General features: G+C 40.0%; 47 protein-coding genes (2 of these 47 only partly in view). 30 read left to right on the top strand and 17 right to left on the bottom strand.

The features are described from left to right. The 5 genes from ABIB30_RS14595 to ABIB30_RS14615 form a co-directional block, all read left to right on the top strand. Nucleotides 1–7,560, top strand: partial view of a CLIPPER-2 domain-containing protein gene (locus ABIB30_RS14595; protein WP_354303205.1) — the 3' portion only. It extends 5,739 nt beyond the left edge of the window; only the last 7,560 of its 13,299 coding nucleotides appear in the window; its start codon lies beyond the left edge, outside the window; it ends in the stop codon at nucleotides 7,558–7,560. A gap of 103 nt (nucleotides 7,561–7,663) precedes the next feature. Next, nucleotides 7,664–8,641, top strand: coding sequence for a PorP/SprF family type IX secretion system membrane protein (locus ABIB30_RS14600; protein WP_354303207.1), 978 nt, complete (start codon nucleotides 7,664–7,666; stop codon nucleotides 8,639–8,641). A gap of 55 nt (nucleotides 8,642–8,696) precedes the next feature. Then, nucleotides 8,697–10,652, top strand: coding sequence for an OmpA family protein (locus ABIB30_RS14605; RefSeq protein WP_354303209.1), 1,956 nt, complete (start codon nucleotides 8,697–8,699; stop codon nucleotides 10,650–10,652). 234 nt (nucleotides 10,653–10,886) lie between these two features. After that, complete coding sequence (locus tag ABIB30_RS14610) at nucleotides 10,887–11,246, top strand: response regulator (protein WP_084359440.1); 360 nt, start codon at nucleotides 10,887–10,889, stop codon at nucleotides 11,244–11,246. Nucleotides 11,247–11,264: 18 nt separating this feature from the next. Further along, nucleotides 11,265–11,537, top strand: coding sequence for a hypothetical protein (locus ABIB30_RS14615; protein WP_354303212.1), 273 nt, complete (start codon nucleotides 11,265–11,267; stop codon nucleotides 11,535–11,537). A 16-nt stretch (nucleotides 11,538–11,553) separates the two neighbouring features. Here the strand turns inward: ABIB30_RS14615 and ABIB30_RS14620 are convergent, their stop codons facing one another. Further along, the gene (locus ABIB30_RS14620) at nucleotides 11,554–13,326 is read right to left on the bottom strand and encodes a DUF885 domain-containing protein (RefSeq protein WP_354303214.1); all 1,773 of its coding nucleotides are present in this window, start codon (nucleotides 13,324–13,326) and stop codon (nucleotides 11,554–11,556) included. 49 nt (nucleotides 13,327–13,375) lie between these two features. Then, nucleotides 13,376–14,239, bottom strand: coding sequence for a helix-turn-helix domain-containing protein (locus ABIB30_RS14625; RefSeq protein ID WP_354303216.1), 864 nt, complete (start codon nucleotides 14,237–14,239; stop codon nucleotides 13,376–13,378). Between the two features lie 125 nt (nucleotides 14,240–14,364). Between ABIB30_RS14625 and hxlB the strand changes: the two genes are divergently transcribed. The 3 genes from hxlB (at nucleotide 14,365) to ABIB30_RS14640 (ending at nucleotide 16,191) form a co-directional block, all read left to right on the top strand. Continuing rightward, the gene (gene hxlB / locus ABIB30_RS14630) at nucleotides 14,365–14,949 is read left to right on the top strand and encodes a 6-phospho-3-hexuloisomerase (protein WP_354303218.1); all 585 of its coding nucleotides are present in this window, start codon (nucleotides 14,365–14,367) and stop codon (nucleotides 14,947–14,949) included. 62 nt (nucleotides 14,950–15,011) lie between these two features. Then, a complete protein-coding gene (gene hxlA, locus ABIB30_RS14635; protein ID WP_068406325.1) occupies nucleotides 15,012–15,644 on the top strand; it encodes a 3-hexulose-6-phosphate synthase in 633 nt (210 codons plus the stop codon). A 175-nt stretch (nucleotides 15,645–15,819) separates the two neighbouring features. Next, nucleotides 15,820–16,191 (top strand): response regulator transcription factor, encoded by a 372-nt coding sequence (locus ABIB30_RS14640; protein WP_183868505.1) that lies wholly within the window; start codon nucleotides 15,820–15,822, stop codon nucleotides 16,189–16,191. Nucleotides 16,192–16,240: 49 nt separating this feature from the next. Here the strand turns inward: ABIB30_RS14640 and lpxB are convergent, their stop codons facing one another. The 3 genes from lpxB to surE are packed head-to-tail and all read right to left on the bottom strand — an operon-like array spanning nucleotide 16,241 to nucleotide 18,388. Then, nucleotides 16,241–17,350: a lipid-A-disaccharide synthase gene (gene lpxB, locus ABIB30_RS14645; protein ID WP_354303221.1), complete on the bottom strand. Its 1,110-nt coding sequence runs from the start codon at nucleotides 17,348–17,350 to the stop codon at nucleotides 16,241–16,243. Next, nucleotides 17,347–17,616, bottom strand: coding sequence for a stationary phase survival protein SurE (locus ABIB30_RS14650; RefSeq protein WP_354303223.1), 270 nt, complete (start codon nucleotides 17,614–17,616; stop codon nucleotides 17,347–17,349). Before ABIB30_RS14650 ends, lpxB begins: the two co-directional genes overlap by 4 nt. After that, the gene (surE, locus tag ABIB30_RS14655; protein WP_354303225.1) at nucleotides 17,609–18,388 is read right to left on the bottom strand and encodes a 5'/3'-nucleotidase SurE; all 780 of its coding nucleotides are present in this window, start codon (nucleotides 18,386–18,388) and stop codon (nucleotides 17,609–17,611) included. Before surE ends, ABIB30_RS14650 begins: the two co-directional genes overlap by 8 nt. 82 nt (nucleotides 18,389–18,470) lie before the next feature. Between surE and ABIB30_RS14660 the strand changes: the two genes are divergently transcribed. Together ABIB30_RS14660 and ABIB30_RS14665 are read left to right on the top strand one after the other, a co-directional pair. After that, nucleotides 18,471–21,404, top strand: a complete 2,934-nt coding sequence (locus tag ABIB30_RS14660) for a M16 family metallopeptidase (RefSeq protein ID WP_354303227.1) — start codon at nucleotides 18,471–18,473, stop codon at nucleotides 21,402–21,404. Nucleotides 21,405–21,535: 131 nt separating this feature from the next. Then, a complete protein-coding gene (locus ABIB30_RS14665) occupies nucleotides 21,536–21,745 on the top strand; it encodes a SymE family type I addiction module toxin (protein WP_354303229.1) in 210 nt (69 codons plus the stop codon). Between the two features lie 46 nt (nucleotides 21,746–21,791). On the opposite strand, the gene ABIB30_RS14670 is transcribed toward ABIB30_RS14665, so the two are convergent. Together ABIB30_RS14670 and acs are read right to left on the bottom strand one after the other, a co-directional pair. Continuing rightward, on the bottom strand, nucleotides 21,792–21,977 hold the full coding sequence (locus tag ABIB30_RS14670; protein WP_068406300.1) for a CsbD family protein: 186 nt from the start codon (nucleotides 21,975–21,977) through the stop codon (nucleotides 21,792–21,794). Nucleotides 21,978–22,054: 77 nt separating this feature from the next. After that, nucleotides 22,055–23,950 carry an acetate--CoA ligase gene (acs, locus tag ABIB30_RS14675; protein ID WP_354303231.1) on the bottom strand — a complete coding sequence of 632 codons (1,896 nt, stop codon included), beginning with the start codon at nucleotides 23,948–23,950 and terminating at the stop codon, nucleotides 22,055–22,057. Nucleotides 23,951–24,245: 295 nt separating this feature from the next. Between acs and rpmB the strand changes: the two genes are divergently transcribed. From rpmB to ABIB30_RS14710, 7 genes are all read left to right on the top strand, one after another. Continuing rightward, nucleotides 24,246–24,479 carry a 50S ribosomal protein L28 gene (gene rpmB / locus ABIB30_RS14680; protein ID WP_037437638.1) on the top strand — a complete coding sequence of 78 codons (234 nt, stop codon included), beginning with the start codon at nucleotides 24,246–24,248 and terminating at the stop codon, nucleotides 24,477–24,479. 38 nt (nucleotides 24,480–24,517) lie between these two features. Further along, nucleotides 24,518–24,700 carry a 50S ribosomal protein L33 gene (gene rpmG / locus ABIB30_RS14685; RefSeq protein ID WP_008242799.1) on the top strand — a complete coding sequence of 61 codons (183 nt, stop codon included), beginning with the start codon at nucleotides 24,518–24,520 and terminating at the stop codon, nucleotides 24,698–24,700. A 23-nt stretch (nucleotides 24,701–24,723) separates the two neighbouring features. Continuing rightward, a complete protein-coding gene (locus ABIB30_RS14690; protein ID WP_082036098.1) occupies nucleotides 24,724–24,885 on the top strand; it encodes a DUF4295 domain-containing protein in 162 nt (53 codons plus the stop codon). A gap of 73 nt (nucleotides 24,886–24,958) precedes the next feature. Further along, complete coding sequence (gene ftsY, locus ABIB30_RS14695; RefSeq protein WP_183885579.1) at nucleotides 24,959–25,921, top strand: signal recognition particle-docking protein FtsY; 963 nt, start codon at nucleotides 24,959–24,961, stop codon at nucleotides 25,919–25,921. A gap of 32 nt (nucleotides 25,922–25,953) precedes the next feature. Continuing rightward, on the top strand, nucleotides 25,954–27,288 hold the full coding sequence (rimO, locus tag ABIB30_RS14700) for a 30S ribosomal protein S12 methylthiotransferase RimO (protein WP_354303235.1): 1,335 nt from the start codon (nucleotides 25,954–25,956) through the stop codon (nucleotides 27,286–27,288). A gap of 46 nt (nucleotides 27,289–27,334) precedes the next feature. Further along, complete coding sequence (gene bshC / locus ABIB30_RS14705) at nucleotides 27,335–28,921, top strand: bacillithiol biosynthesis cysteine-adding enzyme BshC (RefSeq protein ID WP_354303237.1); 1,587 nt, start codon at nucleotides 27,335–27,337, stop codon at nucleotides 28,919–28,921. Between the two features lie 9 nt (nucleotides 28,922–28,930). After that, entirely contained in the window at nucleotides 28,931–30,013 is a 1,083-nt protein-coding gene (locus tag ABIB30_RS14710; protein WP_354303239.1) for an Ldh family oxidoreductase, read from the top strand. Between the two features lie 73 nt (nucleotides 30,014–30,086). Here ABIB30_RS14710 and lepB read toward each other — a convergent pair whose 3' ends face one another. Genes lepB through ABIB30_RS14735 form a run of 5 tightly spaced genes read right to left on the bottom strand, consistent with a single transcriptional unit; the run spans nucleotide 30,087 to nucleotide 34,422 of the window. Then, nucleotides 30,087–31,280, bottom strand: a complete 1,194-nt coding sequence (lepB, locus tag ABIB30_RS14715; RefSeq protein ID WP_354303241.1) for a signal peptidase I — start codon at nucleotides 31,278–31,280, stop codon at nucleotides 30,087–30,089. A gap of 8 nt (nucleotides 31,281–31,288) precedes the next feature. Further along, the gene (dapB, locus tag ABIB30_RS14720; protein ID WP_354303243.1) at nucleotides 31,289–32,029 is read right to left on the bottom strand and encodes a 4-hydroxy-tetrahydrodipicolinate reductase; all 741 of its coding nucleotides are present in this window, start codon (nucleotides 32,027–32,029) and stop codon (nucleotides 31,289–31,291) included. A gap of 44 nt (nucleotides 32,030–32,073) precedes the next feature. Beyond that, a complete protein-coding gene (locus tag ABIB30_RS14725; protein ID WP_354303245.1) occupies nucleotides 32,074–32,691 on the bottom strand; it encodes a DUF5683 domain-containing protein in 618 nt (205 codons plus the stop codon). Next, nucleotides 32,691–33,608 (bottom strand): ParB/RepB/Spo0J family partition protein, encoded by a 918-nt coding sequence (locus ABIB30_RS14730; RefSeq protein WP_354303247.1) that lies wholly within the window; start codon nucleotides 33,606–33,608, stop codon nucleotides 32,691–32,693. Before ABIB30_RS14730 ends, ABIB30_RS14725 begins: the two co-directional genes overlap by 1 nt. A 10-nt stretch (nucleotides 33,609–33,618) precedes the next feature. Next, a complete protein-coding gene (locus ABIB30_RS14735; RefSeq protein WP_068406272.1) occupies nucleotides 33,619–34,422 on the bottom strand; it encodes a ParA family protein in 804 nt (267 codons plus the stop codon). 179 nt (nucleotides 34,423–34,601) lie between these two features. Between ABIB30_RS14735 and ABIB30_RS14740 the strand changes: the two genes are divergently transcribed. Next, nucleotides 34,602–35,123 carry an NADPH-dependent FMN reductase gene (locus ABIB30_RS14740; protein ID WP_354303249.1) on the top strand — a complete coding sequence of 174 codons (522 nt, stop codon included), beginning with the start codon at nucleotides 34,602–34,604 and terminating at the stop codon, nucleotides 35,121–35,123. Here the strand turns inward: ABIB30_RS14740 and ABIB30_RS14745 are convergent. Then, complete coding sequence (locus ABIB30_RS14745) at nucleotides 35,120–35,575, bottom strand: hypothetical protein (RefSeq protein ID WP_354303251.1); 456 nt, start codon at nucleotides 35,573–35,575, stop codon at nucleotides 35,120–35,122. The two genes, ABIB30_RS14740 and ABIB30_RS14745, sit on opposite strands and share 4 nt — an antisense overlap. A gap of 135 nt (nucleotides 35,576–35,710) precedes the next feature. On the opposite strand from ABIB30_RS14745, the gene ABIB30_RS14750 reads away from it, so the two are divergent. Then, complete coding sequence (locus ABIB30_RS14750) at nucleotides 35,711–37,252, top strand: ABC transporter substrate-binding protein (RefSeq protein ID WP_354303253.1); 1,542 nt, start codon at nucleotides 35,711–35,713, stop codon at nucleotides 37,250–37,252. An 80-nt stretch (nucleotides 37,253–37,332) separates the two neighbouring features. Here ABIB30_RS14750 and ABIB30_RS14755 read toward each other — a convergent pair whose 3' ends face one another. Both ABIB30_RS14755 and leuS read right to left on the bottom strand, forming a co-directional pair. Then, nucleotides 37,333–39,762 carry a TonB-dependent receptor gene (locus ABIB30_RS14755; RefSeq protein WP_354303255.1) on the bottom strand — a complete coding sequence of 810 codons (2,430 nt, stop codon included), beginning with the start codon at nucleotides 39,760–39,762 and terminating at the stop codon, nucleotides 37,333–37,335. A gap of 233 nt (nucleotides 39,763–39,995) precedes the next feature. Next, nucleotides 39,996–42,791, bottom strand: coding sequence for a leucine--tRNA ligase (gene leuS / locus ABIB30_RS14760; protein ID WP_354303257.1), 2,796 nt, complete (start codon nucleotides 42,789–42,791; stop codon nucleotides 39,996–39,998). Nucleotides 42,792–42,977: 186 nt separating this feature from the next. On the opposite strand from leuS, the gene ABIB30_RS14765 reads away from it, so the two are divergent. From ABIB30_RS14765 to ABIB30_RS14805, 9 genes are all read left to right on the top strand, one after another. After that, nucleotides 42,978–43,856: a cell division protein FtsX gene (locus tag ABIB30_RS14765; protein WP_354303259.1), complete on the top strand. Its 879-nt coding sequence runs from the start codon at nucleotides 42,978–42,980 to the stop codon at nucleotides 43,854–43,856. Between the two features lie 6 nt (nucleotides 43,857–43,862). Continuing rightward, nucleotides 43,863–44,087 (top strand): DUF3098 domain-containing protein, encoded by a 225-nt coding sequence (locus ABIB30_RS14770; protein WP_183868485.1) that lies wholly within the window; start codon nucleotides 43,863–43,865, stop codon nucleotides 44,085–44,087. Nucleotides 44,088–44,093: 6 nt separating this feature from the next. Continuing rightward, on the top strand, nucleotides 44,094–44,888 hold the full coding sequence (locus tag ABIB30_RS14775; RefSeq protein ID WP_354303261.1) for an undecaprenyl-diphosphate phosphatase: 795 nt from the start codon (nucleotides 44,094–44,096) through the stop codon (nucleotides 44,886–44,888). 24 nt (nucleotides 44,889–44,912) lie between these two features. Beyond that, complete coding sequence (gene truB, locus ABIB30_RS14780; protein WP_409339010.1) at nucleotides 44,913–45,662, top strand: tRNA pseudouridine(55) synthase TruB; 750 nt, start codon at nucleotides 44,913–44,915, stop codon at nucleotides 45,660–45,662. Between the two features lie 8 nt (nucleotides 45,663–45,670). Further along, the gene (locus ABIB30_RS14785) at nucleotides 45,671–46,534 is read left to right on the top strand and encodes a YitT family protein (RefSeq protein ID WP_354303263.1); all 864 of its coding nucleotides are present in this window, start codon (nucleotides 45,671–45,673) and stop codon (nucleotides 46,532–46,534) included. 11 nt (nucleotides 46,535–46,545) lie between these two features. After that, the gene (locus ABIB30_RS14790) at nucleotides 46,546–47,478 is read left to right on the top strand and encodes a bifunctional riboflavin kinase/FAD synthetase (protein WP_354303265.1); all 933 of its coding nucleotides are present in this window, start codon (nucleotides 46,546–46,548) and stop codon (nucleotides 47,476–47,478) included. 489 nt (nucleotides 47,479–47,967) lie between these two features. After that, nucleotides 47,968–50,196: a cation:proton antiporter domain-containing protein gene (locus tag ABIB30_RS14795; protein WP_354303267.1), complete on the top strand. Its 2,229-nt coding sequence runs from the start codon at nucleotides 47,968–47,970 to the stop codon at nucleotides 50,194–50,196. A gap of 92 nt (nucleotides 50,197–50,288) precedes the next feature. Beyond that, nucleotides 50,289–51,326: a DUF2157 domain-containing protein gene (locus ABIB30_RS14800; protein WP_354303269.1), complete on the top strand. Its 1,038-nt coding sequence runs from the start codon at nucleotides 50,289–50,291 to the stop codon at nucleotides 51,324–51,326. A 1-nt stretch (nucleotide 51,327) separates the two neighbouring features. After that, a complete protein-coding gene (locus ABIB30_RS14805) occupies nucleotides 51,328–52,788 on the top strand; it encodes a S41 family peptidase (RefSeq protein WP_354303271.1) in 1,461 nt (486 codons plus the stop codon). A 226-nt stretch (nucleotides 52,789–53,014) separates the two neighbouring features. Here the strand turns inward: ABIB30_RS14805 and ABIB30_RS14810 are convergent, their stop codons facing one another. Both ABIB30_RS14810 and uvrA read right to left on the bottom strand, forming a co-directional pair. Beyond that, complete coding sequence (locus ABIB30_RS14810) at nucleotides 53,015–53,635, bottom strand: LysE family transporter (RefSeq protein ID WP_354303273.1); 621 nt, start codon at nucleotides 53,633–53,635, stop codon at nucleotides 53,015–53,017. Between the two features lie 83 nt (nucleotides 53,636–53,718). Then, nucleotides 53,719–56,532, bottom strand: a complete 2,814-nt coding sequence (uvrA, locus tag ABIB30_RS14815; protein WP_354303275.1) for an excinuclease ABC subunit UvrA — start codon at nucleotides 56,530–56,532, stop codon at nucleotides 53,719–53,721. A 266-nt stretch (nucleotides 56,533–56,798) separates the two neighbouring features. Here uvrA and ABIB30_RS14820 point away from each other — a divergent pair, with 266 nt between their 5' ends. Continuing rightward, complete coding sequence (locus tag ABIB30_RS14820; RefSeq protein ID WP_041882334.1) at nucleotides 56,799–57,374, top strand: RNA polymerase sigma factor; 576 nt, start codon at nucleotides 56,799–56,801, stop codon at nucleotides 57,372–57,374. A gap of 189 nt (nucleotides 57,375–57,563) precedes the next feature. Then, nucleotides 57,564–57,671, top strand: the 5' portion of a protein-coding gene (locus tag ABIB30_RS14825; protein WP_183868473.1) for a hypothetical protein. It continues 90 nt past the right edge of the window; only the first 108 of its 198 coding nucleotides appear in the window; it begins with the start codon at nucleotides 57,564–57,566; the stop codon falls past the right edge of the window.

Here is a 57,671-nt window from a genome sequence, read left to right on the forward strand (position 1 = left end):
ACAGGAAATGGAAATACGATTGCCCTCAATGGTAATGTCGCCAGCGGAACCGGGAACCAGATTACAATTGTAGTTAGTGGTAAGGTGGCTGCTGGTTTTAGCGGCCCGCTTATCAATACTGCGACGGTAACTCCCGCGGAAGCCGGAACCGGACCTGTATCAGCTACAGCGACCACAAACGTAACCCGTATACCGGTATTAGCCATACAAAAAAATGGCCCGGCCGCTTTAAATGCAGGTCAGGCAATTACTTATACCATTTCAGTTAAAAACATCAGCCAGGCCAATGCCACAGCTTCAGTCATTACTGATGCTATTCCTGCCAGTATACTCAATCCAACCTGGATGACTTCGACTACCGGAACAGCAACCGTCACTGCTGGTGCTACTGGAACGGGATCTGCTTTAAGTGTAACAGGTAATATTGGCGGAAACCCGGCAGATGAAATCCTGATCACTATTTCAGGAACAGTTAATCCTGCAACCACTGCAAATATCAGCAATAGTGTAACGGTTACTCCTGTTGAAACAGGCGCTGTGCCTAAAACAGCAGGGCCAGTAATTACAACGATTACCCAAAAGCCTTCGGTCACCATTACCAAAACTGGACCGGCAACGGCAAATGCGGGTGAGACAGTAACTTATGTGATCAATACAGTAAACAATGGCCCATCTAATGCAACATCTTTAGTGATCACTGACGCGGTTCCAGCAGAATTGACAGCGGTAACCTGGACAGCTACTTCACAGGGAACATCAGCAGTTACTACAGGTGCAACCGGAACCGGCAATGCAATCAGTGTAACCGGAAATCTGAATGCAGGTAATGCCAATACTATTCAAATTACAGTTACTGGTAAATTAAATGCGAACCAGGTCAATACAACTTTAGCGAATACAGCAACGGCAACCCCTGCTGAGCCCGGAATTGCACCTGTACAGTCAAACACAGTAAATACAATCATCGCCAATAAAAATGCATTAACAATTAGTAAAACAGGCCCGTCATCTGTCAATGCAGGTGAAAATGTGGTGTACAATTTAACGATCTCAAATAATGGCCCAAGTAATGCAATGGCGGCTGTCATTACAGATCAGGTTACTGCAAACTTAACTAATGTGACCTGGACGGCTACAGTTACTGGTACGGCGACAGTGACCGCAGCTACTGGTACAGGAAATGCGGTAAGTGTAACAGGCAATATACCAGCAGGTGCAGGTAATCACATCAATGTGATGGTTACTGGTAAACTTAATCCTGCTTTCACCGGCACCTTAATTGCGAACACAGCCACAGTAACACCAGCCGAGCCTGGAAATAACCCGTCAACTTCAAATACAGTGACTACCGGAGTTACCAAAACGACTGATCTGCGCATTCTTAAATCAGGCTCAGCAACAGCTGTTGCCGGTCAGCAGGTTAGCTATACCATTAAAGTGAGCAATACCGGGCCAAGTGATGTTATAGGTGCAAGGGTACAGGATATTATTCCTGCAAACGTGCTGAATCCAGTATGGAGCGTGACTACCTCCGGCACTGCTGCATCGGATTTATTAACCGGGGCAGGTAATGTAGATCTGCTCGCAAATTTAAAAGCAAATGGTCTGGATGCACTTAACATAACAATCAATGGCACACTCGATCCACTATTCAATTCGGGTGCTTCAATTACAAATACGGCGACCATCACTCCGCCTGCCGGGGTTACTGATCCAACACCAGGTACCAGTACAGCCACCACTACAACTTCCGCTTCTGCAAATGTAAGGATTGTAAAATCCGGCCCTGCAAATGTCGGAGCTGGAGAACCTATACAGTATGAGCTCCGTGTTACGAATGCCGGCCCAAGTACAGCGGTAGGAACGGTCATCACTGATAATCTGCCTGCGGGTGTTTTAAATCCAACATGGACGGCAACAGCAACTGGTGGTGCAACGGTATCTGCTGCAAATGGAACCGGAAATGTGAGCGTGACTTCTGATATACCTTCAGGCACCGGAACAGTCATCGTAATGATCTCCGGAACAGTAGATCCAGCATTGACTGACGGATCGTCTATGCCAAATACGGCTACAGCAATCAGTACCATCGCAGATCCGGAAACAACAAATAACACGGCGATTTCTCCAACTACAATTACGAACTCCCCTGATTTCAGGGTATCTAAATCAGGCCCTGCAACGGCAAATGTGGGTGATCCGATCAGCTATAAAATAGTAGTTACAAATTCCGGAGCAGGTAATATCATCGGGGCTCAGATAACAGATAATGTGCCGGCGAGTGTAAGAGTTACCGACTGGACGGCTAAGGCTCTTTACGGTTCGGCAATAGCCGGAGTGCCAAATGCGGTCGTTACTGGTACAACCAATGCGATTAGTATTCCATCGGCCGATATAGAGGCAGGAACATCCAATGCGATTGAAATCATTGTGAATGGGTTTGTAGAGACGAATGCACTTCCGGTATTTACCAATACGGTGACAGTTATTGCTGGTAATACCCGCGCAAGTTCTGTAACTACCTCAGTCAACAGTTCTACAGATGTGCATATCGAAAAACAAGGTCCCCAATCTATAGCAGCGGGAGATAATATCTCTTACACGATCAAAGTATTTAACAATGGTACTGTTGATGCTACGGGACTGATGATTAATGATGTAGTACCTGCAAGTGTAATAGTGAGCGACTGGACTGCGACTGTTGTAGGAACTGCAACTATACAAACAGGATTATCTGGTAATACAAATACAATTCAGACTACAGGTACTATCCCTGCAGGTGATAATAGCAATTATATACTGATCACTGTGAATGGTAAAGTACCTTCAAATACGCTTCCATCGTCAATTAATAACGTAGCAAATATAACGCTTCCTGCTGGTTTACTTGATTACAATATGGCCAACAATACCTCAACGGCTACTACAGTAATCACGAATAATCCAACTTTACAGGTGTCAAAAAGTGGCCCTCAGACTGCGGTTGCCGGCGAACAGATCCATTATATAATCCAGGTAGCCAATAATGGACCAAGTGATGCCTCCGGAGTGACCATCACTGACCCGATTCCTCCACAGTTACTTAATTATACATGGACAGCTACAAGTTCAGGAACTGCCGTAATCACCTCTACTCTTGCTACAGGAACGATGACCCCGCCTGCGGTTACTGCAAACATCCCGCAGGGCGCTGGTAATCTCATTACTATTGATATCACCGGAACTGTAGACCCGGCATTTACAGGTACCTTTACGAATAATGCGCAGGCACAAATTGGTGCAAATCCACCGGTAGTATCACCGACAGTTAGTACTGTAGTCAGCAAAGTTACCGCATTGAATATCCGCAAGTCGGGACCAGTGTCAACAAGCGCGGGTCTTCCGATAGTATATACTATTGAAGTAACCAATACAGGCCCTAGTAATGCTTTGGCGGCAGCAATCACGGATGCGATCCCAGCTGTTTTACAAAATGTGCAATGGACTGCTACTGCCAGCGGCGGCGCTTCGATTACTTCGGGTGCTACCGGAACTGGCCCGGTCTTAGCTGTAGAAGCGGCTATTCCAGGCTCAGGAAATGCAAAAGTCTTCATTACAATAACTGGCGATATTCCATCTGGAGCAGCAGCCGATCTGGTCAATTCTGCAACAGTTACAGAACCAGGTAATCCAGCAGTGGTTTCTAATGTAGTTACTACAACACTAACTAAAACTCCGGGACTGGTTCTGGTAAAATCAGGTCCCGCAACGGCGGCTAGTGGAGAAAAAATAACTTATACGTTGAACCTGACAAACGTAGGGCCATCTGATGCAACGAGTACTGCTGTAACAGATGTGGTTGATCCAGCGATTAAGAATGTGCAATGGACAACCATTGCGAGTGGTGGTGCATTGATCAACTCAGGTGCGACTGGCACAAGTAATCAGGTCGTTGCAAATGTCAATGTTCCGGTTGGTGGTACCATTAGCGTGACCATTACCGGTGATATCGATCCAACTTATAACAACAGCCTGACCAATACGGCTACGGCTACACCAGCTGAACCAGGCATCACTCCGGTAACTTCTACGGTTACAACTGTGGTTAAACCAGTAGTAAATCTGTCAATTACTAAAAGCGGGCCGGCTACTTTATTGGCGGGTGAAGAAATCAATTATGAAATCCGGGTAACCAATAGCGGCCCGAGTACAGCATTGAATGCTGCGATTTCGGATGTCGTTCAAGCTGATGTGGTTGTTCAGCAGTGGTCTGTTACCCAAACAGGAAACACAGTGATTACTGGTCCAGGTTCAGGGACGACAAATACAATTGCAACCAATGCCAATTTAACAACTGGTGCAGGGGATGCTTTAATTATTGCGATCAAAGGAACAGTAGCACCTTCATTTAGTGGTACGCTAACTAATACCGCTACAGTAACGGCGGTTGAAGATCCATTGAATCCGAAAACATCGGTTCAAGTTGTGACAACAGTAAGCAGAAAACCTGTGATCAAAATTGTTAAAACCGGCCCTGCTACTTTAACCGCAGGTGCAACGATTAATTATCTGATCACTGTCAATAATGAAGGTACAGGGGATGCACTTAACCTGGATATTGCTGACAATATTCCAGCTGTGCTGACCGGCATTAACTGGCAGGCGACTGCTGCAGGAACCGCAAATGTGATTACTCCGGTAACTGGTGGTACTACTGCTAATATTGCATTAAAAGTCAATGTACCTGCTGGAGCTGGAAACACCATTAACATCACAGTGAGTGGTAAAGTTCCTGCAGATAATAGCGTGTCACCTTTGATCAATACAGCTACAGCTACACCTGCCGAAGTTGGTCTGCTCCCTCAGACTTCTACGGTAAGCACTGTGGTGAGCAGAATTCCTATAATTGAAATCACCAAATCCGGCCCTGCTCAGGCAACTGCGGGAACTGAAGTTGAATACATTATTACAGCTGTGAACACGGGTATCAGTGATGCGCTGGGTACACTAATTACCGATGCGGTACCAGCAGCACTGACGAATGTAAATTGGGTTGCAACACCTGGCGGGGCAGCCACTGTAACTGCGGGTGCTACCGGTACGAACACTAATAATATAAGCGTAACGGCTAATATTCCAGCTGGTAATACCAATATAGTTACGATTCGTGTCACAGGGTTCTTGCCGGCAACTGCTACAGCGAACCTTCAGAATACAGCAACTGTAACGCCTGCTGAGCCAGGTACAACGCCACAAACTACACCTCCGGTAACAACAACGGTTGATGTGGTAACTGATCTGGCGGTAACCAATACGGTTAACCAGGCTTTACAAAAAGTTGGTCAGTCAGTAACGTTTACAGTTCAGGTAACCAACAATGGCCCAAGCAATGCTTCGGGGGTTAAGGTTACTGATCTGCTTCCTGCTGGTTATAGTATAACCAGCCAGTCGGCAACTACCGGCACTTATGATCCAGCTTCAGGATTATGGACAATTGGCAATTTAGCTAATGGTGCGGCAACGACCTTAACTATCCAGGCTAACCTGGCAGCCACAGGTCCTTACCTGACCACAGCCGTGGTATCAGGAACTGAAACGGATCCTTTACTGACCAACAATACCGCTTCGATCGGTGTAAATACAGTCAATAGTGATCCGGTTGCCAATCCAGATGTGAACACTTTACCCGAAGATCAAACGCTGACAGTAACTGCAGCAAACGGTTTATTAATAAATGATACAGATATAGACAATGATATATTAAGCATCAGCAAATTTACCGTCGCTGGTATCACAGGTGATCAACTGGTGGGTACTGCAGTACTGATTGCAGGAAAGGGAACCATCACTATCAATACTGATGGTGGATACACTTTCGTGCCTGCACCGGATTATAACGGAGCTGTACCAGTCATCACTTATACTGTGATTGATGGAAAAGGTGGCATTGCAATCAGTACTTTAACCTTAACGGTTCTGCCTGTTAATGATGCCCCTTCATTTGTGAAAGGCGCTGACCAGGTATTGTTACAGTATTCGGGAGCACAAACAGTTCCGGGATGGGCAACAGCAATCAGTGCAGGCCCGGCTGATGAGGCAGCACAAAAGCTGAACTTCATAGTTACCAATGCAAACAATACATTGTTTACAACTCAACCAGCGATTGCCCCTGATGGTACATTAACCTTCACTCCTGCTGCTGGAGCAATTGGAACAGTGACTGTAACTGTCATCCTTAAAGATGACGGTGGAACAGCCAATGGTGGTGTGGATCAATCTGCCCCACAAACTTTCATCATTACCCTGACTCCGGGAAATTCAGGAATGACCCTGACTAAAGTCGCTAACAATACAGGTACTAAAACCGGTGACGTAATTACTTATACTATTGTGGCAACTAACACAGGTAATGTTATTTTAAGTAATGTTGTAGTGAGAGATCCGGGAGCAGATGCAGGAAGTATTATTCCGGCAGTTATCCCAACAATCGCCCCTGGAGCCATTGCAACGGTAACAGCGAAACATACCTTAACCCAGGCAGATCTGGATAGGGGTACTTATAGTAATCAGGCAGGTGCAACAGGTACCGATCCATCTGGTAATCCGGTTGATAAACCAAAATCTGATGATCCGGATACTCCTGCTCCTGATGATGCCACGGTTATTGTGATTGGTGAGAAACCTACGCTTACTTTAGTAAAAACAGGGGTATTTAATGGCAACCAGATCACCTATACTTTCACCGTGAAAAACACAGGTACAGTTACTTTAAATCCGGTTACTTTCAGTGATGCAAAACTAGGAATAAATAACAGGACAATAGCTGTGAGCGGCGGTCTTGTTCCGGGAGCAACAGCTTCTGCGACCGAAGTTTACACACTTACCCAGGCTGACAAGGATGCTGGTAAGGTAACCAATACAGCAATTGCCAAAGCAAAAACTCCAGCAGGCAGCGAGGTCACTGCAATCTCCGGAACGGATGGAACCAACAATACTCCCACTGTTATTGTGGTAGATAAATCACCTGTTGCCGTGGATGACAAAGCAGAAGCCAAGGCTAATACAACAATTGTAATCGACATTCTGGCCAATGACAATCCGGGCAATTCAAGCTTTGATAAGTCTACAGTCGTTATCGTTACCCAGCCATTACATGGTAAAGTAGCGGTGAACAGTGATGGTACAGTTTCTTATACGCCAGATCCCGGTTATTCAGGTCCTGACAACTTCACTTATCAGGTAAAAGACAGGTACGGCTATGTAACAAATGTAGCTTCGGTGGCCATCACCCTTAATTTCTTCGAAATCGCTATTCCAAATCTGTTCACTCCAAACGGCGATGGTACCAATGATGTCTTCGAAATACGCGGGTTAAACCAATATGGCGACAATGAACTAAGTATTGTTAACCGTTGGGGCAATGAGGTATTCAGACAGAAAAACTACCAGAATACCTGGAGTGGCGAAGGACTGAATGAGGGTACTTATTATTACCTGCTGCGTGTGAAACCTAAAGGTGGAAATACAGAGTGGCAAGTATTTAAAGGGTACATCACGCTGATCCGCACCTTTAAGAAATAAGACAGTAAAACACCCGGGCCGGTACTATTGATACTGACCCGGGTCAATAAAAATACGACCGAAAAACAGAATCAGATTGAAGAATAGAATTAATTATACCCGTATGAAAAGAAGCTTGTTATTATTAGTGTTGGTCTTAAGCCTGCTGCTTCCTGCCAAGGTGCTGAAAGCCCAGCAGGATGCACAGTTTAGCCAGTATATGTTCAACGGTATTTATATTAACCCGGCTTATGCTGGGTATAAAGAACAATTGAACTTACATAGTTTTTACCGCAGCCAGTGGACGGGGATCAAAGGCGCACCAACTACTTTTTCTCTGGCAGTTGATGCCAATGCGAATAATGGTAATGTCGGGCTTGCTTTACAGGTTTCGGCAGATAAACTGGGGGCACAAAGCAATCTGGCCGCTTATGCAAATTATGCGTACCGCCTGAAAATGAATGAAAGCGGGACTTCAAGATTGGCTTTAGGGGTGGGTATCGGGATGGTAAAGCTGGGGATTGACGGATCGATGCTGCATCCTAATGATCAGGAACCTGATCAGCCAACTGGTTCACAGAATACGGTGTTACCGGATGCAAGGGTCGGGGTTTATTATTCTGATGATCGTTTTTTTGCAGGTCTGTCTGCTGATAATCTGATTGCCCAATATATCAATGTAGACCGTTATGCTTTTATTCCGCAGCCTAAACCTCATTATTATTTAACGGCGGGTACACTGATTCCTTTGGGACAGGATATTTTATTGAAACCGTCTTTTTTGCTGAAAGATGACCGCGGTGGGCCAACCAGTTTGGATATTAATGCTTTTGTACTTTTCATGGACAGGATATGGGTAGGTGGTTCTTACCGTACCGGGGTCAAGTTGTACAGTAAAGATTATTTGCAAAAGGATTTGAGCAACCGGAATTCAGCTGTCGCCGCTATTGAGGTCTTTCCAACCAAGACTTTACGTGTGGGTTATGCTTATGATATTTCAATCGGTCCGTTACAGGGGTATAGCAGTGGTACACATGAAATATCAATTGGTTATTATTTCAATACGAAAAATACCAGGATGAGATCTCCAAGGTATTTCTAAAAGACGGAAATTATATAATTAAAACAGATTCTAACACGTTCCATCGATTAATAGCATGAAAACAATCCAATCAGGTATAGTCATCGCAATACTCCTGCTAACTTTAACAGTAAAGGCGCAATATGTCCTTAAAGAGGCAGATACCCAATTTGAATTATTTAATTATAATAAAGCCATCGAATTATATCAGAAGGCCTATCATAAAAAAGAAACTTTGCATGCTGCTGAGCGTCTGGCTGCATCTTATCGCCTGATGGATAATTACCAGGAGGCAGAAAAATGGTATGCAATTGCTTCTGCCCTGCCCAAAAGCCCGGCTGAAAACACCTTGTATTATGCGAAAGCTTTACAAAGCAACTCCAAATATGAGGAAGCAAAAACTGCTTACCAGAAATATATAAGTTTGAAGCCTGAGGTTAGTACTGCGCAGCAGCAGATCTGGCTGGCTTCTTGCGATTCTGCACAGTACTGGATCAAAAATCCAGTACTTGCTACGCTTGTCAATGAAAAAGGATTGAATAGTGTGGGATCAGACTGGGGCGCAGTTGCTTATCAGCAAGGAATTGTTTTCACTTCTGACCGGAATTTTCCAGGAAGTACTAAAGGCTTAAAGTCCAAACCTTTTCTGAAGTTTGATGGATCAACGAAATTACCAGACCCGGCCAGTTATGGATGGACTGGAAATGAATATCTGCGCTTGTATGAAAAAGCCGGAGCAAATGACAGTCTCAAAGCTTTCGCCCTGAATGCAGAAACCAATTACCATATTGGTGCGGCGACTTTTACTGCCGATGGCAATACGGCATATTTTACGCTGACCAGGATACCTAAGAAAATTATCCGCAAAAAAGGTGAGCCGGGAACTATTAACCTGGAAATATACAGCAGCTCAAAAAATGCTGATGGTATCTGGGGGAAACCAGTTCCTTTTAAATACAATAAGGTTAATGAATGGTCAGTTGGTGATCCTGCAATCTCTGCAGATGGTAATTTACTGTATTTCGTTTCCACAATGCCAGGTGGCAAAGGCGGCACAGATATTTACAGTCTGGTTAAAAATGCAGATGGAAGCTGGGCAGATGCAATAAATGTGGCTGCGGTAAATACAAATGGAAATGAGAGAAATCCTTTCGCTGCTGCTGATGGTAATTTCTATTTCAGCAGTGATGGTCTGATTGGTATGGGCGGGCTGGATATCTATAAAGCAAAACAGATTCCAGCTGGCCTGGACAAGCCTCTCAATTTGGGCTACCCAATCAATTCTCCGCAAGATGATTTTGCTTTCAACAAGGGTTTAAAAGGTACAGGTTTTATGGCTTCTAACCGTCCGGGTGGAACTGGTAATGATGACATTTACAGTTTTACCGTTCAGATGGTGATCAACTTTAACCTGGAAGGAGTAGTTTATGACCGCAAAACCAATCAACCTGTTGGTGGTGCTCTGGTTACTTTAACCAAACAGGGTGGCGGGAATCTGACCGCAGTGACCAGTAGCCCTGGCAACTTTAAATTCAAACTGGATCAAGATGCTGATTACCTTTTAAAAGCAGAGAAGGCAGCGTACAGTTCTGATGCGGTTACGGTAACCACTATGAACCTGAACAGTTCTTCTACGCTTCGTAAAGACCTGTTTTTAGAAACTATTGTCTTGAATAAACCGATCAGAATAGAGAACATTTATTATGATTTTGACAAATCAAATATCCGGCCGGATGCGGCAAGGGAATTGGATAAATTAATATCGACAATGAAAACCAATGAAACCATCGGAGTAGAACTGAGTTCTTATACCGACAGCAGAGGCCGCGATGAATATAATCAGTGGCTGTCTCAGAAAAGGGCAAACTCAGCTGTACAGTATATCATTTCCAATGGTATTGATAAAAGCAGGATTACGGGGCGTGGTTATGGGGAAACTCAGTTACTTAATCGCTGTACGAATGGTGTGAAGTGTACGGAGGCTATGCACCAGCTAAACAGGAGGACAGAATTTAAAGTGGTCAGTCAGTAGTTCAGCTGATCTTTTTTTAAGCCCTGCGAATTTTGAATTCGCAGGACTTTTTATTTAAGTACAATTTAAATTCCCTTTCACGACAATAATATTAAACTAATCAATTGATTTACAGATTTTTCGTTACGCAGTTACAACAAACAACCTCAAATCTTCGTTTATTAATAAAAATAATTTGTTAAACAATGTACAGACCGTCTTGTTTAATAACCACATTTTTCATGAATAGATATTATGTCAAAACTGATTCAAATCATAGAAGACGATGAAGCTATACGAGATGTAATAGAATATATTCTGCAACAGTCAGAATTTGATGTTACAGTAGCTGCTAATGCTAAAGAGTTTAAAATTAACCTCTTTAATACCTTGCCTGATCTTATTCTTATGGATGTAAGACTTCCGGATGGAAATGGGATACAGTTGTGCCGGAAGTTGAAACAGAGCCTGGACACCAGGCATATTCCGGTAATTATCATTTCTGCACATGCCAATGCTGAACAAAGTAGTAAAGAAGCTTTTGCAGATGATTTTATTAGTAAACCATTCGATTTAGACGATTTATTAAAGCGTGTTGAGAATCAATTAGCTTAGAAACCTTAAAAAGCCACTATGATTTATTACAAAATGTCACTTTATGGCGAGAATTTTCAAGTGAAACGACTGTCACCCAATATCCCTTTATTCAGGGTAGTACATAGAAGGGGTATTCTGGAAATCTATAAAAACAGGTCATCAGGAAAATGGTCGGTGCTTTTCCGTTCCAATCCTGATGACCTGATCTCGGCCTCTTTTATAGGGCCTGAAATTGAGAATTTATATCCGGTTACACATGGCTACAGGTTAAATACCGGAAGTTTCTCTGTGATCAGGATATTTTCCTGATCACGTTTGAACTGGATTATTTTAATGTAGCTGCCCAGTTGTCCATTTTATTTTCAAAGACACTGAGCGGCAATGAGCCGTCTTTAAGCACTTGATGATGGAATTCGGCAAGCTTAAATTTAGCACCCAGTTGTTTTTCATACTTGCTACGCAATTCACGAATCTTCATCGCCCCTATTTTATAACCTAATGCTTGTGCAGGCATCCCCATATAACGCTCAATTTCGGCTGTTGCTCCTTGTTCGTTAATGGCTTCGTTATCCATCATATATTTGATAGCCTGTTCTCTGGTCATGTTCTTGGTATGTATAGCTACATCTACAACCAGGCGGATAGCACGATGCATTTCATCACCCAATGCACCCATATACTGGTAAGGATCAGTATATAAACCAAGCTCTTTACCTAAGGATTCACAATATAATGCCCAGCCCTCTACGTAAGCGTTGTGCATTCCAAAGCGTCTGAATTTAGGAAGTTCCGTGTTTTCCTGTGTTAATGAGATCTGGTAATGATGACCAGGAATTGCTTCGTGAAGGAATAGAGATTCCATACCCGAAGTCGTATTAAATTTGGTCGCATCCAGTATCGGTACGTAAAAAATCCCAGGACGTTTACCGTCGGCAGATCCCTGATTGTATTCTGCACTGGCGGACGCTGCACGGAAAGCTTCTGTTTGACGGATTTCAAATGGTGTTTTGGGAACGGTCGTAAACATGGTTTTAAGGTTTGGTTCCATCCGTTTATGAATGTTATCAAAAGCTGCCAGAATTTCAGCAGGTGTTTTATAAGGCATGAATTTAGGATCTGTTTTCATGTACTCAAAAAATGCCTTAAGGTCGCCTTTGAAACCCGTTTTATCTTTGATGCTATCCATTAATGAATGGATTCTTGCTACTTCTTTCAGTCCGGTCTGATAAATTTCTTCAGGGGTCTTGGTTGTCGTAGTTTGTTGTTTAACCAGGTAAGTGTACATGGCTGTACCCTCTGGTAAAGAAGAGAAGCCGGAAGTGGTTCTTGATTTCGGCAGATATTCATTTTTAAGAAACTCGCCCAGCTTTTTATACGTTGGAACGATAACGGTCATAATCGTAGTGCGATAAGCCTCGGTCAGTCTTTTTTTGTCAGCGGCTGCAAAGTCTTTTGGCATTTGTATAACAGGCGCATAAAATAAACTCTTTGCAGGATCAGTAACGACCATGCTCAGCATTTGAGGATACATTTTCACGACCAGTGCTTTAGGTAAAACAATACCTGATGCTATTCCTTTTTTAAAGTTTCCAATAGCTGTATCTGCCCAGACAGAAAATGCGCCGGCACGTTTCAACCAGTCTTCATAGTCTTTAACTGTTTTAAATGGTTGTGCACCTGTACCAGATCCCAATTGCCCGATGGTTAAGGGTAAGGCATTCATCTGATTGAAAGGAAGGTATTCAAAATGATATTTTAAACCTTCAAGGCCGGTTTCCAGGTTATCTTTTAATACATCAAAAGATAACTTATCGTTTTCATCCAGCTGGTCACGTTTATATTTCCCCAGGCTATCCAGATATTGTTTGTAGAAGTTTTTTGTGGTGTTCAGGTAGGCGGCAGAACCATCATTTGGCAACTCGCTGTTATACCTGTTATCTCCTGCGTAGGTAGCAGAAATTGGATTTAATTTTAAATAATCTTCGTAATATTGATCACATAATTTGCCGAATTGCGGATTTGCATTACTTTTTTGGCCTCCCTGTTTACAAGCGGCCAGCGTGCCTGCAAATAGAAGAACAAAGGCTATTCTTTTCATAAATTTTGAGTTTAGAAAATAAAGCTAATCAATATTTATCAGGTTCTATCTATTCGATCAGGGTATTAAATCTGGATTCAATATGGCTTTTAGCTTGTTTTTGAAAATCTTCGGGAGATTGTCCGGTTTGCTTCTTAAAGAACCGGCTAAAGTAGGAACGATCTGTAAAGTTCAGGTTATAGGCAATTTCTTTGAGTGTATTTTCGCTGTGAATGATTTGCCTTTTAGCTTCCAGAATAATCCTGTCATGGATGAGTTGCATGCCTGTTTTATCCAGTTTATCTTTTAAGATCTGATTGAGGCGTTTGGCACTTAAGCCTAATTCTCCGGCATAAAAGTCTGCATTCCGCTCCACTTGATAATTTTCTTCCAGCAACATCATAAATTCGTATACTCTTTTCTGATTGACGTCTTGCGTGGTAAATACATGTTCTTTGATACGGATGAGTTTCAGCAGAAAAACTTTCAGCAGTGCTTTCAGGATCAAAAAGCTATTGCTCTGCTGTTTGTATTCTTCTTCGAGCAACTGATAAATTTTATCCAGTTCAACAGCATTTTCTTTGGTTAAGGGCAGACATGAAAATTCTCCCTGAATATTAAAGATTTTAAAGATATCAAGATAGAATTCTTTGTCTTCTTCGTCCAGAAAGTCTCTTTTAAAAGACAATAAGATACCGTTTTTACCCGCTTTGTTCAGTTGATGCACGCGGTATGGTGGGATAAGATAAATCCAGTGTCCTGTTACTGGTTTCTCTTCTTCTTTGACGGCGTGTAATGGAAATTCATTTTGCAGCCAGACAATTTCAAAAAAGTCTTTTCTTCCCGGATCATTCAGATAACTGGGTGGACATTTCTCCAGGTTTCTGATATATATTAATGACTTTTCTAATCCAAGGCCCGTACTTTCTTCCATTTGTGTCAAATATATTAATAGTTAAGGATGTATTAGCAGTCGTTTCCAAATAGTCCCATACTATGCGCATATAGTGTAACGTAAGGGCTGCATGCCTCCACTACCTTTGACGCAGAAAAAAAGAGATGGGTAGTGCAAACATAAATGAACAGGCAGCTGGTTTACAGGCAAACCTGGAATTGATTTTACAAGAGAACCAGAAGTTAGCAGCACAACTGGATTTTATTCAGTTAGCAGCAATAATTCCTCATTTACAGCAGGCAGAACGTATGTTTGTGATTGGTGCCGGCCGTACTGGTTTAGCACTGAAAGCCGCTGCAATGCGCTTAATGCATTTTGGGTTCACAGTATTCGTTGCGGGGGAAACGACCACACCTGCAATTAAAAACGGGGATCTTTTGATTGCAGCTTCAGGTTCAGGAACGACCAGTACTATCGTAAAGGCAGCGGAGAAGGCTGTGGATGCCGGTGCAAGGGTCATTGCTTTTTCTACAACCAGCGATTCTCCTCTTGCTAGCTTAGCTACGCTTGTACTGCTCATTCCTGCTGCACAAAAACAGGATCATGGAAAGACTATTTCTGAGCAGTATGCAGGCAGCTTATTTGAACAAGCTTTATTCTTACTCACAGACGCACTTTTTCAGACGATGTGGGCTGCTGATGGCACTCCTGCTGAAGAGTTATGGAAAAGACATGCCAATCTGGAATAACAGATACCCGCTTACACAATCGATTTTAAAGAAATACAAACAATAATTAAAAACAAATTACAATGGCAAAATTACAAGTCGCAATAGATTTATTGACTACAAAAGATGCTTTAGCATTAGCTGCTAAAATCGCTCCTTATATTGACATTATTGAATTAGGTACCCCATTAATTAAAAATGAAGGTATTGCAGTGGTTACAGCAATGAAACAAGCTCACCCTGATAAATTAGTATTTGCTGATTTAAAAACAATGGACGCTGGTGAGTTAGAGGCTGATATTGCTTTTAAAGCGGGTGCTGATTTAGTTACGGTTTTAGGTGCTGCCGGAGATGCTACTATTGCTGGTGCAATTAAAGCTGCTAAAGCGCATGGTAAAGGTATAGTGGTAGATACAATTGGTGTAGCTGACCGTGTTAAACGTGCACAGGAAGTCACTAAACTGGGTGCTGAATTCGTAGAATTACATGCAGGTTTAGATGAACAATGGACAGAAGGATATTCTATCCAGGTTTTAATTGATGAAGCTGCACGTGCAGGTGTTCCTGTTTCTATCGCTGGTGGTGTAAACATCAATAATGTGACAGCTGTAATCAAAGCTGGTGCAATAGTAGCGGTTGCTGGTGCTGCAATTTACGGTGCGGAAGATCCTGCTGCGGCTGCAAAGGCTTTACGTGAAGCAATTGATGCTGTATAATTAAAATATTTCACCTCAAAGGCAGATCAATATCATTGATCTGCCTTTGATTATTTAAACGAATAAGTTTTAACACAAGTATATGTAATATTTAACCCGACATAGTCCTTTATGGCTATTATGGAACACTATTTGTTGATCTTGTGATTCAAATAATAGCCAAACATAATTGATTATGATCAAAAGGATACACGTACTTGAAGATGACAGTGATATCAGGTATATCATTGAATATTTATTGAAGGATGAGGGTTATGAATTGCAGCTTTCTTCGTCGGTTAGTGAACTGAAAAGTAAACTGAGGGACTCTTTACCTGATCTGTTTATTATTGATGTGATGTTACCTGACGGGAATGGTATTGAAATTTGTGATGATCTTAAAAATGACATGTTCACCAAACATATCCCGGTTATTGTGATGTCTGCAAATCCAAGAAGTAAACAGATGAGTACGCAGGCTTGCGCTGATGATTATATCAGTAAGCCATTTGATCTGGATGATGTGGTTAAAAGAATAAGCAATTTATTAGTCAAAAAGACTGCTTAAAATAAATACGGATATCTGCCCTGAAGGTATCAAGGCAGATATTTTTATTTTAACCTTTTAGCAGAAATGCTGAAATGAGTGATGCGGTTCTGGCAGAAGCCCCGGGTTCGCCCATAATTACCGACAGTTCCTTATAATCTGCCATTATTTTCGTTCTTCCCTGTCCTTCAATCAGCCTGTGCAGCTGATCTGTAATGTTGATTGTATTGCAGTCCTCCTGGATAAGCTCAGTGACCACTTCTCTATCCATAATCAAATTCACCAGGGATATAAACCTGATCTTCACCAGCATCCTCGCAATTGCAATAGAAATTGTTCCTCCTTTGTAAACCACTACTTGTGGTACATGAAATAAAGCAGTTTCTAAAGTTGCAGTACCTGAAGCTACTATGGCTGCTGTTGCCACCTGCAGCAGGTCATAAGTCTTTCCAAAAACGAGTTTCACATTTTTTGCGCCAATAAATTGCTGATAATAAACAACTGGAAATCCTGGTGCTGCTGCAACAACAAATTGCTGATCTGGAAATTGTTCAGTAACGCTGAGCATTGCGGGCAACAGGCGTTCTATTTCCTGTTTACGGCTGCCTGGAAGCAAAGCAATAATATTATCTTCATTTAATTGATGTTGTACAAGGAAATCCGGATCTGGTATAAAGGAGGCTTTTTCATCCAGCAAGGGATTACCGACATAGTCTGCTTCCATCCCCCACCCCTTGTAAAAGTCTACTTCGAATGGAAGGATACAAAACATTCTATCAACTACTTTTTTTATCTTCAGTACCCGCTTCTGGTTCCATGCCCAGACTTTCGGAGAAATGTAATAACAAACTTTAATACCTTTTTCTTTCCCAAAACCGGCAATCTTTAAATTAAAGCCAGGAAAATCAATCAGAATCAAAACATCGGGCGAATAGGCCATGATATCTTCTTTACAGGTTTTTAAGTTCCTGAATATCGTCCTCAGGTTAAGCACGACCTCTGTAAAACCCATGAATGCCATCTCTGCATAATGCTTTGCAAGCGTACCGCCTTCTGCTTTCATTTTATCCCCGCCGAAATATCTGAATTCTGCCCCGGGATCCTGATCCTTCAGCGCCTTCATTAAATTAGCTCCATGGAGATCTCCGGAAGCTTCACCGGCTACAAGATAATATTTCATGATTGTGATATTTTATAGAAAAAGAAAAGCATTCCCCATATAAATGTGGCACCTAATACGCCTCTGCCGGTATTTTCTTTATTCACCTTGAAAAAGTATTTCAGCAATAAAGCATTCACAGCAATACAACCGATCAATAACAGGTCTGCTTTAGCGAGGCAGGCTATCTGGTGCATAATAAACCAGACGATTGAAAGCAGTACCCCCGGAAGGAAAACACCGATTCCAAAACCTATCCATACATTGTCTTTAATCTGATTAATCATTAAATGTCCATGAGTTTAATATTGGAATTGCATGGTGTGCTGTTAAATCAAATTGTACGGGTACAACCGATACAAAACCATTTTCCAATGCCCATACATCTGTATCTTCTCCTTTATCGTTATTCTGAAATACGCCGGATAACCAGTAGTAAGGACGGCCATATGGATCTTTACGTTCGTCAAATTCTTCTGCCCATTTTGCATTTGCTTGTCTGCAAATTTTAATTCCTTTCAGGTCTGCACCTTTAGGGAAATTAACATTCAGCAAAGTAGCTTGTGGCAAACCGTGATCGAGCACCTGGCGGACTATAGTTTTAATAAACTTAATGCAGTGACTGAAATCTGCTTCTTCAGAGAAATCATCTAAAGAGAATCCAACAGAAGGAATACCTTCAATTGCGCCTTCCATAGCAGCTGACATTGTTCCTGAATAAATAACGTTGATTGAATTGTTCAATCCATGATTAATTCCTGAAACGCACAGGTCAGGTTTTTTACCTTTAAATATTCTGTTTACTGCAAGTTTGACACAATCAACAGGTGTACCTGAACATTTATACATTTCAACACCTTCATAAAGGTGTACCCTGTCAAAACGCAAGGGCTTTCCTATGGTAATTGCGTGTCCCATTCCGGACTGTGGCCCATCGGGAGCGACCACTACAACGTTACCAAATTCCTTAACGGCTTCAATCAGATTCCTGATACCTGGTGCGGTAACACCATCATCATTTACTACTAAAATATTGGGTCTGGATTGCTCTTTCTTCATGGGGGTAAAAGTACAAGATTATGGGATATATATAACTAGTTTCTCATATTTCAAAAGTATATTTGATCATAACTTATTAAACATGAAAAAAAAAATATTTCTCTTATCCTGCTTTATCCTCGCTGGATCGTCCTTAATGGCGCAAGTAGGGTATGAGTGGAAAACGGCATCCTCTGGTGGATATACTTATAAGTATGTAACCAACGATCCTACCAAATCCCGTTTTTATACTTTGCAAAATGGTCTTACTGTCATCCTTTCTGAAAACACTAAAGAACCGAGTATTGAGTTCCGCATGGCTGTCAGAGCTGGCAGTAATACTGACCCGCGTACTTCTACAGGTTTAGCGCATTACCTGGAGCATCTTTTGTTTAAAGGAACTGATCGTTTTGGTACTTTAGATTATGCGAAAGAAAAGCCTTTGCTGGATAAGATAGAAGGACTATATGAGAAATACCATGCAACTACTGATCCTGCTAAACGGAAAGAAATCTATGCCCAAATAGATAAAACTTCTGGTGAGGCTTCTAATTATTCTATTGCCAATGAGTATGATAAAATGATGAAATCTATTGGCGGACAGTCAACGAATGCCCATACGTGGTATGAGGAAACTGTTTACAATGAAGATTTACCTTCCAATGCAACTGATAAATTCCTTGCTTTACAGGCCGAGCGTTTCCGCAATCCTGTATTTCGTATTTTCCATACCGAACTGGAAGCCGTTTATGAAGAGAAAAACAGAGGGCTTGACAATGATTCCTGGAAAATGAGTGAGAAGATGAATGATTTGCTATACCCTGCTCATAATTACGGACAGCAAACTACGATCGGAACAATTGAACATTTAAAGAATCCTTCTCTGGTAGAAATCCGCAAATATTATAACAAGTATTATGTTCCTAATAATATGGCTGTTGTTCTTTCCGGGGATTTTAAAGCAGATGAAATGATTAAAAAAGTGGATCAGTCTTTTTCATATATGAAAGCGAAACCTTTTGAATTATATAATCCTGCTGCTGAAAAGCCACTACTTAAAATTCAGACAGCCGATATCAATGGCCCAAGCGCTGAGGCGGTGAGAATCGGTTACAGAGGGTACGCGGAGAATACAAAGGAAAGTATGATTCTTGATTTAATTTCCAGCATTCTGGCGAATGGTAAGGCTGGTTTAATGGATATCAATTTAAATAAGCAACAGAAGGTCTTAAATGCTGGTGCGGGATATCAGCAGATGAAGGATTATGGTACTTTCCTTTTGCTTGCTCAACCTAAACAAGGCCAGTCACTGGATCAGGCCAAGCAGTTATTATTAGACCAGATTACTTTATTAAAGAAAGGTGATTTTGAGGAGAGCCTGATCAAAGCAACGGTTGCAAACAGCAAATTAAGTTTGTTGGAATCATTTGATAAAAATGATTTCCGTGTGGAGGCCGTGACTAACGAGTTTATCTTGAATCGCGCAACGAAATGGGACAAATCACTGAGAAATCCTGATGATATGGCTAAAATCAGCAAGAAAGAAGTGGTTGATTTTGCGAATAAGTTCTTCAAAGATAACTACGTGGTTATTTTGAAGCACAAAGGAGAAGATAAGAGTATTCAAAAGGTTGATAAACCGGCTATTACTCCGGTTAAAACGAATACCAATGAGACTTCTGCTTTCACAAAAAACTTACTGTCCACACCTTCAAAACCTATTGAAGCCAGATTCCTCGATTACCAGAAGGATCTGAACTTTGGTAAGGCTGGTATCGCTGATGTAGTGACTGTTCAAAATAAAGAGAACAGCATTTTCAACTTGACCTATCGTTTTGATATGGGCGCGTGGAATTCTAAGTTAATGCCTTATGCTGCAAAATATCTTGCTTTTTTAAGTACCGATAAATATACTGCAGAAGAAATCAGCAAGCAGTTTTATAACATTGCTTGTAATTATTCATTCTCGGTAAAAAATGATGTAACTACGATTGAAATCAGTGGTCTTCAGGAGAATTTCGATCAGGCTGTAAACTTAGTGGAACATGTGTTTGCAAATTGTAAAGCAAATGAAGAGGCACTAAAAGAGATGAAAAGCAGTATCCTTAAATCAAGAGAGAATACAAAGCTAAACAAGGCTGCGATACTTTCGGGTCTGATGAGTTACGCGCAGTATGGTCCAAAAAACCCGTCTAATTTTGTCTTATCCAATGAAGAGGTACAACAATTAACCTCTGCACAATTATTGGATGTGTTACATCATATCAATGAAACTAAGCATTCCATAAACTATTATGGTCCGGAATCAATTGATGTGTTCACTAAAAACATTGAAAAAGTTCATGCTTTGCCTAAAGTGTTTACTGAAACAACACCTGCTCAGCAGTTTGTTTATACTGATACTAAAGATAATCAGGTTTATTTCGCAAACTACGATATGGTACAGTCCGAAATTCGCTGGATAAGGAACAATGGTGCTTACAATCCTTCGGATGCAGCTAAAATTAATCTGTTTAACAGCTATTTTGGTGGTGGGATGGGCTCTATAGTTTTTCAGACGATCAGAGAGTCCAAAGCTTTAGCGTATTCAACTTATGCGTATTATTCGGCTCCGGATAAAAAAGAAAAAGACTATGCTATGATTGCTTATGTAGGTAGCCAGGCAGATAAAATGACTGACGCTGTTGGTGCAATGAATGAGTTATTAAATGTATTGCCTGAGTCTGAGAAAAACTTTCAGTCTTCGAGATCTAATTCTTTAAACTCTTTAGAAACTTCAAGAATCACCAAAAATGCGATTATCAATCATTATTATGCAGATCAGAGATTAGGTCTTGATCATGATTCGAGAATTGATGAGTATAAAGGTTTACAGCCTTTAACTTTCGCAGATATTAAAGCTTTCCATACTAGTCAGGTAGCCAATAAGCCATATAACTACTGTATAGTAGCTTCTGATAAAAAAGTAAAAACGCAGGATATGGAAAAATTCGGTAAGTTAAACACACTTACGCTGGAACAAATATTCGGTTATTAGTTTATAATTGCTCAATGACATGCCTGCTCCGTATTTTGTGCGGAGCAGGCAATATGTTTATAACTTCAGATAAAAACTTAACTTAAAGGAAGTATATTTACCTTAAGTGTTTAAACTTATCAAAAAGAGCTATGCAAGTAACAGATACCAATATAAGCAGCCTGCCATGGAGCAGAAGCTTAAAGATTCAATCCATTATAAGAATTAATCGCCGGAGCAGATCTATAATCCCCGAAATCAAACTTTCAGGTCATTGGCTTAGTGAAATTGGATTTACTCCAGATCAAAGAGTAAATATTACTATGGTCAATAACGCATTGGTTATCGATCTGGTAAAATAAAAAAGGGCTCCTCAAACTAGTTTGAGGAGCCCTTTAAAATATAATTCTATAAAGATTTCAACCACGTAATTACTTCATCACGGGTTTTACCTGTTTTTTGCTGTAATTTACCATAAAGTTCATCGTCTTTCCCTTCTTCATGTTTCAGGTCATCTTCTGTAAGATCTCCATAGGCTTGTTTAACTTTACCTTTTAACTCATTCCATTTTCCTTTTAACTCTAAACTGTCCATAGTATTTATTTTAAATTAATGATCGTTTCGATAAGGAACAGCTAAAGAATTAAAATTGTTTTGAAGGGTGTGAATATTTACAATTGCTGTGCAGAAACAATGATTTCTTCTACCACTCCCGGATCTAATAATGTGCTGGTATCTCCAAGATTCGTAGTTTCACCTTCAGCAATCTTACGAAGTATTCTGCGCATGATTTTTCCTGAGCGTGTTTTCGGCAAGCCAGTTACAAATAAAATCTTATCTGGTTTTGCAATAGCACCAATTACACGGGTTACTGTCTGCAGAATATCTTTTTTCGTTAATTCAGGCTCATCGTGCAGCTTCGGATAAATTACGAAAGCATATATTCCCTGCCCTTTTACTTCGTGAGGATACCCAACAACAGCACTTTCTACTACTCCGGCGTGCATATTGATTGCATTTTCAACTTCAGCAGTACCAATTCTGTGTCCTGAAACATTGATAACATCATCTACCCTTCCAGTGATTTTATAATAACCATCTTCATCACGCATACAGCCGTCACCTGTGAAATAAAGATTTGGATAGGTAGAGAAATAGGTCTGTTTACATCTTTCATGATCACCATAAGTAGTACGCAGTATACCTGGCCATGGGAATTTAATACAAAGGTTACCATTCACGCCGTTCCCTTCAATCTCTTTTCCATTCTCATCAACCAGCAGGGGTTGAATTCCTGGTAAAGGCAGTGTTGCACAGGCAGGCTTTAATGGGGTTACAAAAGCAATCGGAGAAATCATTAATCCACCAGTTTCTGTTTGCCACCAGGTATCTACGATAGGACAATTTTTATGACCTACTTCTTCATCAAACCAGTGCCATGCTTCTTCATTAATGGGTTCTCCTACCGACCCTAATACTCTCAGGCTGCTCATGTCTATCCCTTCTAAAGGCTCTTTGCCAAAGCTCATCAACGAACGGATGGCAGTCGGAGCGGTGTAAAGAATATTTACTTTATGTTTTTCCACGACTTCCCACAACCTGGATGGTGTAGGGTAAGTAGGAATTCCTTCAAATATTAAAGTCGTTGCACCTTGTGAAAGCGGACCATAGACAATATAAGAGTGTCCGGTAATCCAGCCAATATCGGCAGTACAGAAAAATACTTCGTCAGGCTGGTAATTAAATGCGTTGGCAAAAGTATAGCCTGCATAAACCATATAGCCGCCAACGGTATGTACCACCCCTTTTGGTTTTCCTGTAGAACCGGAAGTATATAAGATAAACAACATGTCTTCTGCATCCATTTCTTCAGCAGGACAAATGGTATCTACTAATTTAATCTCATCTTCAAACCATAAATCACGGCCTTTCAGCATCGAGACAGGAGTACGTGTATGGGTAAGCACAATCACTTTCTCTACTGTCGGACATCCGATTAAAGCATCATCAATAACTTCTTTCAACTGAATTTGTTTATTACCACGGAAAGAACCATCTGCAGTAATAACCAGTTTACAAGCTGAATCATTGATTCTGTCAGCTATTGATTTAGCAGAAAATCCACCGAATATAACAGAGTGGACTGCTCCGATACGTGCACAGGCCAGCACTGCAATAGCAAGTTCCGGCACCATCGGCATATAAATACAAATACGGTCACCCTTTTTTACACCATTTTTCTTTAGCACGTTAGCAAACCGGCATACTTGTTCATGAAGAATTTTATAGGTCAGCGTTACACTTGGTTTTTCAGGATCATTTGATTCCCAGATAATCGCAGGTTTGTCACCACTTTTCTCCAGATGACGATCAAGGCAGTTTTCAGTAATATTCAACTTCGCACCTTCAAACCATTTGATCTGTGGGTCAGTGAAATTCCAGGATAAGACTTTATCCCATTTCTTTTTCCATAGAAATTTTTCTGCTATTCCAGCCCAGAATTCTTCTGGATGCTCGACACTGAACTTATAGGTTTCCTCGTACTCGGCTAAAGATTTGATTTGCATAATATATTTGGTGATAATTTTAAGCTAATATAAATTATTTGAAAGGTAGTTAAAAGATTATTATAGCAAAATATATGTTGTCAGTTCGTTACAATACAGCATAATAAGGTAATGAATGGTCCAGGATTCGTATTTATGGGGTATTTATGTATCTTTGCCGGAAGAGCAACAAGAACTAATCTATAAAATTTGAAAAATAATCACATGGACTCTTGATCGTTACAAATATTTTCGTGATATTTGCACACTCTTAAAAAATTAAGCGAAGAACAATTTAACAATATATATTAAAGGCATGTCTAGAGTTTGTGATTTAACCGGAAAAAAGGCTATGAGTGGTTTTAATGTTTCTCACTCAAACGTTAAAACTAAACGTAAGTTTTATCCCAACTTACAACTTCAGAAATTTTATATTCCTGATGAAGACCGTTGGATAACACTGAAAGTTTCTACTTCAGCTATCAAAACCATCAATAAAATTGGTATTACTGAAGCTATTAACCGTTTCGTAAAAAAAGGATTTTTGTAAAAACATTGTTGATGTGAATCAACTAAATTATTAATAAAATGGCAAAAAAAGGTAACAGAGTACAAGTTATTCTAGAATGTACAGAGCATAAAACTAGCGGCATGCCTGGTATGTCTAGATATATCTCTACAAAAAACCGTAAAAATACTACTGAGAGATTAGAATTGAAAAAATTCAATCCGGTATTGAAGAAAGTAACTGTACACAAAGAAATTAAGTAATACATTTCCAATCTATTTAGATCATGGCAAAAAAGGTAGTTGCAACCCTTAAAACGGGTAAAGGTAAAGAATATTCAAAAGTTATTACGATGACTAAATCACCAAAATCTGGTGCTTATTCTTTCAAAGAAGTTATCGTTCATAACGATCACGTTAAAGATGCTATTGCTGGACAAGGCAAGTAATTTTAATATTTAATGATATTAAAGCCGTCCCTATATTTATGGGAGGGCTTTTTTTGTTTTCATCTACATTTCTATGGGACTATTCGATTTTTTCAAGAAAAAGGAAACTGCTCCTGAAGCTCAGGAAGTATTAAACAAAGGTTTAGAGAAAACTAAAAACGGGTTCCTTAACAAAATCACGAAAGCTGTTGCCGGAAAGTCAACAGTTGATGATGATGTATTGGATAATCTGGAGGAAGTACTGGTTACTTCTGATGTCGGTGTAACTACTACATTGAAAATCATTGAAAGAATTCAGGACAGGGTGGCAAAAGACAAATATTTGTCCACCTCAGAATTGAACCTGATCCTCCGTGATGAAATCCAGCTTTTACTCGCTGAAAATAACAGCAATGATTTCCGTAACTTCGAATACGGTGATCATAAACCTTATGTAATCATGGTAGTTGGTGTGAATGGCGTAGGGAAAACTACCACCATTGGCAAGCTTGCCCATAAACTTAAAGCTGAAGGGCTGAAAGTGGTATTGGGTGCTGCGGATACTTTCAGGGCGGCAGCTGTTGAACAGATTAAATTATGGGGCGAACGCATTGATGTAAGAGTAGTGGCCCAGGCAATGGGTTCTGATCCTGCTTCTGTTGCATTTGACACTATACAATCTGCCGTTGCGAACGGAGAAGATGTAGTGATCATTGATACAGCCGGAAGATTGCACAATAAAATCGGACTGATGAACGAGCTTGGCAAAATCAAAAAAGTGATGGAGAAGGTAATCCCTAATGCACCACATGAGATTTTACTGGTACTCGACGGTTCGACCGGACAGAATGCGTTTGAGCAATGTAAACAATTTACAGAGGCTACAGATGTTAATGCGCTGGCAATTACTAAACTCGACGGCACTGCCAAAGGTGGTGTAGTTATTGGTATTTCTGATCAGTTTAAAATCCCTGTTAAATACATTGGGGTTGGTGAAGGTGTGAATGACCTTCAATTATTTGATAAAAAAGCTTTTGTTGACGGCCTGTTTAAATAAGCCTTCTTTTAAAAGCAATATATACACACAAGATGAATACGAAAACGACTTCTAAAATTATCCCTGTTAAGAAACCAAAAATCAACGTAATTACACTGGGTTGTTCCAAAAACATTTACGATTCTGAGGTTTTGATGGGACAATTAAGAGGGAATAGCTTAAATGTAGTTCATGAAGCTAATGACATCAACAAGGATGATATCATTGTCATCAATACCTGCGGCTTCATTGACAATGCAAAACAGGAGTCTATTGATACTATTCTTCAATACAGTCAGTTAAAAGAAGAAGGTAAAATCAGTAAAGTAATTGTAACGGGATGTCTTTCTGAACGTTATAAGCCTGAACTGGAATCAGAAATAAAAAACGTTGATGCCTTTTTCGGTACTAACGATCTGCAAAATATATTACATTCATTAGGTGCAAATTATAAGCATGAATTGATTGGAGAACGTTTATTGACCACGCCTTCACATTTTGCTTATTTTAAAATTGCAGAAGGCTGTAACCGCCCCTGCTCTTTTTGTGCGATTCCTTTGATGCGTGGTAAACATGTCTCGACCGAAATGGAAGCTTTGGTCAAAGAGGCAAAAATATTAGCTGCCAACGGAACTAAAGAATTAATACTGATTGCTCAGGATCTAACGTATTATGGTTTGGATATCTACGGCAAACGTAATCTGGATGAATTGTTAAGACGTCTTTCTGATATCAATGGTATTGAATGGATCAGGTTACAGTACGCTTATCCTTCAGGATTCCCAATGGAAATTCTGGATGCAATGAACGAAAGAGAGAACATCTGTAAATATCTGGATATGCCTTTACAGCACATCACCGATAATATGCTGAAGTCTATGCGCCGTGGAATCACGAAACAAAAGACTATTGATATCGTTAATCAGATCAGAGATAAAGTTCCTGGAATTGCAATGCGTACTACACTGATTTGCGGTTACCCTGGTGAAACTGAACAGGATTTTGAAGAAATGTTACGTTGGGTAGAAGATACCCGTTTCGACAGGTTGGGTTGTTTTACGTATTCTCATGAAGAAAAAACGCATGCACATAATTTAGTGGATGATGTACCTGATGAGGTAAAACAAGAGCGTGTCGATGCGATCATGGAATTACAACAAGGAATTTCTTATGAAATCAACCAGGATAAAGTAGGTCAGACTTACAAAGTCCTGGTAGATCGTAAAGAGGGTGATTTCTTTATCGGACGTACCGAATTTGACTCTCCGGAGGTTGACAATGAGGTTTTAATCGACGCTGGCACAGGTTATGCGGCAAATGGTAGTTTCGTAAACGTAGCAATTGACCGTGCTGAAGATTTTGATCTATATGGACAGATTGTAAAATAATATTGTGTTTCGCTGAATTATGGTTTATTAACTTAATTTCGTGGCAATGCAGGCCAAGTACATCTCTTATCAGCAAACACACGCTTTTTCATCCATTGTATTGGATTACATAGATGGAAAGGATAATTTGGAGTCTTTTTATAAGTACTCCCCTACTTTAGAGGGTTTTAAAAAAGCTATCGGAGACCGGAAATATTCCGGTGACCGCAACTTATTAGTAAACAGCCTGCACAAGCAGTATCAGCATTTACAACCTTCTGCTTTAGTTCTTGAAAATATCAACTTATTAGCTGATGACCGCACGTTTACCATAACGACAGGCCATCAGCTAAATATTTTTACAGGCCCCCTTTATTTTATCTATAAGATCGTTACTGCGGTTAAACTGGCTGCAGATCTCAAACAACGTTTTCCTGATTATAACTTTGTACCTGTCTACTGGATGGCTACTGAGGATCACGATTTTGAAGAAATCAACCATGTGAAAGTAGAGGATAAAATGCTCACATGGAAAAAGAACGCTGCAGGTGCTACCGGCAGGTTAACGACTTCTGATATCACGGATGCACTTGTTGGCTATAAGGGTTATCTGGGTATCAGTGAAAACGGTACTGAATTTTCACAAATAGTTGAAAAGGCCTATACTTCCAATAAAACGCTTTCTGATGCAACACGCGAACTGGTAGACACCTTATTTGGTAAAAAAGGTTTAGTTTGTGTAGATGCTGATGATGCAGCATTAAAAGCACAGTTTTCACCAATTGTATACCAGGATATTGTTGAGCAAAACAGTTTTGCACAGATTAATACAAGCAGCGCAGCTTTAGAAGCAAAAGGTTATAAACCTCAGGTGAATCCAAGAGAGATCAATTTCTTCTATATGGACAACCAGCTTCGTGAACGTATTGTAGAAGAAGATGGCGAATATAAGGTCCTGAATACCGAAATCAGTTTCACAAAAGAAACTTTAAAGCACGAAATAGCTCATCATCCTGAGCGTTTTAGTCCCAACGTAGTTATGCGTCCGGTTTACCAGGAATTAATTCTGCCTAACCTTGCTTATATTGGTGGTGGAGCTGAAGTGACTTATTGGTTACAATTAAAAGCGAATTTTGATTTCTATAAAATCCCATATCCTATCCTGATTCTAAGAAATTCAGCTTTAGTTATAGACGATAGAAGTGCCCGGAAAATGCAAATTCTGGATATCAGTCCGATCACTCTATTCAATAGTGATGAGCAATTGAAAAACCAGTGGATCAAAGCACATGTAGGCGACTCTCTTTGTCTGGATGATGAACAACGTGCAATAAGAGCTGTCTTTGATCAGATTAAGTTAAATTCCTATAAAATAGATAAAACGCTTTCTATGTCTGCGGAAGCTGCTAAAACAAAAGCTTTGAAACTGGTCACTAACCTGGAGAAAAAACTTTTGAGAGCTGAAAAGCGAAAGCATACGACCTCTTTACAGCAAATTGATACCTTAAAAAATAAATTATTTCCATCAGGCGTACTGCAGGAACGTGTGCTGAATATTGCTCCGATGTATATACTTTATGGGGAAGATTTTATTGAAGGTTTATTAGCTGCATTCAAACCGCTCGATTATAAATTTACGGTTTTATACGCTTAACTCATTCAAATGACCTTTCATACTTTTACAGAGACACGTTTACGGAATTTCACCAAAAGCGTCTTTTTGAGAATGGGCTGCTCTGCAACAGATGCGGACCTGGCCACAGACGTATTATTACGTTCTGATCTCAGAGGCATAGATTCCCATGGCGTAGCCCGGTTAAGCGGTTATATCCGCTTATGGGAGAAAGAAAGAATTAATGCGACCCCAAATATCAGGGTTGTACATGAAACGCCAACAACTGCCACTGTAGATGGCGATGCTGGCCTTGGCCTGGTAGTTGCTCCATTTGCAATGAAAATAGCGATGGAAAAAGCTGCGATATACGGTAGTGGATGGGTTGCAGTCAAAAATTCCAATCATTTCGGCATTGCCGGCTATCATGCTTTACTGGCTGTAGAAAAAGATATGATTGGAATTAGTATGACTAATGCAAGTCCTTTGGTGGCCCCTACTTATGCCAATGAAAGATTATTAGGGACTAATCCGATGTGTTATGCTTTCCCTGCAGGCAAATATCCACCCGTAGTGGTTGATATGGCTACCGCAGCTGCTGCAAATGGAAAACTGGAAATTGCACAGCGTGCAAACCAGCCAATTCCTGATGGCTGGGCACAAGATAAAGATGGTCATGGAACAACTGATCCCAATGCACTGAAAAATGGCGGTTCTTTATTGCCGCTGGGAAGTGACAAGGATCATGGTAGTCATAAAGGTTACGGTTTAAGTGCAACTGTTGATATTTTGACAGCGGTCCTCTCAGGAGCTAATTATGGCCCGTGGGTCCCTCCTTTTGTGGCTTTTCTTGAACCTTCAGCAAATCCTGTAGGAGAAGGCTTAGGTCATTTCTTCGGGGCAATGCGCATAGATGGATTTCGCCCTGCACAAGATTTCAAGGATCACCTGGATAACTGGATCGGGCGCTTTCAAAGTGCTCAAACCATCGATCCCGCCAAACGGGTAATTATTCCTGGAGAGCCTGAATATACATTCGAACAGGAACGCAGGATAACTGGAATCCCTTTAGTGGAACCAGTTGTAAACGATTTAAACGAACTGGCAGATAAACTACAGATTAGCCGGTTATAAAAAAAGGGTTGCTATGTCTCTGACATAGCAACCCTTTTTATTTATAGGCCTGACTCTGATTATAAATCCTGGCTTAATGAATACCATTAAATAAACGGCCCCATCTGATTTTACTAAAGAAAGAACCATTGGTATCATAACTCATCCAGATGAATAAAGCCTTTCCTACAATATGATCTTCTGGTACAAATCCCCAATATCTTGAATCCAGTGAATTATGCCTGTTATCTCCCATCATCCAGAAATAATCCATTTTAAAAGTATAACTATCAGTTTTTACACCATTAATTAACCATCCACCAGCAACTTTCTCTACCTTATTACCTTCATAAGTAGAAATTGCCCGCTGATACAAAGGCATAGATACGCTATCCAACTTGACAGTCCATCCTTTTTTAGGAACCTGAATAGGGCCCCAGTTATCAGCATTCCATTTCCTGTTTGGGTCCTGTGGAAATACATTAGCTTCAACTGCACCCGGTGCAGCAGTACGGGTGTTAACAGCAGCAACGAAATCCAGTTTCTTTACTTTATCCATCATTACTGGTGTACCGACAAAATTATAAGTGTCCTGAGATAAAGCACTGATATCCCTGTCAATGACAAAACCCATTTCTTCAAATACCTGGAAATTGACATCGCTGGTTTTAAACTTTACCATATAGTCGATTTGTCCTGTATTTTTCATGGGTTCAGCTTTGCCATTGATTGTAACCAATCCATTTGACATACTTAAGATATCACCGCTGATACCAATACATCGTTTGATATAATTCTCTCTTTTATCTACTGGTCTGCTGACAATTGTATACTGGTTCTGAATAGCTTGTTTACCAACTGCACGTACCATGTCATAATAATCTCTGTCCTGTGCTTCTAATGCCACAGTATCACCATCTGGAAAGTTAAAAACTACCACATCATTTCTTTTGATATCCTGCATTCCAGGTAGTCTGCGGTATTTCCACTGTATGCCGTCATAATAAGCTTTTGTGCCAGTGACAGGCATTGTATGGTGTGCGAAAGGAAAAGCAACCGGAGTCATAGGTATCCTTGCACCGTAATTCACTTTACTCACAAACAAAAAATCGCCGATTAACAGCGACTTCTCCATGGAACCCGTAGGAATAGTATAAGCTTCAATAAAAAATACGCGGATAACAGTTGCGGCAATTACAGCGAAAACAACGGCATCAAACCATTCTCTGCTTTTGGTCTTTTTCTTTTTCGGCTCAGTATTATTCTTTTGCCAGAACTTCCAATTCATATGTTTTGTTATTTTAAATTAAATATATCAGATATATTATAGAATCCTTGTTTATTTTGCAGCCATTCAGCTGCCACTACTGCACCCAATGCAAATCCGGCACGGCTATGCGCAGTATGTTTCAATTCTATTTCATCTACTTCTGAACTATAAATCACCGTGTGTGTACCTGGAATATTCTCAATCCGCTGCGAAGCGATCAAAACTTGTTCCTGTTTCAGCACTTCTATAGCAGGATTACCATCCAGTTCGTTTACCCATTCAGATTTACGATCCATATTTTCGATAATGCCTTCTGCAAGTGTCATGGCTGTACCACTTGGTGAATCCAGTTTCTGCGTATGGTGAATTTCCTCCACCTGTACTTCATATACGGGATAATTGTTCATTACTTTTGCAAGCACTTCATTAATATGAAAAAACAAATTCACACCAATACTGAAATTAGACCCATATAACAAGGTATTATTACGGCGCAGACATTCGTCCTTTATTTCCTGCAATTGTCCATACCAGCCCGTTGTACCTACAACAATAGGCACATTTGCATCAAAGCAAGTATATATATTATTAATAGCAGCATCAGGTGTACTGAAATCTATGGCTACATCTGCTTTTCTTAAATTAGAAACAGTCAGGTCGGCCAGGTTATCTATGCCTACTTTCAGGACAACTTCATGTCCTCTTTCTATAGCAAAACGTTCAATAATCTGACCCATTTTACCGTAACCGATTAAAGCTATATTCATTTATTTATATTTTAAAAAAGATGGTTGGTAAATCATATTGAAATTTAAAATCTGAAGGCGACTTTGAGACCAGGGTTAAAAGCATTGTATCCATACATAAGCGATTGTGTACCGATTACAGTAGGAGAAATCTTAATAGCCAGGTTATCTCCTATATCAAAATAGGAAAGCCGTGCATCCACATAAGCCTCAACGATGTTCACCACGTATAAACCAACGAAAGAGAAAATGATAACTTCTTTATTTCTCCGGTACACGTCTTTTGCGGTGATCAGGCCTGGAGTCAGGATATTGGCCAGCGGACTACCCTGTGTAGGCTGGTCATTATGTTCCGCCCTGTACTGAAGCTCAGTCAGGTATTCGTGATATTTATTATTATTCTGGATGAAAGAAATCGCCAGCAAAGTACCTCCTGTATAAATTGCAGCTATTTTTATACCGCGATAGACAGTTAATCCGTTTCCATACTGTCCCCAGCCTGGAATCAGCGCAGATCTGATTGCTGCCTTTCTGCCAGCAATACGGCCAAGATTTACATAACCCGTATCCGCTTTAACCGGAGTACGTTTAAGACTATCGCCTTTTACACTAAATTTTTCCTGTCCGCTAACTGCAAAAACAGTGCAGCAAAACAAAACCGATAACAGTAGGTTTTTTGGCATTACCAATCTAATAATTCTAATATTCTGCTCAGGTCATCATCAGAAACAAAAGGGATTTCAATTGCACCCTTGCCATTCTCACCAACTTTAAGTTTCACTTTAGTTGCAAATCTTGAAGCCAGATCTTTTTGTAATTTCTGATATTCGAAAGACACACCCAACGGCTGTCTTGCACTTTTAGGTTTCAGCTGAAGACTATTGATACTTCGAACTAATTCTTCCACCTTACGTACAGAAAGTCCCTTGTCAATAATTTCCTGATGGATAAACAATTGTTTATCGGTTTCTTCCACACTAATCAGCGCACGTGCATGTCCCATAGAAATTTTCTGATCACGGATAGAGATCTGTATGGCTGGAGGCAATTTGAGTAAACGCAGGTAATTGGTAACCGTTGACCGGTTTTTACCAACACGCTCTCCTAACTGTTCCTGTTTAAGATTACATTCTTCCAGCATGCGCTGAAAGCTCAGTGCAACTTCAATTGCATTTAAATTTTCACGCTGAATATTCTCGATCAGGGCCATTTCCAGCATCTGCTGATCATTGGCTTCACGGACATAGGCTGGAATTTCCGTTAACCCAGCTAGTTTAGAGGCTCTTAAACGTCGCTCTCCTGAGATTAACTGATAATTTCCTCCTGCAGCTTTTCTGACAGTAATTGGCTGAATTAATCCCTGTACCCTGATGGAATCAGCCAGTTCATTTAACGCAACCTGATCAAACTCAGAACGCGGTTGATAAGGATTGGTCGCGATATCACTGATTTTGATATGACCGATATTACCTGATTGCGTTTTCTGTTCAGTTTCACTGACCGGATTAATTGCATTCTTTTGTGGATGAGCCGAATCCGAATCATCTAAAAGAGCACTTAATCCTCTACCTAAACCTGTTTTTCGCTGAAACGATGTCATTAAGTTATATTTAAATAGTTGCAGAAGTCAAACCCTGGTTTTCTTTGACCAATCCGTTTTTACGGACAATCTCACGGGCAAGGTTCAGATAATTTATTGCTCCCTTACAATTTGCATCATGCATGATGACCGAAATCCCATAACTTGGTGCTTCACTTAGACGGGTATTTCTTTGTATAATCGTATCAAATACAAGTTCCTGGAAATGTGTTCTTACTTCTTCTACAACCTGGTTAGATAAACGCAAACGTACATCGTACATCGTTAACAAAATACCTTCAATCTCTAATTCAGGGTTTAACCTGTTTTGTACAATTTTTATGGTATTCAATAGTTTACCAAGTCCTTCCAATGCAAAATATTCACATTGAACAGGTATAATAACAGAATCCGCAGCGGTTAAAGCATTGATTGTAATCAAACCCAGTGAAGGGGAACAATCAATAATGATAAAATCATACTGGTCTTTAATCTTCTCCAGAACGGCTTTCATTTTATACTCCCTGTTGGTCAGGTTGATCATCTCAATCTCTGCCCCAACCAGGTCGATATGTGCTGGTAATAAATCAAGATTAGGTGTTTCTGTCTTCTGAATAGCCTCAGATGGTTCTACATCATTGATGATGCATTCATAGATACTATTTTTGATGCTTCTTGGATCAAACCCAATTCCTGAAGTTGAATTGGCTTGAGGGTCTGCGTCTACTAATAAAGTTTTATATTCTAATACGGCCAGGCTAGCGGCTAAATTTATAGATGAAGTTGTTTTACCTACTCCACCTTTCTGATTTGCCAATGCAATAATTTTACTCATTTATCTTTTTAATAATTACCAATTATTTCCTGAGAATTTGTGAATTAGATCCTTTAGGTATAAAACGCTATTTTTACCTACATTTAGGGGCTTTTTAACAATTAGCTAAGATACAAACTAAATGACAATATTAGCGTTAAACAATAGCGTGTTTTAAACATCTTATTAACAATTTTTACATGATTACGATCATCTCCGGCACAAACAGACCCGATAGCAATACGCTGAAAGTCGCAAAATATTATAGAGAAGCGCTCGCTAAAAAAGGACAAGAGGCTAATATACTGAGTCTGACAGACCTTCCGGCTGAATTAATCATTTCCGATTTATACGGAAAAAGATCTCCAGAATTTAAAAAGATACAAGAAAAAATTACGGCAACAGAAAAATTTGTATTCATTATTCCTGAATATAACGGTAGTTTTCCAGGTGTTTTGAAAACATTGATAGATGCTTGTGACTTTCCAGACAGTTTTTATGATAAAAAAGCCTGTCTGGTTGGGATCTCATCCGGTAAATATGGCAACATTAGAGGAATTGATCATTTTGGCGGCGTATGCAGCTATCTGCACCTGAATGTCCTGCCGCTGCGTCTACATATTCCAGCCATCAAAACAGAACTGGACGAGCACGGTAATTTTTATAAAGAAGATACTTTAAAATTTACAGGACAGCAAATAGACAAGCTTATTGCTTACTAAACAGCGAAGGATGTCCAGTTTTTTCCTTCATTACCAAAAATAAAATAACCAGGATAAAGCATTTCTGCCATGTCTTCCATAGCCTCTACAAAGGATACAGGATCACTTAAAAAGGCAGAAGTGTCTTCCATCAGATAAACACAGTTATAAGCTACCGCAGGCCACTCTTTTTCTAAAAGAGCAGGCACCATTCCCATCAGCTGACCAATACCTGTATTGGTTTGATGATAGATCAGTACTTTCGCTTGCTCAACGATTTCAAGTACTTCGCCACCTACAGCTTCAAGAAGCACATTTAATACCGGGTTAGGGGTATTATTTGTATCCAGGCAAGTCACCGGTACTTTGTCCATAAATTTAATCTTATGCAGAATAATATCCACACGCTCCTGCAAATCCTCGCGCAGCGTTTCATCCCCAACATTATTTATAAGTGCATTTAAAAAAGACATATCGATTAATTTATTACTTTGTGCAAAAGTAATATTCCTGATCTGATGCCCCGAATTATAAAAAATATATTTTACACTTTATGTCTTATTACCCTCTGTAGCTGTCATTCTGGGACTAAGGACCACGATAAAAAAGTGTTTAACCTGAATTTTGACCAGAGCCTGACTTCATTAGACCCTGCTTTTGCCCGTAATCAGCCTGCAATATGGATGATGAACCAGCTTTTTAACGGTCTTGTTCAGGCAGACAGTGCACTAAATACGATTCCGGCAATTGCTAAATCCTGGGAAGTAGCGCCGGATGGGCTCCAATATACATTTCATCTGCGCAATGATGTACACTTTCATGATGATCCCCTTTTCACCAATGGTAAAGGAAGAAAAGTTGTTGCAGCAGATTTTGCCTATAGCTTTAACCGTTTGTCAGATCCTAAAGTGGCTTCTTCCGGAGGCTGGATCTTTAGCGACAAGGTGAAAGACAAAAATAGCTTTCAGGCGCTCAACGATACTACGTTAATTATCCATTTAACAAAACCATTCCCTGCATTCCTCAATCTTCTGACTACACAATACTGTGTAGTCGTACCTCATGAAGTAGCAGATTATTATGGAAAGGATTTCAGGAGTCACCCAATAGGTACAGGACCTTTCCGTTTTAAATATTGGAAAGAAGAAGAAATTCTTGTGCTGTTGAAAAACGAAAATTACTGGGAAAGAGACAAAGGAAAAAAACTGCCTTACCTGGACGCTGTGAAAGTCTCTTTCATCACAGACAAACAAAGTGCTTTTATGTCCTTTATCAAAAAAGATCTTGATTTCTTTTACAGTGTTGATGGAAGTTACCGTGATGATATTTTAACCAAAAGTGGCCATATGACCAACAAGTATAAAGGGAAATTCCAGTTAATCAAAGGAGCCTATCTATGTACGGAATATGTTGGAATACTAGTAGACACCTCAAAATCTATTGTCAGAAACTCACCTTTAAGATTTAAAAAGGTACGTCAGGCAATCAATTATGGTATAGATAAAGCAAAACTGATCAAATATTTACGCAACAGCACAGGGACTCCTGCGACCTCTGGTTTCGTCCCAAAAGGAATGCCCGGCTTTGACAGTATTAAAGTAAAAGGCTATCACTACGACCCCGTAAAAGCGGCGCAATTACTCTCTGAGGCAGGTTTTCCACATGGAAAAGGAATGCCGGAACTAACACTCAGTACTTCTACCACTTACAAAGACATTATAGAATTTATCCAGGGTGAATTAAACTCATTGGGCATAAAAATCAAAGTTGATGTTACACCAAGTTCCAGCTTAAGAGAACTGATGTCTAAAAATGAAGTCAATTTCTTCAGGGGCTCCTGGATTGCAGATTATCCGGATGCAGAAAACTATCTCTCTGTTTTCTATTCCAAAAACCGCGTCCCTTATGGCCCTAATTATACCGGGTATTTCAATAAAGAGTTTGATCGCTTATTTGAACAGAGTTATTATGAGAATGATGCAAAAAAACGTTACGCATTATATCAGAAAATGGACAACATGGTTATAGAAAACGCCTCTATTGTCCCTATTTTATATGATCAGTCAGTGACTATGCTTCAAAATAACATTAGTGGTTATCCGATCAATCCATTAAGTGTAATGATTTTGAAAAGGGTTAAAAAGAAATAAGGTTAGCCTTTTCAGTCCGTGATCCTTGAAGGATTACGGACTGAAAAGGCTAACCTTATTTCTTTTATACTGACCAGGGATTATTGTTTCGGCCCAGCACCTCCGCCTAATCCTCCAGCACCTTCATCCTGCTTCAAGTCATCATTAGAAATTCCTTTTTTCTTTTTTGGAGCAGAAAAAGTCACCTTACCAAACTTGTAGCTAAAATTGACCCCAAAAGATCTTAACGGATAATAAATATTCATATTCTGACGGAAGTCAGCTCCAGTATTTTCATTATGAATATGCAGGTCTCTTGAAAAGACATTCAATACATTGACACCAACTGTCGCTTTCTTTTTCATGATCTCTTTCTTGAACGCACCACCATAAAAGGCCATTGGTCCTGAAGTACCCTGAAAAGTTCTTCTTGATGCATTATACACCCCGAAAATTTCCGTATTCCATCCACCTTTAAAAGAAATTGCAGATCTCGCAAACACCGAGTAATTCACAAATACACCAGTACTCTGGTTCGTCTGTGAATTCCTTAAATCATAAGTATTTAAGCTAAAATTCCCCATTAAAGTCCACTTAGGTAATGGATTATAGGTAGCGAATACATTGGCACCGTAAGATTTATTTTTACCGACATTGGCATAAGTAGTCAGCTTTTGCTCAGGGAAATACAGACTCTCAATTACGTCTGTAGTCGTGCGGTAAAATATTGAGGCATTAATTACAGACCCTTTAATAAAAGTCGAATAACCAAGCTCCACAATATCGCTTATTTCAGGATTTAAATTCGGATTACCCTGCTGCTGATTCTCCGGATCATTCCTGTTTAAGAAAGGGTTCAGATAAGACAAACTTGGTCTTTGCATCCTGGTGTTATAACTCAATTTCAACGTAGAATTTCCTTTCAGTGTCTTGGAGACAATTACACTTGGAAATAAATTAAAATAATTATTATTGAAATTCAATGAAGAACCAGACACCCCGCTGATGTCGGTGTATTCTGCTCTTAAACCACCCTTAACATCAAACAATTTAGCAAGTTTAAAACTTAAAACTCCATAAGCTGCACCAACATTTTGTTTATAATCAAAATCCTGTTCGCTGCTCTGGTACTTACTTTTTATATCTCTTAGAATCCCCTTAACACCGGTTTCCAAAGACATCGTTTTACTAAAAGGATAGACATAATCCGTTTGTAAAGTATACTCATTATTTTTACCCGTATTATCACCATTTACGTCAGGAGCCAATGCTGACCCATCAGGATTAATCAGGCGCGTATTAAATTGGGTCGTATTCCTGCCAAAACTTGCCTGACCGGAAACCGTAAACTCTTCTCCTTCTTTTTTAGTTGTTTTTCTGTAGTCAGCACTCCAGTCTATGTTATTTAAACTGCTCTTGCTATCAGAAGAGCGTACATAAGCCCTCAATATAGTATCCATGATACTGCTGGTCACATTTGAATTTCCTTTTGCACCATTCGAAAAATTATTGTATTTGATATTCGTAGAAAGACTGTTATAGGCATTAATATCATAATCCAGACCGATACTTCCATTATAAGCATATCTTTTTGCTTTACTGAACCCTTCCTGAAAGATATGTGATTGCTGGCTGTAGACATCATTTTCTAAAACAATTCTTGTATCCTGAGGGATTGCATACTGCCCTCCAAAGCTTGAACTGATTCCTAAACGTCCCTTTTTAGCATTTAAACTGAAATTACCATTATTCTGGCGTGTACCAACAGATAACGAAGCATTACCATTGACCCCTTGCGCAGTTTTCTTTTTGGTGATGATATTGATAATTCCACCTGCACCTTCTGCATCATATTTTGCCGAAGGACTTGTGATCACCTCCACGCTTTTAATTTCTTCTGCAGGAATCATCTTCAAAGCATCGGCAACACTGTTCGACATCGTTCCTGAAGGCTTTCCATTAATCAGTACCCTGACTGCAGAGCTCCCGCGCAAAGAAGGATTTCCATCAATATCAACCGTTACCATCGGCACTTTACGCATCACATCACCGGCATTACCACCTGCTGTGGTTACATCCTGTTCCGCATTATAAACCAATTTATCAATTTTAGTTTCTATCATCGGTGTTTTACCAACAATAGCAACCTCTTTCAAATTGCTTTCTGTACCAGTTAATAAAACATTTCCAAGGTTCAGATCAGGCTTCTCAGGGCTGGTTTTAATCAGCATAGTTTTACCCTTATAGCCCATAAAGCCAATCAATAATTTATACTGATCAGGGGACACATTTTGTAGTACAACCTTACCTTTTGCATCAGTTACACCTCCATTAACCGATTTATTATCTTTAACCCTGATCAGAGATACCGTTGCATAATCAACAGGTTGTTTAGTAGCAGAGTCAATAATAACAGCACTTATCCTTCCTGTTATAGTTACCTTTTGTGCTCCGCCACCGAGTGCAAATTGGGCATTAACCTGCTGTATTAATCCCAGAAAGACAAATAATAGTAGTAGTTTTCTTTTCATAGTTTAGTGATCGTGTGATTCTGTGTGTGTGTTGTTTAGTCGTCGTGTGTTGTTTAGTCGCCGCAAATTTAACTTTGTTACCGGCTATTTAAAATTCTTTTTGCTGATCAGATAATTATTGCCGGTAAACAGCAGAAATTTACCGGTAATTATTGGAAATGCCTTTAAATAAAAATGGTTATTAAAGATTTGACTCCTTAATAACCATTCGGTATATTAAATATGCTATTGAATTAAATCACAATATTCACAATACGGCCTTTAACTATAATCACTTTTTTAGGTGTTTTACCCTCAAGATATTTCTGAACCTGTTCATCGGCCAGCACAATTTCTTCAATCTCTTTAGTTTCAAGTGCTAAACTCAGATTTAAGTTTAACCTGGTTTTTCCATTTACAGAAACCGGGTAACTGAACTCATCTTCCACTAAATGCGCCGGATTAAATTCCGGATAAGCAGCATAAGATAAACTACCCTCATTTCCTAACAACGACCATAGCTCTTCTGTAATATGCGGTGCATATGGAGAAAGAACAACAACCAGATCTTGTAAAATACTGCGTTTATTACATTTAAGATCTGTCAGTTCATTAACCGCGATCATAAAGCTGGATACCGAAGTATTGAAAGAAAAACGTTCAATATCATCCTGTACCTTTTTAATAATTTTATGCAAGGCCTTTAATTCAGCTTTTGTAGGTTCAGCATCTGATAAAGTAAACTCCCATTGGTCGTTGTGGAATAAACGCCAGAATTTACGAAGGAATTTAAATACCCCCTCAATCCCGTTCGTGTTCCATGGCTTACTTTGTTCAAGCGGGCCTAAGAACATTTCGTACATCCTTAAAGTATCTGCACCATAACTGGCAATCAGTACATCAGGATTCACAACATTGAAATAAGATTTAGACATTTTTTCTACCTCTACCCCACAGATATATTTACCATTCTCCAGAATAAATTCTGCATCAGCAAATTCAGGTCTGAACAACTTAAATTTTTCAATATCCAGGATTTCATTCTCTACAATATTTACATCGACGCGTAATGCCGAAGTTTTATAATTGTTCTTCAAACCATGAGAAACCAAAGTATGAGTGCCCTTGCCCGATTCATCAGCTACCCGGTAAACAAAATTTGTCCTGCCCTGGATCATTCCCTGGTTAATCAGTTTTTTGAAAGGCTCTTCTTCTTTGACATAACCCATATCTTTCAGGAACTTGTTCCAGAAACGGCTATAAAGCAAGTGGCCTGTAGCATGTTCAGCACCACCGATATATAAATCTACATCTTTCCAGTACTCAATTGCTGCTTTACCAGCAAACCCGGTTTCATTGTTGGAATCCATATAACGATACCAGTACCAGCTCGAACCCGCCCATCCTGGCATTGTACTCAACTCATAATGATACTGATTTTCGTAAGTCCAGTTTTCAGCTCTGCCCAGAGGCGGCTCCCCAGTTTCAGTTGGCAAATACTTATCAACCTCAGGTAACAATAAAGGTAATTCCTCTTCCTTGATCAAATATGGCAGACCATTTTTAAAGTATACCGGAATAGGCTCTCCCCAATAACGCTGACGACCAAATATCGCATCCCGCATACGGAAATTCACTTTCGCTTTCCCTGCACCCTGATCTTCCAGCCACTTATTCAAAGTAGTGATTGCTTCTGTATAAGTCATTCCATTGATGAAACCAGAATTGATATATTTACCTTCTTTAGTACCATCGGCCTGTACATCAATATCCTTTTGCGCATCAAGGATCTGTACAACAGGCAGATTAAAATGCTTTGCAAATAACCAGTCACGCTGATCGCCACTCGGCACGCCCATTACAGCACCAGTTCCATAACCAGCAAGCACATAATCAGCGATCCATAACTGGATACGCTCACCACTTACCGGGTTTACCACATAAGTACCTGTAAAAGCACCAGAAACTGTTTTAGTATCCGCCATACGGTCTAACTCAGATTTCTTTTTAGTTTGTTCTATATAATTCTTAATAGCATTGACCTGCGCTGGAGTAGTCAATGCTGCAACCAGTTCATGTTCCGGTGCCAGCACCACATAAGAAACACCAAAAATCGTATCCACACGTGTGGTAAATACCTCAATATAATCGGTATTAATGGCTGCATCGGTTTCGATTTTGAAGCGGACACTCGCACCTACACTCTTACCAATCCAGTTACGCTGCATTTCTTTAACCGGTTCCGGCCAGTCAATTGTATTTAAACCCTGTAACAAACGTTCCGCATAAGCAGAAATACGCATGCTCCATTGCATCATTTTTTTCTGTTCCACAGGGTGCCCGCCACGTTCAGAAAAACCATCTTTCACCTCATCATTAGCCAGTACCGTTCCTAATGCTGCGCACCAGTTTACTGTACTTTCTTTCAGAAATGTTAAACGGTATTTCAACAGCTCTTCCTGTTTTTCTTCTGCGGTCATGTTTGCCCAGTCACCTGGCATGAAGCTTTTCACGTCCTCATCACTTGCTGCTTTTACATCAGCACTGCCCGAAGCATTGAATTTTTCAATTAAAGTATTGATATCTTCAGCACGGTCCGTTTCCAGGTTATACCAGGAATTGAACAGCTGCATAAACACCCACTGCGTCCATTTATAATATTCAGGTTCGCTGGTCCGTACTTCGCGGCTCCAGTCAAAAGAAAAGCCAATCTGATCCAGCTGACGACGGTAAGTACTGATATTTGCTTCAGTCGTTAACGCCGGGTGCTGACCTGTTTGTATCGCATATTGTTCTGCCGGTAATCCAAATGAATCATATCCCATAGGATGTAAAACATTGTATCCCTTTAATCTTTTGTATCTTGAAAATATATCGGAGGCAATATAGCCCAGTGGGTGGCCAACATGTAAACCCGCACCCGATGGGTATGGAAACATATCAAGCACATAAAATTTAGGTTTGGCTGATGTCGCCTCTGCTTTAAACGTTTGGTGTGCTGCCCAAAACCCCTGCCACTTCTGTTCTATTTCTTTAAATTGGTAATCCATTACAAAAATCCTTTATATACGGCGAAAATAAAGAAATTAAGGAGGTTTTAGAAGCCTTATCAAAAGAACTTTAGCGATATAAACGATATTCATACCAAACAAGATATTTTACCCGTTTAAAAGGCATCTAGTTTGCATATATTTTTTTATTTTCGCAGAACATAAAATACACCCAACTCATAAAATATGGAAGAATTTGAAGTTAGTGATGCTTCTAAGAAGACGAAAACCATTTATATCTCCACTATATTTAGTATAACCCTGGTTTTGTTGATGCTTGGCGTATTGGGACTAATACTGGTACATGCAAAGAATCTTTCTAACTATGTAAAAGAGAATATTGTATTAAATATCATAGTTGACGAAGGCGCAAAAGAACCAGATGTTATTCAGTTCAGGAAAGAACTTGATGCTAATCCTGCCGTTAAACAGACAGAATATGTGAATAAAGAAGTAGCTGCAAAAAATCTTACGCAAGATTTAGGCGAAGATTTCGTGAATTTCCTGGGTTATAACCCACTACTTTCTACTGTTGATGTTTACCTTAAAGCTGACTACGCAAACAATAAAAGTATTGACGCACTGAAAGCCACAATCAGCAAAAACCCTGTAGTTAAAGAAGTTATCTATCAGAGTTCGCTAATTGACATGGTCAACAAAAATATCAATACCATTGGTTTAATTGTATTGGGATTTGCTGCTATATTACTGGTTATCTCTGTAGCCTTAATCAATAACACAATCAGGCTGGCAATTTATTCACAGCGTTTCCTGATCAAAAGCATGCAATTAGTAGGTGCTACAAAGAATTTCATCCGCAAGCCCTTTATTTTCTGGGCGATGCTGCATGGTTTAATTGCTTCGTTTATCGCTATCCTGATCTTGCTTGGGCTGTTGTATTATGCACAAAAAGAAATTCCTGAAATCATTATTTTAAGAAATTACACCGAATTTGGTATCGTTCTGCTTGGTTTAGTAGGGATGGGGATTTTCCTGACCGCGCTGAGCACAACCTTTGCAGTAAGCAAATATTTACGTTTAAAAATTTACGACCTTTACAGATAATAACAAATGATCGAGAAAAAAACTAGTCCTGCAACGCAAGACCCTAAAAATGAAATGGTTTTTACAAAAAAGAATTATCAACTGTTGTTAATCAGTATGGCTATTGTTGTAGTTGGCTTTATGCTGATGATTGGAACAACTGACATTTATGATCTGAGAAAAACTCTTCTTGCTCCAATGGTTGTACTTTTTGGATTCGGATTTGGTATTTACGCAATCCTGAAAAAGTAAGCTTACATGACTCTTATAGATGCCATTATTCTCGCTGTAATAGAGGGACTGACTGAGTTTTTGCCAGTTTCTTCTACCGGCCATATGATCCTTGCCTCTTCCTTTATGGGAATTGCATCCGATCCATTCGTAAAATTATTTACCATTGCGATTCAGTTGGGAGCAATTCTTTCGGTAGTGGTATTATACTTCAAACGTTTCTTCAAAACAATTGGTTTCTACGTTAAACTACTGGTTGCGTTTATTCCTGCAGCTATTTTTGGATTACTGCTGAGCAAGAAGATTGACCAGATGCTGGAAAGCCCGATGACAGTTGCTATATCTTTAGTAGTCGGAGGTATAATTCTTCTTTTCGTAGACAAATGGTTTAATAAGCCAACTATCCATGAAGAAGAAGAGATCAGCTATCTTACCGCTTTAAAAATTGGATTTTTTCAATGTCTGGCCATGATACCTGGTACATCAAGATCCGGTGCAAGTATTGTTGGCGGTATGTCTTTGAAATTAAGCAGAAAAGTAGCTGCTGAATTCTCTTTTTTTCTGGCTGTCCCTACTATGTTTGCAGCAACAGGAAAAAAGTTATTCGATTTTTATAAAGAAGGCAATACCATTAGCCACGATCAGATTCAACTGCTTGTGATCGCTAATATTATTGCATTTATTGTAGCCTTACTCGCTATTAAAAGTTTTATCGGTTACCTGAACAAACACGGATTTAAAGTGTTTGGATGGTATCGTATCATTGCTGGATTGATCATCATTGTATTAATATATAGCGGGCACAACCTGCAAATAATTTAATGTGTAAATTGCAGCTTAATTTAGATTACCATTTTGAGCGCACAAAAGTTACTGGAAAGAACCTTCAATTTTGCCGAAGGAGAGTTATTACTCATCAATAAACCCTATAAGTGGACGAGTTTTGATGTAGTAGGGAAGATCAGGAATTCGTTAAAACCCCTGAAGTTAAAAGTTGGCCATGCAGGTACATTAGACCCTTTGGCCACAGGTTTATTGATTTTATGTACAGGAAAACTGACTAAACAGATAGACACCTTTCAGGCAGAAGACAAAGAATATACCGGAACGATGATCCTGGGGGCTACAACACCCTCTTTTGATATGGAAACAGTGGTTGATCAGGAATATCCACTGACTAATTTAACTGAAGAAGCAATTTATGCCGCTACTGCACCATTTACCGGCGACATACAGCAATATCCACCAGCCCATTCCGCAGTTAAAGTAAACGGAGAACGTTTATATGTTAAAGCCCGCAGAGGTGAAGAACAGGAACTGAGGCTCCGTTTTGTATCCGTACCAGTTTTTGAGATTACCCGTATTGCCTTACCTGAAGTTGATTTCAGAATCGTTTGCAGTAAGGGAACTTATATCAGATCATTGGTTTCAGATTTCGGGAAACATCTTGAAAATGGTGCCTATTTATCGAAACTTACCCGTACAAGAAGCGGAAATTTCTCTTTAGAAGACGCTTTTGAAGTAACCGACCTGGTTGAATACCTTAAAAACAAAAGAGAAGCTGCCGCAGCTGAACAAGCCGGCACAAACACTTAATAGCTATTATGCACAATCACCTTAAAAACACTTATCTACGTCATCTAAAAGATTTTACTTTAATCGGACTAGGCATTGTTTCTGCCTGCTTCGGTCTTAAAAGCTTTTTGATGCCAAGTGAGTTTATAGATGGCGGTGTAACGGGTATATCTCTGCTGATCAGTACACTGACAGGATTTAAACTCTCGTATCTGATCCTGTTGATCAACATACCTTTTGTGATTTTAGGATATTCACAAATAGGTAAGGCATTTGCTATAAAAACAGCTTTAGCCATTGTTGTTCTTGCTGTTTTTCTGATCATCCTGCCCTTTCAGCCTGTTACCCATGATAAATTACTGATCGCTTTTTTTGGTGGTCTGTTTTTAGGCGGAGGTATTGGCCTGGCTATGCGTGGCGGATGTGTCATTGACGGAACAGAAGTACTCGCTTTATATATCAGTAAAAATAGCATGCTGACTGTTGGGAATATTATCCTGATCCTTAACATTATCATTTTTGGGGTTGCAGCAATTTTCCTGGATATAGAAACAGCGATGTATGCAATTCTAACTTATTTATCAGCCTCCAAGACCATTGATTTTGTAGTCAACGGACTGGAGCAGTACATTGGCGTAACCATTATTTCTGAGAAAAAAGAAGACATCAAGCTATTCCTGATCAATGATATGAAAAGGGGAGTGACTATTTATAAAGGTGAAGGCGGATACGGAGAGAAAAAAGAAATTGACATCTTATATACAGTAGTTACAAAACTTGAAATGGGTAAACTGCAAAATGAAATCCGCCAGTTAGATCCGGATGCTTTTATTGTGCAGCAGCAGATTTCTGACCTCAAGGGTGGCGTAGTAAAACGACATGCCTTGCATTAATACTAAAGATTTTGAAGATATATAACCACCTTTCCGAATTTAAAAGGTTGAACAACGCAGTTGCAACCATAGGCACTTTTGACGGGGTTCACTTCGGGCATCAGAAAATCATTAACAGGCTTTGCGAACTAGCGAAGACGACCGGTGGCGAAAGTGTAATTCTGACCTTTTTTCCTCATCCCCGGTTGATTATCGATCCGGAAAACCAGGATCTTAAAATGATCAATACCATTGAAGAAAAAGCAGAAATATTAGCGGCCCTGGGAGTTGACCATCTGATCATTACTCCATTTACACGTGATTTTTCCAACATGAATCCTGCTGAGTATATCAAGAATATCCTGGTAGATACCATTGGCATCAAGCAACTGATTGTTGGTTATGATCATCGCTTCGGAAAAGACCGTTCTGGTGGCATGACAGATTTAGTCGCTTTTTCCCGCCCCTATGGTTATGAGATAGAAGAAATTAAAGAGCAGGACATTAATGATGTTGCTGTCAGCTCCACTAAAATCAGGAAATCATTGCTAGAGGGACAAGTTGGTTTAGCAGCAGAATATCTGGGCTATAATTTCTCTTTGTACGGACCAGTAATCAAAGGAGATAAAATAGGACGTACAATTGGCTTCCCAACAGCGAACATATTTATTGAACAGCCTTATAAAATCATCCCATCCGACGGAATATATGCAGTGACCGTTGAAATGGAAAATGAGACTTATAAAGGAATGGCTTATATAGGTCAGCGCCCAACGATCAATGGAATGACCAGGAATATAGAAGTCAATATCTTTGATTTTAACAAAGAAATCTATGGTCAGTACATCAAAATGAACTTCATGGAATTTCTCAGACATGATGTGAAGTTCACCGGACTGGAAGCACTTAAAATACAACTACAACAAGACAAAGAAGATACCTTAGCTTATTTTGCGCAGAGTTAATTCAAATATGTGTCATCTTTGCTCAAAATAAACGTCAATTCATTAAAGAAAACGCCTCTTTTTTTGTATATTTACAATAATGAGGCGTTTTTTAATGATTATCACAATCTTTTTCATTACAAATTCATGCTTTGCATTAAAGCCTGGGCGCATTCAGGCTGCCTGTATATCAGCTTTAGAAATTAAGGCAATTTCTCTTCATTACCAATTCAATAAAACACAGCACCAAGACGTATCGAACTTAAACGGAGATGATTTTGAACATCCTACCGTGATACAACAAGGTTTAAACAAACAACCTGTAGTCTGTTTACAATTGTTTCGTCTGCCTGAAAGTAAATCAGTCAGAAATACCCCTTTCCAGGCTTATAACTTACGCACTTGCTTTCACTATAATTTCATATACGATTTTTTGTATCCTAACCATGTTTTCTGGTAACGTCTTCATCGCAAAACCAAAACCCGTTTTTTTACAATTAAATATTATGTATGCTACACCTACCCGTATTAATAACTGATTTAGGCTTAATACTCGCAGCGGCTGGAATTACAACCCTGCTTTTCAAAAAAATCAAACAACCACTCGTACTCGGCTATATTCTTGCCGGTTTATTAGTTGGCCCCCATATTAACTTTATTCCTACCGTAACCGACAATGAAAGTATTCATATCTGGGCTGAAATCGGGGTTATCTTTTTGCTGTTTAGTCTTGGGCTGGAGTTCAGTTTTAAGAAACTCGTTAAAGTAGGAGGATCAGCTTCCATTACCGCTATCGTCGAAGTCGTTTGTATGTTGCTTATCGGTTTTGTTGCTGGAAAAGCCATGGGCTGGAAAACGATGGATAGTATTTTCCTCGGTGGGATTCTATCTGTTTCTTCCACAACTATTATTATCCGTGCCTTTGAAGAGCTTGGCGTTAAACATAAGAAATTCGCCGGCCTGGTTTTCGGTGTCCTGATTGTAGAAGATCTTGTGGCCATCCTTTTATTAGTTCTGCTCTCTACTTTGGCTGTGAGTCAGCAATTTGCCGGAGCAGAGATGTTTTTCTCTATCCTGAAGCTATTATTCTTCCTGATCCTATGGTTCATTGGTGGTATTTTTCTGGTTCCTACCTTCTTGAAAGCAACGAAAAAGCTCATGAACGACGAGACTATGCTGATTGTCTCCATCGCCTTATGTCTGCTCATGGTATTACTTGCCGTTAAAGTCGGGTTCTCTCCTGCTTTGGGCGCATTTATTATGGGCTCTATCCTTGCTGAAACTACACAAGCAGAAAAAATTGAGCATCTTACTAAATCTGTAAAAGATCTTTTTGCAGCTATATTCTTCGTTTCTGTGGGAATGCTGATTGATCCGAGTATTCTGATCGACTATGCTGTACCTATCCTGATCATAACGATTGCTACTGTTCTGGGAAAATTCTTAAGTTCTGGATTAGGCGCATTACTTTCAGGACAGCCCCTGAAAACATCCGTACAAACCGGAATGAGTTTAGCTCAGATCGGTGAATTCTCCTTTATCATTGCTACCCTTGGGCTCACCCTGAAAGTAACCAGTGATTTTCTCTACCCAATCGCGGTAGCTGTCTCTGCAATTACGACCTTCACCACTCCATATCTGATCAAAGCATCAGAGCCCTTTTACTTGTTCCTGGAGCGTACCCTTCCAAAAAGCTGGGTAGCTGCCATCAACAGATATAGTTCCAGTACCGCTGGAATTACAACTATGAGTGACTGGAAAACATTGCTAAAGTCATACACTTTCAATACAATTATCCACTCCGTAATTCTGATTGCCATTATCTTTTTAGGCTCCCGGTATCTGCATCCATTTATCACACAAAACCTGATTAACGGCAATAAAGGTATTATCATCAGTCTGATTATTTCCCTGATCTTCATGGCTCCCTTCTTATGGGCACTGGCCATCAGGAGAATTGAACGTAAAGCACACTCTCACTTATGGCTGAATAAAAAATATACCCGCGGACCACTAATCGCGCTGGAAGTCTTAAGAGTTGCCCTGGCTATATTTGCCGTTTGTTTCCTGATTTTCCAATTCTACAATACCTGGGTCGCGATGGTTATTGCCCTGATCCTGATCGTTACCGGGATGATTGTCTTCAGCCGGAAACTACAGGCCTTTTATGACCGTTTAGAACACCGTTTCCTTTACAACCTGAACGCTAGAGAAGAACATAACAAACAGCCCGAAATATTACCCTGGGATACCCACTTAACAGAATTAACTATAGCTCCTGAATCTGCACTGGTAGGAAAATCCCTGATTGAATTAGCAGTCAGAGAAAAGTACGGTGTAAACATTGCGCTGATCGAGAGAGGCAATATGATGATCCCAACGCCCGGACGTGATGAGCGGCTTTATCCAAATGACAAAGTCATGCTGATTGGGACAGATGATCAACTTGCAGCAGTCGGAGAGCTCTTTAAAGGCACTAACAATGATAACCAGGAAAGCGCCTTCCCTAAAAAGGACATGACGCTTCAGAAAATTGTGATCAATACCTCTTCCCCGGTATTTGCGCAAACCATCCGGGAATCTGGTATCCGGGAAAAAACACAAGGCCTGGTTGTAGGTATTGAGAGAAATGGCATCCGTATCCTTAATCCTGATTCCGATCTGGTATTTGAGAACGATGACATCGTATGGATTGTAGGGAACAATAAAAAGATCCCAGATCTGCTCAAGAAAGTTTAAACCAATTAATTTTTTGTTTGTTCAATTAAACAACTAGATTCGTTAAGCCTGAACCCTGCTCAAAAACAGGATTCAGGCTCAACTTTGAACAAATGAAGATAGACCAGGAAAAGAGTGACTTTTTAGATGAAATGCTTGACCATTGGCAGGAAGAAAACCTGCTCACTCCTGCCGACATCGAAAAACTAAAAGCCAGCTACGAGGCCAAATCATTTGATTGGCGAAGACTTGCGCAATACTCCTTCTGGGTGGCAATGGCTTGCGGAGTAATTTCACTCGGGGCCCTCTTAATTGACAATAAATTCCTTGATTACTTAAAAAACCTTTACGATACCCCTAACAGTATTATCAGCTTACTCTCTGCCGTAGGGGCGGGCATCCTCTACAAAATAAGCTTTACCCGAAAGAAGACTATGCCCATGCAGGTATTCAGTAACGACGCCATCATCTTCACCGCCGTCATGCTCACTGCCAATGCTATTGCCTACCTCGGTAAAGCCTTTGATAAAGGGGACGGACACTTCTCCATCCTGATCCTGCTCTCTGTATTCATTTACGGTATATTAGCTTACCTTTTCAAATCCCGCCTCATCTGGATATTCGTTCTGATTTCCCTTGGTGCATGGTTTGGAACTGAAACCGGCTACATGTCACGTGACAACCTCTACTTCCTGGGCATGAACTACCCCTTGCGTTTTGTCGCCTTCGGACTTGCCCTGACAGCAATATCAATATCCCTGAAGAACGTAAAAGTCTTCCAGCAATTCTACGATACTACTTACATCTGCGGGATGGTTTACCTGTTCGTATCCCTATGGCTAATCTCGGTATTCGGTAACTTCGGCACCCTTGACAAATGGTACGGAATCAAACAAATCAGTCTTTTCTACTGGGCTATCATTTCGGCCGTTGCCTGCGTTGCCAGTATTTTCGTTGGCCTCAAATATCGTGACGACATCGCCCGTGAATTCGGGATCACTTTCCTATTTATCAATCTCTACACCCGTTACTTCGAATACTTTTGGGACAGCTGGCACAAGGCACTTTTCTTCAGTGTTCTGGCTGCTTCCTTCTGGCTGATCGGCCGGAAAGCTGAAAAGATCTGGAATGTTGAATTCCTGAAAAAATAACATGTTGAAAATCCCCCTGATAAAAAGTCCCTATAAAAACAGGAAGTCCCCCCTGCTATTCATCCTGTGGCTGATCCTGATCCTATGCAGTAAATCAACAGACGTAAAAGCCCAGGAAAAACATACAGACAGCTTAAGAACAGACTTTACGATCTTCATCAAACTATTAAAAAACAACTATCCTTCCCTCTATCGCTACAACAGCCAGTTAAAGATGGATGCTATACTTGACAGCACCTATAACACTATTCAACCAAACACTACAGATTTTGAGTTTTATAAACTCTTAAAAAAGACACTCAGCACTATTAAAGACGGTCACCTCTACTGTAGCCTTCCACCAACCCAGCAAAAATACCGTGAAGAAAAAGCCAGGTTCTTCCCCCTGAAACTCTGCTTCACCGAATACCATACCTACCTGGCAAACCCAGGCAATACTCAAATACCTGCGGGCTCAGAAATCCTGACTATAAACAAGCAGCCAATTGAGCTGATCAGAAAAAACGTAATGGAATACATCGTTTCTGACGGAGACATTCAGACTAAAAAGCTCAAAATACTGAATGACTTCTTTTACTTCTACTACTACTTATCCCAAGGCGAACAGCCCTTTTACACAATTAAAATTAAAACTCCGGACGGAGCCATAAGGCAAATCAAACTTACTGGGAAGCCAGAAAAAGAGCTCGTTGGCGATGAGAATGAGAACAAACCTACAAAAGACCTGCAATTAGCAATCAAAGCTAATAACACAGCCATACTTACCATTAAAAGCTTTGAGAAATCACAACTGGAAAAAACCGGAGAAAACTTCCCGGAATTCCTAAAAGAATCCTTTGCTACCCTTCATCAAAAAGGAATAAAAAAACTAATTATAGACCTTCGTGGAAACACAGGAGGCAGGGACACCTATGGCCCGCTACTCTATTCGTACTTAACACAACAACCATTTCGATATTATAAAAGCCTGACTACAATCACAACAGACCTTCCATACGAAGAATTTAAAAGTGCTGTCTCCTCCTACAACAACCTGAATAAGGACATGTTATTAAAAACCAGCCCGCACAACTATCAGTTAAAAAATACAGCTCACCCTAACTTACAACAGATCTATCCCCAACCAAACAATTACAAAGGAAAACTCTGGCTCCTGATCGATGGTTTATCATTTTCAACAACAGCAGAATTCTGTGCTATAGTATCCAGTAACAATCGCGGGAAATTTATAGGAGAAGAGACCGGGGGCACTTACGAAGGAAACACATCGGGTGTACAAATAGAATCCACCCTGCCTCACACTAAAATCCAAATATCTGTTGGTACCATTAAATACGATATGGCAGTAAAGCCAGCAAAAAAACCAGCAAGGGGAATCATACCTCAATACAAAATCCTGCAAGACATCAGCAGCAAAGCAGATAGTCAATTAAACTATGCGCTGAAACTAACCGAAAAATAATTGGGATTAATAGCCTGATAAGCGATCCTGATAGTTAACTATCAAATAATCTTGATCACAAGTCAACAAGCAACCTAGCGTCGTCAAGCCTGTCTTCCTTGTAGCGCAATCCTATTGTTACCCCATAAAAGCCCTACGTATCGAAAATAAAGAAACCTGGTATGTGTTTTCCAGACCTCATTCCTGTTCGGAGAATGCCAGTCGGAAAACACATACCAGGTTTCTTTTATTTCCCTAAGTACACGAGCGCAAGCTTAACAATATGATAAGCGGAAAGCGCGAAAAACAATAGTGCGATCGCCCTGTTAACCACATAACTACTTAAAGCAAACTTCGTTTGAATATATTGAGCAAACCTTGCAAAACCATACAAAGCCACAGCAGCGCCAATCCCCGACCCGATACTAAATACCGTCAAAGACAAATACCCAATATCAATCCACTCATGAGAAATCAAATACGTCCCGACAAACAACCAATAAGGGATCTGCATCGGATTCAGCACTCCAAGTAACATCCCATACCTGATACTATCCTTTTTCGAATAATCAGCCTTAGGCATTTCCTTTCTTGAACGCCAGGTAATCACCCCCAAAACAGTGAACATCACAATCATCACCACATCAATATAATTGCCAACCTTGATCTCACTCGACAACCATTGCACAAACCTCATTACACCAAATGTGAACAAAACCTCTACCGCAGAAAAAGCCAGAATAAAATACAAAGCCTGTTTTATCCCACGTGTAATAGTAATCTGTACCACCGTAAGGTTGATATTTCCAGGCGGAATATACCCTATCGAATTTAGAATTATCCCGAGGAATAAGGTTAGAAAAAGCATGCGTTAATATAAAAATTAAATTAATCCGTATTATTTATCAAAAAAGAGCTGACGAACAAACATCAGCTCTTAAAAAATCATGATTAAACCAAAGAAGGCTTCAAATGCGGAAGTAAATACTTTGCAGTATAAGAACCTTTCGCCTCAATAAGATCTTCAGGAGTTCCCTCAAAAACAACATTACCACCACCATCGCCACCCTCAGGCCCAATATCAATTACCCAATCCGCAGACTTGATCATATCCATATTATGCTCGATCACTAAAATCGTATTTCCCTGTTCAATCAGCGTATTTAAAGCAATCAGTAACTTCTTAATATCATGAAAATGCAAACCAGTAGTCGGCTCATCAAAAATGAACATCGTTTTACTCGCACTATTTCCCTTAATTAAAAACGAAGCCAACTTGATCCTTTGCGCCTCACCACCAGACAAAGTATTAGAAGACTGTCCCAAATGAACATAGCCCAAACCAACATCAACAAGCGGCTGCAACTTATTTAAAATCTTAGGTTCATTCTTGAAGAACCCTACCGCCTCATCAATCGTCAGATCCAGGATATCAGCCACATTCTTATCCTGATAAGTAATATCAAGAATCTGCTGCTTGAACCTGCGGCCACCACAAGCCTCACAAGGCAAATAAATATCAGCCATGAACTGCATCTCAATCTTCACCTCACCCTCACCCTGACAAACATCACAACGGCCACCCTCCACATTGAAAGAAAATGCAGCAGGCTTTAATCCAGCCGCCTTCGCAGCAGGCAAAGCAGAAAACAAAGCACGAACATCATCCCAAGCCTTCACATAAGTTACAGGATTAGATCGCGAAGAACGGCCAATAGGATTCTGATCCACCATTTCTACCTGGCTGATCAGCTCATAATTGCCGGATATCCCATCATACAACCCAGTCTGCTCACCCGCATAATTACCAATTGCCTTTTGTAGCGCAGGGTATAAAATCTTCTTGATCAAACTCGTTTTGCCCGATCCGGAAACCCCGCTTACTACCGTAAAAACACCAAGCGGAAACTTAACCTCAATATTCTTAAGATTATTCTCCCTTGCCCCCTTAATCAGAATGTGGTCAGCCCACTTTCTTCTCACCGCAGGAATAGCTATATTTTCTTCACCTGACAAGTATTTCCCCGTCAAACTCTTTTTGTCCTTAATAATCTCTTTATAAGTACCTGTAAAAACCAGGTTTCCTCCTAAAGTACCTGCCTCAGGACCAATATCAATGATATGATCCGCAGCCCTCATCATCTCTTCTTCATGCTCCACCACAATCACCGTGTTTCCAACATTACGCAAAGACTGTAATACCTCAATCAGCTTATTCGTGTCCCTTGGATGCAAACCAATACTAGGCTCATCCAGTACATAAATAGAACCCACCAAACTACTACCTAATGAAGTTGCTAAATTAATACGCTGAGACTCTCCACCTGAAAGCGTATTAGATAACCTGTTTAAAGTTAAATACCCCAAACCAACATTATTCAGATAAAGTACACGGCTGGTCACTTCCGCCAGTAAACGCTTTGAGATTTTAACATCCGTCTCAGAAAGCTCCAGTTTATCAAAGAAATCCTGAATAATTGACATAGGCATTAATACCACGTCTACAATCGACTTTCCGCCAATCTTAACATAAGAAGCATCTTTTCGCAATCTCGACCCCTTACAATCCGGGCAAATAGTTTTTCCGCGGTAACGCGACAACATCACCCTGTACTGAATTTTATAAGTCTGCTGCTCCAGCTCCTCAAAAAATGCATCCAGTCCTTCAAAATATTTATTACCTGTCCAGATTAACCGCTGCTCCTTCTCCGTTAACTCATTGAAAGGCCTGTGAATAGGAAAATCAAACTTCGAAGCGTTCTTGATCAGCTTATTCAACCATTCCCGCATTTTTTCACCACGCCACGGAGCGATCGCATTGTCATAAAGACTCTTGCTCTTATCAGGAACGACCAGATCCTCATCAATCCCAATCACATTTCCATACCCCTCACAACGCTTACAAGCGCCATAAGGATTATTGAAACTGAAGAAATTTGGTGTAGGCTCCTCAAAGCGAATCCCATCCAACTCAAAACGATCACAGAAATGAGTGACTTTACCCTCATGCTCTACATAACAATCACCCTTACCTTCAAAAAAGGCAGTTTGAATAGAGTCAGCCAGGCGGCTCATCGTTTCATCATCGTCATGAAAAACAATCCGGTCAATCAGGATCTTGATCGTATCAGAATCTTTAAGCTCAGTATCTTTAAACTGCTCATCTTCCAGCACAGCTTCAATTTTATGAACCGTATCTCCAAGATAAACCCTTAGAAATCCTTTCTGCAGTAATACTGCCAATTCCTCTTTAACAGATCTGTTATTGTGCGGATGAAGCGGGCAGAAAATTGTAGCCACGCTATCTTCTCCAAGTTTGGATACAAAATCAACAACCGTACTTACCGTATCCTTTTTGACCACTACCCCGGATTCCGGAGAAATAGTTTTGCCAATTCTGGAAAAAAGCAATTTCAGATAATCGTAAATTTCTGTTGAAGTACCAACCGTAGATCTCGGATTGGATGTAATTACCTTCTGTTCAATTGCGATGGCAGGGGCAATACCTTTAATATAATCAACATCTGGCTTGTTCATCCGGCCCATAAACTGACGGGCATAAGAAGAAAGACTTTCTACGTATCTTCTTTGTCCTTCGGCATACAGCGTGTCAAAGGCGAGGGAAGATTTCCCTGAACCCGACATTCCAGTGATGACTACCAGCTTGTTTTTCGGTATTGCAACATCAATATTTTTGAGGTTATGTACCCTGGCACCCTTGATAATAATGTTTTTATGTGGATCTTTCTCCGTTTCCTTACTCATTGACTTCCTTATAGGATTTGCTAATATAACCCAAAAAACACAAAATTAGTTTGTAGGGAGAATGCAAAAATACGGCTCTTTAAACTAATTTAATTTTTTTTACTACTTTTATTCTTGTAATCTGATAAAAAAATGCTTCTTTTGAAGTTGTAACACAATCGATTAAATCACCATTTTTAAAAAACATAGGAGAACCACTATAGCAAAAACATCTACTCAATCTTTTTTTAGCACACCAAGCAAGGGAATTTAGTTTAGATAATCCTATGAAGTTACAATCATATAGTGATCAGGAATTAGTGAAGTTATACCTGAAAGGAAATGAATCAGTTCTCGAAGAACTCCTGAACAGATACAAATCCAAGATATACACTTCCATATATTTACTGGTCAAAGACCAGTATTTAGCAGAAGACATTTTTCAGGATGCTTTTATTAAAGTCATCAATACACTCCGTTCAGGAAGGTACAATGAAGAAGGTAAATTTTTACCATGGGTGATGCGTATAGCACACAATTTAGTCATCGATTATTTCAGACGTGAAAAACGTGCCCCGGTAATCACCAGTGCAGATGGGACTGATGTGCTCAATATGCTGCAGATTCATGAAGAAAATGCAGAAGACAAATTATTGAGAGAACAAACGCATACCGACCTGCGCGTATTGATCCAGCTTTTGCCCGACGAGCAGAAAGAAGTGTTGATTATGCGCCATTACGCTGACCTTAGTTTTAAAGAAATAGCGGACCTTACCGACGTAAGTATCAATACGGCATTAGGCCGGATGCGCTATGCACTGAGTAATCTTCGTAAAATGATGAAAGTGAAAGAAGTAACCTAATATAGGCTGAAATCACTGGACATATATTTTTTATCGTTTTAGCTTCTTTTATATAATGAAAGAATTAAACGTCTGAAACCCTGTAGTGCCCATAAGTACAATAAAAACAGACAAACGGAAAAAACAATATGCTCTGATGAAAATAAATGTTGAATTGTTTCGTTAAATTAGAAAAACAAAAACAGTTTAATGCTTATGATAACAACCTCTACTCCTATTTCAAATTCCCACTACTTAAATCAGCATGCTGAAAACATAAGTAGTGAGTTTTTCAACGACCTCGATTTAATGTTTTAC

Source organism: Pedobacter sp. UYP1 (assembly GCF_040547305.1).
Classification (GTDB): domain Bacteria; phylum Bacteroidota; class Bacteroidia; order Sphingobacteriales; family Sphingobacteriaceae; genus Pedobacter.

Bases quoted from the DNA above. Each gene is read 5' to 3' on its own strand.
- ABIB30_RS14735 (WP_068406272.1), bottom strand. From the start codon at position 34,422: ATGAGTAAAATTATTGCATTGGCAAATCAGAAAGGTGGAGTAGGTAAA.
- ABIB30_RS14765 (WP_354303259.1), top strand. From the start codon at position 42,978: ATGGAAGAATTTGAAGTTAGTGATGCTTCTAAGAAGACGAAAACCATT.
- ABIB30_RS14670 (WP_068406300.1), bottom strand. From the start codon at position 21,977: ATGGACAGTTTAGAGTTAAAAGGAAAATGGAATGAGTTAAAAGGTAAA.
- ABIB30_RS14740 (WP_354303249.1), top strand. From the start codon at position 34,602: ATGATTACGATCATCTCCGGCACAAACAGACCCGATAGCAATACGCTG.
- surE (WP_354303225.1), bottom strand. From the start codon at position 18,388: ATGAAGAAAGAGCAATCCAGACCCAATATTTTAGTAGTAAATGATGAT.
- ABIB30_RS14620 (WP_354303214.1), bottom strand. From the start codon at position 13,326: ATGAAAAGAATAGCCTTTGTTCTTCTATTTGCAGGCACGCTGGCCGCT.
- hxlA (WP_068406325.1), top strand. From the start codon at position 15,012: ATGGCAAAATTACAAGTCGCAATAGATTTATTGACTACAAAAGATGCT.
- ABIB30_RS14640 (WP_183868505.1), top strand. From the start codon at position 15,820: ATGATCAAAAGGATACACGTACTTGAAGATGACAGTGATATCAGGTAT.
- ABIB30_RS14775 (WP_354303261.1), top strand. From the start codon at position 44,094: ATGACTCTTATAGATGCCATTATTCTCGCTGTAATAGAGGGACTGACT.
- ABIB30_RS14805 (WP_354303271.1), top strand. From the start codon at position 51,328: ATGTTGAAAATCCCCCTGATAAAAAGTCCCTATAAAAACAGGAAGTCC.
- ABIB30_RS14730 (WP_354303247.1), bottom strand. From the start codon at position 33,608: ATGACATCGTTTCAGCGAAAAACAGGTTTAGGTAGAGGATTAAGTGCT.
- lepB (WP_354303241.1), bottom strand. From the start codon at position 31,280: ATGAATTGGAAGTTCTGGCAAAAGAATAATACTGAGCCGAAAAAGAAA.
- dapB (WP_354303243.1), bottom strand. From the start codon at position 32,029: ATGAATATAGCTTTAATCGGTTACGGTAAAATGGGTCAGATTATTGAA.
- bshC (WP_354303237.1), top strand. From the start codon at position 27,335: ATGCAGGCCAAGTACATCTCTTATCAGCAAACACACGCTTTTTCATCC.
- ABIB30_RS14710 (WP_354303239.1), top strand. From the start codon at position 28,931: ATGACCTTTCATACTTTTACAGAGACACGTTTACGGAATTTCACCAAA.
- ABIB30_RS14820 (WP_041882334.1), top strand. From the start codon at position 56,799: ATGAAGTTACAATCATATAGTGATCAGGAATTAGTGAAGTTATACCTG.
- ftsY (WP_183885579.1), top strand. From the start codon at position 24,959: ATGGGACTATTCGATTTTTTCAAGAAAAAGGAAACTGCTCCTGAAGCT.
- ABIB30_RS14625 (WP_354303216.1), bottom strand. From the start codon at position 14,239: ATGGAAGAAAGTACGGGCCTTGGATTAGAAAAGTCATTAATATATATC.
- ABIB30_RS14660 (WP_354303227.1), top strand. From the start codon at position 18,471: ATGAAAAAAAAAATATTTCTCTTATCCTGCTTTATCCTCGCTGGATCG.
- ABIB30_RS14725 (WP_354303245.1), bottom strand. From the start codon at position 32,691: ATGCCAAAAAACCTACTGTTATCGGTTTTGTTTTGCTGCACTGTTTTT.
- ABIB30_RS14650 (WP_354303223.1), bottom strand. From the start codon at position 17,616: ATGATTAATCAGATTAAAGACAATGTATGGATAGGTTTTGGAATCGGT.
- ABIB30_RS14785 (WP_354303263.1), top strand. From the start codon at position 45,671: ATGCACAATCACCTTAAAAACACTTATCTACGTCATCTAAAAGATTTT.
- ABIB30_RS14665 (WP_354303229.1), top strand. From the start codon at position 21,536: ATGCAAGTAACAGATACCAATATAAGCAGCCTGCCATGGAGCAGAAGC.
- rpmG (WP_008242799.1), top strand. From the start codon at position 24,518: ATGGCAAAAAAAGGTAACAGAGTACAAGTTATTCTAGAATGTACAGAG.
- ABIB30_RS14770 (WP_183868485.1), top strand. From the start codon at position 43,863: ATGATCGAGAAAAAAACTAGTCCTGCAACGCAAGACCCTAAAAATGAA.
- acs (WP_354303231.1), bottom strand. From the start codon at position 23,950: ATGCAAATCAAATCTTTAGCCGAGTACGAGGAAACCTATAAGTTCAGT.
- ABIB30_RS14610 (WP_084359440.1), top strand. From the start codon at position 10,887: ATGTCAAAACTGATTCAAATCATAGAAGACGATGAAGCTATACGAGAT.
- hxlB (WP_354303218.1), top strand. From the start codon at position 14,365: ATGGGTAGTGCAAACATAAATGAACAGGCAGCTGGTTTACAGGCAAAC.
- ABIB30_RS14600 (WP_354303207.1), top strand. From the start codon at position 7,664: ATGAAAAGAAGCTTGTTATTATTAGTGTTGGTCTTAAGCCTGCTGCTT.
- ABIB30_RS14605 (WP_354303209.1), top strand. From the start codon at position 8,697: ATGAAAACAATCCAATCAGGTATAGTCATCGCAATACTCCTGCTAACT.
- ABIB30_RS14755 (WP_354303255.1), bottom strand. From the start codon at position 39,762: ATGAAAAGAAAACTACTACTATTATTTGTCTTTCTGGGATTAATACAG.
- lpxB (WP_354303221.1), bottom strand. From the start codon at position 17,350: ATGAAATATTATCTTGTAGCCGGTGAAGCTTCCGGAGATCTCCATGGA.
- ABIB30_RS14795 (WP_354303267.1), top strand. From the start codon at position 47,968: ATGCTACACCTACCCGTATTAATAACTGATTTAGGCTTAATACTCGCA.
- uvrA (WP_354303275.1), bottom strand. From the start codon at position 56,532: ATGAGTAAGGAAACGGAGAAAGATCCACATAAAAACATTATTATCAAG.
- leuS (WP_354303257.1), bottom strand. From the start codon at position 42,791: ATGGATTACCAATTTAAAGAAATAGAACAGAAGTGGCAGGGGTTTTGG.
- rimO (WP_354303235.1), top strand. From the start codon at position 25,954: ATGAATACGAAAACGACTTCTAAAATTATCCCTGTTAAGAAACCAAAA.
- ABIB30_RS14810 (WP_354303273.1), bottom strand. From the start codon at position 53,635: ATGCTTTTTCTAACCTTATTCCTCGGGATAATTCTAAATTCGATAGGG.
- rpmB (WP_037437638.1), top strand. From the start codon at position 24,246: ATGTCTAGAGTTTGTGATTTAACCGGAAAAAAGGCTATGAGTGGTTTT.
- ABIB30_RS14615 (WP_354303212.1), top strand. From the start codon at position 11,265: ATGATTTATTACAAAATGTCACTTTATGGCGAGAATTTTCAAGTGAAA.
- ABIB30_RS14745 (WP_354303251.1), bottom strand. From the start codon at position 35,575: ATGTCTTTTTTAAATGCACTTATAAATAATGTTGGGGATGAAACGCTG.
- ABIB30_RS14690 (WP_082036098.1), top strand. From the start codon at position 24,724: ATGGCAAAAAAGGTAGTTGCAACCCTTAAAACGGGTAAAGGTAAAGAA.
- ABIB30_RS14800 (WP_354303269.1), top strand. From the start codon at position 50,289: ATGAAGATAGACCAGGAAAAGAGTGACTTTTTAGATGAAATGCTTGAC.